Below are 55,849 nucleotides of genomic sequence, written 5' to 3'. Positions count from 1 at the left end.
GGGGAGCCTGGAAGCAGCACGGAAGTACTCCTGAGACGTGAGCCCGGTGGAGAACCCAGCTTCGCCCGCTGCTCCGCCGGCCGCCCGTCGTCCTGCTCCATCCAGCCGAGGCCACGGATCCGCCGCCCCTTGCGGCGCTGTGACGTGGTGTGGGATGCCCGCGCCTGCGGGCTGTCAGCGCCGTCCGCCGAACTCCCAGGCATGCACTTCGATCCCGGCGTACCGGTCCGGCGTCAGGACGGCGCGTGCCGTGTCCGGGTCCGGCGCCCGTACCAATGCCGCCGTGCCCAGCCAGGTCGCACCGTCGTCGGAAAGCAGCGGCCCGTAAGCGATCAGCTCGTCCTGGCCGGACGGCACCGCGAGGTCGGCGGGCTCCCCCGCACCGAGGCCGATGACCAGGTACCGGTTGCCGCCACCGTGCCCACCGGGGAAGTCCCACATGGTGCGCCCCAGCAGGTTGCGCCACCTCCGCAGCAGCACGTCACGGTAGACGCCGGCCTGGTAGTTCGGCTCGTCGAAGGCGAACGCGCGGGCAGCGGCGGGGCCCGGCAGGTCGACGATGTGCACGCTTCCCGTGGGCACCTCGTCGTCGTCGTGGGCGAAGGTCGGGCCCCTGGCGATCAGCTCCTTCGCATACTGGTCCATGTAGGACCAGTGCTCTTCCAGCAGCTGTTCACGCAGCGGAAGGGAGCCGGGCCGGTCGCGGTGGTAACAGAGGAACTCCATGACCGGAGGATCTCTGAATCCGGGCTGCGGGGTCGAGCCGGTTTTCTGCGGCGAACGCCCCGCCCGGTGGGTGGGTGCGCCGCTGTCACACGGTGCCGAGCCAGGTCAACGCCGCTACGACCAGCGCTTCCACGCCGGTGCTCAGTGTCGGCTCGACGACCGGCGCGAAGGCCGACGAGTGGTTGCTCGGCAGCTCGTCCACGCGTCCCTCGGTGAACGCCGCGATCGTCGATTCCGCCTCCAGCCCACCCCAGAACCAGAACACCGTGGGCACACCGAGCGCCTCACCGAACACACCCACGTCCTCGCTCGCGTTCACCTGCGGCATCGGCAGCAGCCGCTGGGCGCCGAAGTGCTCGGAGAACGCCGCCACCGTCGTCTTCGTGGCCTCCGGCTCACTGACGAGCGCGGGGGCGGAGGCGAACCAGGTGAAGTCCGGCGGCTTCGGCGCGCCGCTCGTCCGCGACTCCCCCGTCACGATGCGCTCCACCGCGCTGCGGACCAGGTCGCGTACGGCAGGCGTGAAAGCGCGGATGTTGACGCCCAGTTCGGCGGTTTCCGGGATGATGTTGTCCTTCGTGCCGGCCTTCAGGCGCCCCACCGTCACCACGGCCGTCTCCGCCGGCGGTACCTCGCGGGCGACGATGCCCTGGAGCCGGGTGACGACGTTGGCCGCCATGAGCACCGGATCGATGGACGCCTCCGGCCTGGATCCGTGGCCGCCCCGGCCGTGGAGGGTGATGTTCACCGAGTCGGCGGCCGCCATCACCGGCCCGTTGCCGTGACCGATGAACCCGGCGGGCAGGGGTCCGATGTGCTGGCCCAGGACGATGTCCGGCTTGGGAAAGCGTTCGAAGAGGCCGTCGTCGACCATGCCCCGGGCGCCGACCGCCAGTTCCTCGGCAGGCTGGAACACCACGAGCAGTGTGCCGCTCCACTGGTCGCGGGCATCGGCGAGGAGGGCGGCGGCGCCTGTCAGGCAGACGGCGTGCATGTCGTGACCGCAGGCGTGCATCACGGGCACGTCATGGCCGTCGCCGTCGACGGCGCGGACCGTGCTGGCGTACGGCAGTCCTGTCTTCTCCTCCACCGGCAGCGCGTCGAAGTCCGCGCGCAGCATCACCACGGGGCCGTCCCCGTTGCGCAGGACGCCGACCACTCCGGTGACGCCGACCTTCTCGACGACCTCGTCGAAGCCCCCGTCGCGCAGGCGCTGCGCCAGCAACGCGGCGGTCCGGGTCTCCTGCAGCGACAGCTCCGGGTGGCTGTGCAGGTCCCGGTAGAAGTCGGCCAGGTCCTCGCGCATGTGCTGCAGGCCCTCGGTCACCGTACTGGCCATGTCCCACTTCCTCCTCCGAGCCGGTCCGGGCACCGTACCTTCCGGCCGGACGCCCCGCACGGCGGGGCGCGGCACTGCGGAGCAACCCCCGTCTGCGGAAACGACGCAGGGCGCTCACGGCGCCGCAGCGGGGTCCCGCGCCTGCCGGGCGTACGCCAGTTCCTGGACCTCGGCGTAGGACGGGGCGGCCGGATCCGTCTGCCGCCCGTCCCGGATGCCGGTCGCCGCGCTGACGGCCGCCGCCAGTGCCCTGCGGTAGAGCAGCGAGCCGAGGCTGACCCTGCGCACGCCCAGCGAGGCCAGTTCGGCAAGCGTGGGCCCGGCCGGGGTGTACAGGATGTTCAACGGTACGACGAGCGCCGAGGCCAGCTCGGCGATCGCGGCCGGATCCGACAGCCCGGGTACGAACACCCCGTCCGCGCCGGACTGTTCGTAGAGGGCCAGGCGCGTCGCGGTCTCGTCCTCGTGGCGGGACGCCCAGTGGGTGTCGGTCCGTGCGTTGACGAAGAGCGCGGGTGCCACGTGCTTGACAGCGGCGATCTTCGCCGCGTGCAACTCCATGGGCGCGAGGGTGCCGTCGGGGCGGCCGTCCTCCAGGTTGATGCCGGCCGCACCCGCCTCGTACAGGGTCCGTGCCAGTGCGGCCACTTCCGCCACGTCGTCGCTGAACCCGCCTTCGGCATCGACGGTGAACAGGAATCGGCCCTTTCCGAGGCGACGGGCCAGGCTCATGGTCGCCTCGGCCGTCGCGGCTGCCCCGTCCGGCACACCGGCCGCGGCGGCGACACCCAGGCTCGTGGTGCCGACGGCCGCGAAGCCCCGTTCGGCCAGCGCGGCGGCGGAGGCGTAGTCCCAGGCGTTGGGCAGCAGCAGTGGCTGGGCCCGGCGGTGCAGGCGGGCGAACGGGGTGATCGGGCGCCGGAGCAGTCCGTCGGCCAGCGCGAGGGCGTGGGCTCGGCCGGGGCAGACGCGGGGCGGGGCGCCGAAGGTGAGCGGCACCGGATGCGCACGGTTGGCCGTCGCCAGGTCGAGGAGCACCACGTCACCCTCGGCGATCTCCCGGCCTGCGACCCGGGTGGCTCCGACGGCGACGCGGCGCATGCTCCGTACGGGAGGCAGGTCCCGCAGGACCCGGGACAGCGGAAGCCGGTCGTTGCCGGCCGCGGTCTCGACGAGCGCGGCCGTCGCCTCACACGCCTGGACCAGCAGACCGATGCGACTGGCTGCGGACTCCAGAGCGGCGTCGTCCGGGACAGGCACCGGTTCGGTCGTGGGCTCGGATCCGGCCGACGTGGTGCGCTCGGATCCGGCCGACGTGGTGCGCTCGGATCCGGCCGACGGCGTGCCAGGTCCGCCCTGCACGGACCCGGGCACGTGCGACGGGCAGCCAGGTCCGTCCTGGGGGGATCCGGTTCCGTCCTGTGAGGGAGTGGCCGGCCACCTCACCAGCCTCGCCACCGCCTCGTCAGCAGCCGCGTCCTCGCCGCCGAAGTAGACCCCGGCCACCGCGATCACCGCCTGCGCCACGGCTGCGGGCTGCGGCATCCCCAGCGCGACGGCGAGCGTACGCACCACCGCGACCCGGGTGTCGTCGCCGGACACCACGGCTGCCGCCTGTCGCAGCGACTCCGGAGCGAGACGGGCCAGCTCGGCCTCGACCAGTCCGCGCCGCCGCCGGTGTGGCTCTCCGTGGCTGAACCGGGCCACGGTGGCGCGCAGCCAGGCGACACTCGCCCCGGGCGGGCCGTCTGCCGCGGCCGGCCGTTCCGGGACCAGCGCCGGATCGGCGAGGGCCGACCGTACGTCCTCGAAGCGATCGAACTCGTGCGTCGTGTGCGTCATGGTTCCGACGCTAGGGCTGGGACGGTTCGGCGCAGCCCGAACCGTAGTGGCGGCATCATGGCCGCATGTCCTCCATCGCCGAGACCGCGTCCCTGCTCGCCGACCGCACCCGGGCCACCTTCTGCCAGTCCCTGCTCGACGGCCGGGCCTGGACCGCGGGCGAGCTCGCACGGAGCGCCGGGGTCAGCGCGTCCACGGCCAGCGAGCAGCTGTCCCGTCTGATCGACGGCGGTCTGCTGGCCGAGGAGCGCCAGGGCCGGCACCGCTATGTGCGGCTGGCCGGCCCGGAGGCGGCCGCCCTGATCGAGGCCGTCGCCTCGTACGCCCCCGCCACTTCCGCCCGCCCGCGGAACCTGCGCCGGTCCGGCCGGGCGGGTGCCGAGGCGCGAGCCCGGACCTGTTACGACCATCTGGCCGGTGAGCTGGGTGTCACCCTGGCCGATGCCATGATCTCCCGGCGCCTGGTCTCCGACGACGCGGGGCTGTCCGTCACCCCGGCGGGCCGGGACTGGCTGGCGGACGCCCTGGGCTACCGGCACCCCACGGGTGCGCGCCGGCCTCTGGTGCGCAGTTGCCTGGACTGGACGGAGCGCCGGTCGCATCTGGCCGGAGCGGTGGGAGCGGCCCTGTGCGCCACGTCGCTGGAGCGGCAGTGGGTGCGGCGGATCGGCTCCGGCCGGGCGGTGAAGGTGACGCCGGTGGGTGCCGAGGCGTTCCGGGAACTGCTGGGCGCGGAAGTCGGCTGAACGGCGCCGGGTGCGCCCGGCCGCGGATTACCTCCGGGGTAATCGACCCTTCCGCTCCCCCGCGGCAGGATCGGGAACAGCGACGGGGACCCCCGCCGGCAGCCCACTGACCGCAAGGAGCCCACCATGGCCGTCAAGCCCACCTCCGGCAAGCCGAGTCGGGCCCACGACGCGCGTTCCGTCGCCGAGGCCACCCGTGCCGTCGTGGACGCGTTCCTCGCGGCCCGGCTGGCCGGGGACACCGAGCGGATCGCCGCGCTTTTCGCCGACGAGGTCGACTGGCTGCTGGCGCCGAACCCTGTGGTCCCGTGGATCCGCCCGCGGTCCACGGCCGCCGAATGTGCCGCCCAGTCCGCGGAGCTGGCCGCGCACACGGTGCCGGAGGACGCCCGGGCGTCCGTCGACACGTTCCTCGTCGACGGCGCCGATGCCGTCCTGATGGGCCACCTGTCGGGAACCGTACGTGCGACGGGCAAGTCCTTCACAGGCCCGTTCGCTCTCCGCCTGACCGTCGAGGACGGCCGCGTCACCCGGCACCACCTCTACGAGAACAGCCTGTCGATCGCCGAAGCCTGCACGTCGTAGCGCGTCCCGGGCGCCGCTCCGCCCGGGAGGCGTGGCCTGCGGGATCAGCCGAGGACGGATGGGGCCGGCCGTGCGAGGTGACTCCACAAGAAGGTGTGCATGAGGGCGTTGTTGTGGGCGGACTGCTCGTTGTCGCCCGCGCCCGCGTGGCCGCCGCCGGTGTTCTCGTGGAGCAGGACCCGGTGGCCGAGTTCGCGCAGCCGCGCGGCGGCCTTGCGGGCGTGGCCGGGATGGACCCGGTCGTCACGGGTGGAGGTCGTCAGGAGCAGGGGCGGATAGGCCTGGTCCGCGGCGAGCCGGTGGTACGGGGACAGCGCACGCAGGTGCACGCGATCGGCGCGGTCGTCCGGGTCACCGTACTCGGCGATCCAGGAGGCACCGGCCAGGAGTTCGTGGAAGCGGAGCATGTCCAGCAGGGGGACCTGGGCGACGATGGCGCCGAACAGTTCCGGGTACCGGGTGACCATCGCGCCCATGAGCAGTCCGCCGTTGCTGCCGCCCGCCGCGCCCAGCATGGCCGGGGTGGTGATGCCTCGTCGGACGAGGTCGGTGGCCACGGCCGCGAAGTCCTCGAAGGCCCGTACCCGGTCCGCGCCGAGTGCCGCCCGGTGCCAGTCCGGGCCGTACTCGCCGCCGCCTCGGATGTTCGCGATCACGTAGGTGCCCCCGCGCTCCAGCCATGCCCGGCCCGTCACCGCGCCGTAGAAGGGGGTGAGCGAGACCTCGAAGCCGCCGTAGCCGTAGAGGAGTGCGGGGCCGGGGCCCGGGGAGGCGTCGTGGGGGCCGATCACGAAGTACGGCACCTTCGTGCCGTCCTGTGAGAGGGCGAAGAACTGCTCCACTCCGAGACCGGCCGCGTCGAAGCGGGCCGGGGCCTGCTTGATGATCTCCGTTTCGCCCCCGACCCGCCCGTGGTAGAGCGTGGAAGGCTGCAGGAACCCCGACACGTCGAGGAAGAACTCGTCGGAGACGTCCGGGTCCGTGTCCACGACGCTGACGGCGGACAGCGCCGGGACGTCCGCGAGTGGCTCGCGCGCCCACCCGGCGCCGGGGGTGGGGGTGAGTACCTCGATGTGGGTGCTGACGTCGTGCATCGTCTCCAGGATCAGATGGTGACGGGTCCACGCGTGCCCGGCCAGGGCGGTCCGGGCATCCGGCGTGAACAGCACCTCCGGGGTCCGGTCGCCCGCCAGGAAGGAATCGAAGCCGAAAGCCAGCATGGAGCCCGCCCGGTGTCCGAGCCAGTCGGACTTCAGGCTGACGATCAGATGCTCGCGATGGGCGTACGCGTCGGCGTCGTCCGGAACATCGATCCTGATGAGTGAGGCCTCGCGGGTGAGGAGATACAGCTCGCTGTGGTGGAAGTCCATCGACCTGACGACGAAGTCCCGCTCGAACCCGGGTGTGGAGTCGTGCCAGCCGCCGGCCGCAACGTCTCGCGCCTCACCCTCGAAGACCCGCTCGGCCTCCTCCAGGGGCGTACCGCGGCGCCATCGGCGAACCGTCCTCGGATAGCCGGAATCGGTGAGGGAGCCCGGCCCGAAGTCCGTGCCGACGAACACGGTGTCGGCATCGATCCACCCGATCCGCGTCTTCGCCTCCGCCACCTGGAACCCGTCCTCGACGAAGGTCCGGGTGCCCAGGTCGAACTCGCGGACCGCCACGGCGTCTCCGCCGTCACGCGAGAGGCTGACCAGGGCCCGGCCGCAGTCGGGGTGGCGTACCCGTGCACCGGCCCATATCCACTTCGTCTCCTCCGTATCGGCGAGCGCGTCGACGTCGAGGAGCATCTCCCACTGCGGAGCGTCCGTACGGTACTGCTCCAGCGTCGTGCGCCGCCACACGCCCCGCGCATGCCCGGCGTCACGCCAGAAGTTGTAGAGGAACTCGCCGCGGCGCGCGACGTACGGAATCCGGTCCGGAGCGTCCAGCACCTCCAGCAGGCGCTCCTTCAGCGAGGCGAAACCCGCTCCGGTCGCCAGAGCGGCGTCCGTCTCGGCGTTCCGCTCGGCCACCCACGCGAGCGCGGCCTCGCCCTCGATGTCTTCCAGCCACAGGTACGGGTCGTCATTGATCACCACCGAATTGTGCAGGCTCGCAGGGCACGGTGTGTCCGTATCCGACGCTCGCGGCCGGCGGAACCCGCTCCGCTCCCCCGCCGGCACGCCCGGATGGCGTGCCGGCGGGGCCGGGTCGGGTGTCCGGACCATGGTCCGGCGCCGCAGGCCGCGGAGCGGTGGCCGGTGCCGGGTGCGCTACCTGCGGGTCGTCTCCTTCCCTGCGCCGCCGTTGATGACGAACTGGGATCCGGGCTCGACCACCACGTCACCGTCGGCAGAACCCGTGATGGTCACATCGGTCAGCGTCGCGCTGCCGCGCGCGCCGCCGTGCGCCAGGATTCCGGACCCGTTGACGGAGTTCTCGATGCGGACGTTGCTGATCTGTGCTCCCGGCACGGAGCCGCCGCCCGACTTGAACTGGATTCCGTCATAGGTCGAGTCGTAGATGTCGGTGTCGCGGATGGTGACGCCCGGGATGTTCTGCGAGGCCGCGAACAGGGTGATGGCACCGAACTCCTGGGCCTCGCCCCAGAACGCTCCGCCCGTGCGGTGCAGCGCGTTGTTGGCGATCAGCGTCTCCCCGGAGAAGGGCAGCGGATCGTGGTCAGTTGCCAGCATGATGCCGGGGTAGTTCATCGTGTCGGAGATGATGTTGTTCTCGATCGTGTTGCCGTAACCGCCGTAGACCGCGATGCCGTTGGCCCTCCAGGGCAACTGGATCGTGTTGTTCCGGAAGTGGTTGTCGTGGCCGATGTCCACTGACGGGTCCTTCACGTACTTGCTCGACCACACGGCCAGCGAGTCGTCTCCGGTGTTCCTGAAGGATGAGTTCAACACCGTCGAATTGCGGGTGCCGTTGGCGAAGTTGATGCCGTCCGCGTAGGTGTTGCGGATCCGCATTCCGGTGAACCGGAGGTCGTCACCGGGTCCCCAGAGTTCCGGGATGTTGCTGTAGTCCCGGCCGACCCACACGCCCACGTTGGCGTGCTCCAGCCACACGTTGGTGATCTCCGTGTCCTGGCCGAAGCGTCCGTTCAGGCCCACGCCGCCCTCGGCGTTGCCGTCGCCGCCCCGGATGGTGCCGGAGCCGAAGATCGCCAGGTCCGAGATCTTGGTGTTGTCGTCGATGTCGAAGCCGAAGTTCCCTTCGTGCGGGTGGTTGATGCCGCCCGCGTCCTGAGGTGCGGTCAGGGTGTACAGCTGGGAGTGCCACATGCCGGCGCCGCGGATCGTGACGTCGCTGATGCCGACCTGGTTGTACTGCCCCCTGTTCAGTGGGTCGTCGGTCAGGATCTTCTGCTCCTGCCGCCACTGGCCCGGCGGAATCCATACGCAGCCGATGTCACCGTTCTGGTCGGCCGTCACCGCCCGCTGGATGGCGTCCGTGTCGTCGATCCCGTCGTTCGGGACGGCCCCGTAGGCGGTGATCGAGGTGCATCCGGCCGGCTGGGCGGCTGCCGGAGCCACCTGCTCCAGGTCGACGAGGTCGATGACGTAGAAGGAGGCGGAGTCGCCCGCGTCGCGCTGGAGACGGAATTTCGTTCCGGCGGGATAGGACTGGCCGAGCAGTGCGTGGGACTCGTCGAACAGTCTGCGGGCGTCCGTCTGCGGCGTGTTGGTCAGGCCCTCCGGACTGTCCGTGTCGCCGTAGAGCCAGCTGTGCTTGGAGGAGAGCGTCAGCTTCCGGGCGAAGGTGTCGTTGACGTAGAGGCTGATCGTGGCTTCCGTCCCGCCGCCGCCGGGGGCGTCGGGTATGGAGTTGCGTACCACGAGGGAGTTCGACGGCACGGTCGAGGTGACCTCGACGAACTGGCCGGTGGAGTCCAGCCGGACGGACTGCCGGCCGGAGGACTCGGTGGCGAAGTTGGTGTGCCCGAAGGTGCGTTCCCGGTCGGATGTCAGCAGCGTGCCGCGGTAGTCGCCGGCTTCCGCCTCGTACTCGGTGTACGGGACCGCGGCCCCGCGGCCGACCACGATGGCGCGCGAGAAGACGTTGTTGTTCTCGTTGGTCTCGGTGACGACACCGGTGGCGTCGGCCGTGGCGGTCAGGTTGGCGCCGCCGCTCCTCGCGGTCCAGGTCCCGCTCATGGCCACCGTGACCGTGCCTCCGGCGGGGATCGCGCCCGTGGCGCCGTTCAGGGTGGTGCTCTCCGCGAGGAGGCGGGTGACGGTTGCGGAAGTGACCCCTGTGGTACCGCGGTTGTGTACGGACACGGTGAAGCCGACCGCGGCGCCCACCGCGGGGTTCGACGGGGTGGACGTGATGCCGAGCACCTCCAGGTCGGGGCCCGGGCTCTGCCCGATCTCGAGCTTCGTGGCGGCGGTGCGGCTGTTGTTGCTGTTGTCCTGCTCGACGACCGTGTCGGTCGGGTCGACGACGGCCGAGACGCTGTAGGCGCCCATGGCCCGTCTGCCGACGTCGATCCGCACGGTGGCCGAGGCGCCGGCGGCGAGGGCGCCCACCGGGGCACTGCCGGCGGTCGCGCCCTCCAGGCTGACGTCGACGGTCGTCGCCGCGGCCGCCGCCGTACCCGTGTTGCGTACGGTGGCTTCCACCGTGACGTCGTCCTTCTCGGACGGCGTTGCGGGTGACCAGGTCAGCTCGGACACGGTCAGGTCCGGGTTGGGGGCGGCGGTTCCGACGACCTGGATCTCGGCGGCCTGGGCGCCGGGGGCACCCGAGTTGGAGAAGAACTTCAGCTGCACGTCCGCGTACCGGCCGGTGACCGGGATGGTGACCGTGTTCTCGTTCGCCGAGGGGTCGAAGACGTAGTCCGCCCGGGCTTTCAGCTGGGTGAGGCCGGTGGCGGACTGCGCGCGGCCGAGCACCTCGATGCTCTGCGTGCGTGTTGCCCAGGCCTGGTCCGGGGAGAGCTTGACGACGACGGCCTCGATGTCGGCGTCGGCGCCGAGCTTCACCGTCAGCGTGGCGGGGTGGCCGCCGGACTCCCAGTACGTGCCGGTCTTGTCGTCGTTGGCGTTCGACGCCACGTAGTTCTGGACGGACGACGACGCCTCGATCGGCTTGTTCAGCGCCAGGTTGGACCCGATGGCGGGCGACGGGCCCGGGTCGCTCCCGGTGTCCTCACCGCGGACCTCGACCTGGGAGAGCTGCGCCGCGTTCCAGCCGCTGTTGGCGGTCACCTGCACACGGATGTACCGGGCCCCCGTCGCGGCGAAACCGACGGTCACGGTGTTGCCCGCCGCCGGACCGAACTCCCGGGCGGCGGAGGCGGACAGGGTGCTGAAGGTGCTGCCGTCCGTGCTGCCCTGGATCCCGATGGTCTGGGTCCGGGCCTCCCAGGTCGCCGGAACCTTCAGCACCACCTGGTCGACGTCGAACCGGCTGCCGAGGTCGATGCGGACCCACTGCGGGAGTACGCCGGTGCTCTCCCAGTACGTCTGCTGACTGCCGTCGGCGATGTTGGAGGCCGGGTAGGCGCCGTGCGCACTGCTGGTCGTCACCTGCTTGCCGAGGGCGAGGTCGGGGACCTGTACGGCTGCCGAGGCGGCGACCGGCAGAAGCCCGACGGTCATCAGCGCGGCGGTCACCGCGCCGACGGCCAGCCGCCGTCCTAGTTGCTTCCATCTCATGCTGTCCTCTGTTCCGTGGGGCCACGGGACCGGGAGCGCGCGTGAAGGCATCGCCGGCCGTGAGACGCGCGCGGCGTCGTACGGCCGGACGAGGCCGGATTGCGGGCTGCAGGTACACCGATGGGGGGCGATCGGGGACGCCGGCAGGAGGGAAAGCAGGCCGCCCGCCGGAAACTCGCGCATATCACTTCGCTTTTTGAGCGATTCGATTCATTTTTTGCGGCGCTGCGGTGACAGGTTTCTAGCAGGTCACGCTTTTGTCAACGGTCCTCACACCGCCATCCCCCGCGCACCGCTGTTTGTGCTGCTCAGCGCCACGTACCGAATCGCGGCGGGGCAACGGCGCCCGCAACTCCCTGCGGACGAACGCCCGCCGACCGGTCTGCGCAGTTCTCCATCGTTCTGCGCAGTTCTGCGCAGTCCTGCGGGAGGTTCGATCATCGACGCTATGGCTCCGATTCCTCCCGGCACCCTCTGGTCGCCGCCGTCGATCGCCCCGATGCTGGCCGTGCCGGGTCCGCTTCCCGACCGCGACTCGGAGTGGGCGTTCGAGACGAAATGGGACGGTGTCCGCTGCGTCCTGACCACGACGGGCGACGGATCGGCGCGCCTGGCCTCGCGGGCGGGCAACGACATCACGGTGACGTATCCGGAGCTGCAGGCCCTGGGCAGAGAGCTGCGCGGGCGAGGGGTGGTCCTCGACGGTGAACTCGTGGCCCTCGACGCTTCCGGACGGTCCGACTTCGGCCTGCTCCAGAGCCGGATGGGCGTGGTCGACGCACGGCGCGCCGGGCGCCTCGCGCTGGAATGCCCCGCCCATCTGATGATCTTCGACGTCATGTACCTCGACGGCCTCGGTCTGCTGAGCGCGACGTACGGGGAGCGTCGCGAGATCCTGTCCGCCCTGGGGCTGAACGGGGCGCACTGGTCTGCGCCGCCGAACGTGCGCGGGCGCGGATCACAGGTGTGGGACGCCGTGGTCCGTGAAGGTCTGGAGGGCGTGGTCGCGAAGAGGATCTCCTCCCCGTATCTGCCCGGCACCCGATCGGCCCACTGGCGCAAGACCAAGCGGGTGGAGACCCTGGACGTGGTCATCGGCGGCTGGACCCAGCGACGGGGCGCGGCGGCCGGTGCGCCGGGAGCGGTGCTCGTCGGTGTCACCGGGCCCACCGGTCTGCGGTACGCGGGATCGGTGGGGTCGGGCATGTCCGAGCGTGAACAGAGCGAACTCACGGCGTACTTCGCGGTCATCGCACGAGCGTCGTCCCCGTTCACCGACCCTGTCGACGTGGCAGGCGCGCACTGGGTGGAGCCGCGGCTGGTCGCGGAGGTCACCGCGACGGAGTGGACCAGGGCCGGCCGGCTGCGCCATCCGGTCTGGCAACGGCTGCGACCGGATCTGACCCGCCTCGACTGACAGGGCCCGGGAGGGCGCCTTCCGACGCGGGCCGGGCAGCCCGTGCCCCGGCTGCGGCTTCTGACAGGATCGCGCCATGGCTGAACACGACGCGGAACGCGGCTACCTTCTGGACAACCGGCAGTCGGAGGCGGGCGTCCGCTTCGGGGCTCTCAGCGAGCTCTTCGATCCGGTGACGTTCCGGCACGTCGACCGGCTCGGCGTCACCACCGGCATGCGGTGCTGGGAGGTCGGCGCCGGCTCCCTCTCCGTGCCCCTGGGGCTGGCCGAGCGGGTCGGCCCGACCGGAGCGGTGGTCGCCACCGACATCGACGTCTCATGGACCGGGGGCGTCACCGGCGGCGTGGTCGAGGTGCTGCGCCATGACGTGGCGGCCGACCCGCCGCCGCCCGGCGGATTCGACCTGGTCCACGCCAGGCTGGTCCTGGTGCACGTCACCGACCGGGCCGAGGCGCTGCGCCGCATGGTCCAGGCGCTCCGGCCGGGCGGCCGGCTGCTCCTGGAGGACGCCGACCCGGGGTTGCAGCCGCTGCTCTGCCCCGACGAGTCCGGTCCGGAACAGCGGCTCGCCAACCGGCTGCGCTCCGGCTTCCGCGCGTTGATGGCGGCCCGGGGCGCGGACCTCACGTACGGGCGGACCCTGCCCAGGCTGCTGCGCGAAGCCGGTCTGGAGGACGTACAGGCCGACGCGTACTTCCCGATCACCTCGCCGGTCTGTTCCGTCCTGGAGGCCGCGACCGTGCGGCAGATCCGCGGCCTTCTGGTGTCGGAAGGGCTCGCCACCGACGACGAGATCGACCGCCACCTGGCCAACGTCGCCGGCGGCCGCCTCGACCTCGCCACCGCCCCCATGATCTCCGCGTGGGGGCGGCGCCCATGAACCCGCAGGCGTGGAAGGACGATCCGGCGGAATCGGTCAGGAATCAAGAAGCGCGCGCCGCAGAGGCGGATCTAGCATGATCGCCATGGACATCAGCATTCACACGAGCTTCCTCCCCCACGACGACCCGGACGCGTCCGTGGCCTTCTACCGCGACGTTCTCGGCTTCGAGGTCCGCAGCGACGTCGGGCAGGGCAAGATGCGCTGGATCACGGTCGGGCCCGCCGGGCAGCCCAGCACATCCATCCTGCTGGCGCCGCCGGCCGTCGACCCCGGCATCACCGAGAACGAGCGCCGCACCATCAGCGAAATGATGGCCAAGGGCACCTACGGCTGGATCCTGCTGGCCACCCCGGACCTCGACGCCGTGTTCGAGAAGGTGCAGGCGGGCGACACCGAGGTGGTCCAGGAACCGACCGAGCAGCCGTACGGCGTCCGCGACTGCGCCTTCCGCGACCCGGCAGGCAACCTGGTCCGCATCCAGGAGCTTCGCTGAACCGACGGGCAGACGGTCCCGCCCCGCCCCGTAGGGGGCAACGCCGCAGTCCAGGCACGCACGGAAGCCGACGAAACGGAGCTCGCATGTGTCTTCCCGCGTGGGGACGTGCCCGCATGGCGGCACAGCACCTGAGCGACCTCGCACGACTGCGTCGCGTACGCGACCGGATCGACCGGGAGTACGCACGGCCGCTGAACGTCGAAGCGCTCGCCCGCGGCGCCGGCATGCCTGCCGGGCATCTCAGCCACCGGTTCCGGCTGGCCTACGGCAGGTCCCCGTACGCGTATCTGATGGCGCGTCGCGTCGAGCGCGCCGCGGCCCTGTTGCTCCACGGCGATCTCGGCGTCGCCGACATCCGCCGCACGGTGGGCTGTCCGTCGCCGGATGTGTTCCGTACGCACTTCACCGAGCTGGTCGGCATGCCGCCGCACGCCTACCGCCGGCGCGCCGTCGGCGCCCTGGCAGACAGGACGCCATGGGTGCCGAAACAGGCGACGAAAGCAGCCGGGCTCGCCACCACGCGGGTTTGAGAAGGGATTCGCGGCGCATCCCGGGATGCTGCCGACTTGCCCGGAACACTGCCGGGGGTGAAAGCAAAAGGGACGACCCACCTCTTGCCACTTTCAACTTATAGCGCAGTGGGGGGCTTGCCGCAAGGCCCCGGTCCTGCCGCAGAATCACTCGTCGGCGCCCGAAGCCGGTGTCGCCGGAAGCTGCGGAAACGGGAGATTCACTCAGTGCATATGTTTGTGCCGGTTCACGGGTTGCGCCACGACGGCGACCCGGTGGTGGGAACCACCGTGCGGTTGTGGGCACCGCACGACGAGGTGCGGGAGTGCGCACCGCCCCGGTTCCCGGGCTCGACCACGGATCGGAGCTGATGGCATGAACCCTCTGACCCCCTCGACCACCAGCGCGTTCGCTCTGCCCGACCGGCTGGCTCCCAAGGCCGACCCCCGTCTGATCGCCGCCGACGAGGAGCACTTCGCGGCCATCGCCGAGTGCCTGGAACAGTCGGTCGCCGAACTCTCCGCGCGTCTCGATGCCGAGCGCAGGTCGCCCGGCGGCATGGGCCGCCAGGCGATGGACCGGGACATCGAGATCCACCGGCTGACCGCCCGGCTGCGTACGCTGCGCAGGTTCGGCCTGGATCTGTGTCTCGGGCACATGGCCGGCACGGACGACCCCGAGCCCGTGTACGTCGGGCGGCTGGGCCTCACGGACAGCTCGGGCCGCCGGCTGCTGCTCGACTGGCGCTCCCCCGCGGCCGAGCCCTTCTTCGGAGCCACCCACGCCCACCCGATGGGCCTGGCCAGCCGCCGCAGGTACCGATGGACCCGCGGCCGGGTCAGTGACTTCTGGGACGAGGTGTTCACGCCGGGCGGGGGCGCCGGGCACGCGGCGCTCGACGACCAGTCCGCCTTCATCGCCACGCTCGGCGGCAACCGGTCGGCACGGATGCGCGATGTGCTCGGCACCATCCAGGCCGACCAGGACGCCATCATCCGCGCGGGGTCCCGTGGCGCACTCGTCGTCGACGGGGGCCCCGGTACCGGAAAGACCGTCGTCGCTCTGCACCGTTCCGCGTACCTCCTCTACTCCGATCCCCGCCTCGGCCACCATCGCGGCGGTGTGCTGTTCGTCGGTCCGCACGAGCCGTATCTCGGCTACGTGGCCGATGTCCTGCCGAGCCTCGGCGAGGAGGGTGTGCAGACCTGCACCCTGCGCGACCTCGTCGCCGAGGGAGCCGCGGCAGGGGCCGAGGCCGACCCGGACGTGGCCCGGCTCAAGTCCTCCGCGGATCTGGTGAAGGCCGTCGAGGCCGCTGTCAGGTTCTACGAGGAGCCCCCCGCCAAGGGGATGACGGTCACGACCCAGTGGTCCGACATCCGGCTGAGCGCGGGCGACTGGGCGGTGGCGTTCGAAGCGGCACCCGGCATCCCGCACAACGAGGCGCGTGACCAGATCCTGGAGGAGCTGGTCACGATCCTGGTGGAGCGGGACACCGGCGACGTTCCGGAGCACCTGCTCCGCACATCCCTTATGCGGAACCGGGAGCTGCTCGCGGTATTCGACGGTGCGTGGCCGCTGGTCGAAGCGGCCGATCTCGTCGGGGACCTGTGGTCGGTACCCGCCTATCTGCGCACCTGCGCCCCCTGGCTGAGCCGCGACGACGTGTCGCGGCTCCAGCGCCCGGACGCCCATGCCTGGACGGCATCCGACCTGCCGCTCCTCGACGCCGCACGCCGGCGGCTCGGCGACCCGGAGACGTCGCTGCGCAGGCGGCGACACGCCGCGGAGGTCGCGGCCGAGCGTGAGCACATGGCTCATGTCATCGACTCCCTGCTCGAAGCCGACGCCGACGGGGAGGGCGCGGTCACGATGCTGCACGGCCAGGATCTGAAGGACACCCTCGTCGACGGATCCGCACGGCCCGGCGGTGAACCGGACCTGCTCGCCGGGCCGTTCGCGCACATCGTCGTGGACGAGGCCCAGGAACTGACCGACGCGGAATGGCAGATGCTGCTGCTCCGCTGCCCGTCCCGGAGCTTCACCATCGTCGGGGACCGCGCGCAGGCCAGGCACGGATTCCATGAGTCCTGGCAGGAACGGCTGGAACGCGTCGGGTTCGACCGGATCAGCCAGGCATCCCTGAGCATCAACTACCGGACGCCGGAAGAGGTCATGTCGGAGGCCGAGCCGGTCATCCGGGCCGCGCTCCCCGATGCCAACGTGCCGGTATCCGTCCGCAGCAGCGGCGTTCCCGTGGTCCGCGGATCCGCGGACGAGCTCGACGCGGTCCTCGACACCTGGCTCGCCGCACATGCCGAAGGGACCGCCTGCGTCATCGGCGATCCCACGTTCCGGGCGAGGCCCCGGGTCCGTTCGCTGACCCCTGGACTGTCGAAGGGCCTCGAGTTCGACCTGGTCGTCCTCATCGACCCGGAGCAGTTCGGTACGGGCATCGAAGGAGCGGTCGACCGCTATGTCGCGATGACCCGCGCGACCCAGCGGCTCGTCGTCCTCACTAGCCCGTGACCGCGTCGGCACGGCCGCCGTGGCGGCGGCCGCCATGCCGGCGGCCCACCGTCGCTGCGCACTGTCCGTCCGGTTCCCTCGGCGCCGGAGCCGGACGGACGGTGCGCGCACGCCGCTACCCGGCGTACGTCTCGAACTCGGCGATCTTCGGGGTTCCGGTGGAGCCGGTGATCTGGAAGGTGATCTTGCGCAGCGAGGTCTGCGGGACCGCAATGGCGCCCGCTCCGGTTCCGGTGGCCAGCACCGCGCCGGTGTCGCCGTTCAGCACCTTCCAGGTTCCGATGCTGCCGGCGGAACCGGAAGCCTCCCGGATGTTGACGGAGGAGACGGAGGTCGCCGTGCCCCACTTGACCGAGACCGAGCCGGTGGCCCCGGCGGGCGACCAGTACGTGCTCAGGTCACCGTCCCGCACGTTGCCGTAGCTCGTCCCGTCGGCCTTGCTGGACCCGTCGGCGCCTGCGGCGATGCTGAGGTTGGTCCCCGTCGGGTCCGGTGTCGGGTCGGTCGGGTCCGGGGTGGGGTCGGTCGGGTCGGGCGTCGGGTCGGTCGGGTCCGGGGTCGGCGTCTGCGTCGAGCAGTTGCCGTCCGACACCTTCAGCCCCTTGTTGGCGCCCGCGGTCTGGGCCACGATACCGGGCACGCAGGAAGCCGCGTCGAGGGTGTAGGCGTAGGGGATGCTGACGGTGGTGTTGGACTTCGGGTCGGGACCGGCCGGGTTGTTCTCACTGCCGGGGGCGGACCATGTCACGTTGTCGAACGTGTTCCCGCTGACCTGCCAGTATCCGGCCGCGTCGGTGTAGAAGGTGCCCAGGACGTCCTTGGAGTCCTTGAAGTAGTTGTTGTCGACCTTCGCGCGGGCCCCGGCGCGGGAGTTGATCCCGGACTCGTTCAGCTTCACGTAGTAGTTGTTGTAGATGTGGGCGATGCCGCCCCGCAGCAGGGGCGTGCGGGAGTCGAGGTTCTCGTACAGATTGTGGTGGAACGTGACGAAGCCGTTGGAGAGTTCGGTCTCGCTCGACCCGATGAGACCGCCGCGGCCGGAGTTGCGCAGGGTGCTGTAGGACAGCGTCACGTACTGCGTGTTGTCCTTCATGTCGAAGAGGCCGTCGAACCCTTCCGACTCCCCTCCCGACGCCTCAAGGCTGCTGTGGTCGACCCAGACGTTGCGGACGTCGCTCTCCATGCCGATGGCGTCACCGCCGTTGGACGTGGGCGATCCCGACTTCTTGACGTTCCGGACGGTCACGTTCTGGATGATGATGTTGCTGGACTGGCGTATGTGGATGCCCAGTTGATCGAAAACGGCCCCACTGCCGACTCCGACGATCGTGACGTTGCTGATCTGCTTGAGCTCGATCACACCGGCCGCGGTGTTGCAACTGTCGCCGGACACCTTGGTGGTGTTGGCGTGGTTGATCGTCCCCTCGACCTCGATGGTGATGGGGGTGCTGCTGCTGGCCCGGCTGCACAGGGCCTGGTGAATCGCGGTGCCCGTGGTGGCCCGGACCGTCTGTCCGCCCGCACCGCCGGTGGTCCCGCCGTTCTGCGTCGCGTAGCCGGTGGCGCCGGTGGTCGCGGCCGATGCCGACGGCATCGACACGACGACACCGGTCGCGGCGGCGAGGGTGGCCGTGGTCAGCGCCGCGTACAGGCGCAGTGCGACTCGTCTTTTCATGCTGGTATCTCCCTGTTCGTCTTCGAAGGCCGGGTGCAAAATGGCATGCCCATGTCATCTCGACAGTCCGTCCGTCGACTGCCGTTCTCACTGGACAGGCCCTGATCGGCGTGGTGGCACGTACTCTTCGTCGGTGCGATGGGGCTGGGCCGCGCTCCTGCGACCTGAAGCCGTGCGTACGTCGGCGCCGGCCGCGGGATCACCGCCGCCGCGAAGGACCGCCGCCCCCCAACCCGCACAGGACGGCTCGATGCGTCGTCACCATGGCGTGGTTCGTGACCCCATGACGTGCCGGCACCGTGAGTGCAGTCCCGTACCGGATCACTGGCGGCTCGTTCGTGAGGCCGCGGCAGTTGCCCTGCCACGACTCCACTGCCACCGGAACGGGGGCTGACTGAATGGAAAGCGCTTTCTCGTCGTGAGAATAGGACCGGCGCGCTGGGCTGGCAAGGCTCTGGACACGCTCGCCCGGTGAAGCGCTTCAACTGCTTCGTCAACTGCCCCATGTTTGCTGGATTTAGAGGAGAATGAGCGACACAGCCGGCAAGCGCCGGGGCCACCGCCGTTATCCCTCAAGCGAGAGGACCCAGGAGAGCAAGCGCGTTCTTCCGTGAGCCGCCAGGCTCTACTACTGGAGCCAAACCCGCAGTTCCTCGTGGCGCGGCGCAAGGGCTACACCCGCTTCGGGATGTCCGAAGACCATGACCGGCCGGCTCGCGTCCCAGGCGGACCATCCCGGGTCACCCGAGGAAGCGAACGCGACCCAGGCCCGGTGCATGGCGTCGGCCAGCGGCTGAGGAGCGTCCGGACCGGCGAGCGCTTCACCGTGGCGGAGGTTGTCGAAGACGAAGCCGATCTCCAGTGCGTGGCAGGCGCCCAGGTCGAGTACGGGCGAGGGCCACACGAACTCGTACAGGAAGGTCCGGGCCGGCCGCGAGTCGGCCAGCCGGTTGAGCGGTCCCCGCACCAGCAGGTCCGTGGCCATCTCACCGAGGATCACCCCGGGCTTCGCGCCCGGCCTGGACGCCTTGTACAGCCTGGCGACGCTCGCCGGGACCCGGAACTTCAGCAGGGCCAGCCGGAGCGCGAGAGCGTTGACGCGGTCCACCGTCCCGCTCGGCACGAACCACAGCCGGTACTCCTCCCGGTTGCAGCCCATCAGCAGATCGACGGTGGGCAGCGCCGGTTCGGCCGGAACCACGTCGCCGTCGACCACGAGATGGAATCCGGGACCCCCACTGATCGGATCGCCCTTGCCGACGACTTCGGTCTGTACGTCCAGCAGCCGCTCACGGTCCACCGCCGCGAACGCCTCCGCCGTGGCGGGTACCCGCAGCGCCCTCGCCATCGCACGCACGGTCTTCCCGCCCCGGCTGCGCGGCACCGTCTGCGGCGGGCCGCTCTGCAGGACGGCCCGTTGGAAGAGGCCGGCCGCGCGCGGGCTGGTCATCAGGGCGGCGATGCTGATGGCGCCGGCGGACTCGCCGCACACCGTGACGTTCTCCGGGTCCCCGCCGAAGGCCGCGATGTTCTCCTTGACCCAGCCCAGGGCCGCGATCTGGTCCAGCAGGCCCCGGTTGTCGGGGGCGTCGGGGAACACCCCGAACCCCTCCACTCCGAGCCGGTAGTTGACCGTGACCAGGACGATGCCGTCGCGTGCGAAGGCCCGGCCGTCGTACAGGGGCACGGCGCCCGAGCCGTTCCGCAGGGATCCTCCGTGGATCCACACCATCACCGGCAGCGGTCCCCCGCCGGGGTCCGGAGTCCAGACGTTGAGGTTGAGGCACTCCTCGCCCGGGATGTCCACGTCGGGAATCAACCGGTCGAGGGGCGGACGATAGGGGCGCTGCGGCGCGGTCGGCCCGTAGTCGAACGCGTCGCGCAGACCTTCCCACGGTTCGACGGGTGCGGGGGCCCGAAAGCGATGGGGCCCGAACGGGGCGGCAGCGTAGGGAATGCCGAGGAACGTGGCGATTCCGTCCCGGACGCGGCCCCGGACCCGGCCGCGGCAGGTGGTCGCGATGGCATCCATGTCGTTCCTTTCACGAGATGTGCCCGCCTCCCCCGTCGCCGGGGCGCACGGGGGGAGGCGGTTACGGGAGACCGGGCACCGCGAGCATGACGGTGCCCGGTGGGCGGCGGCGTCCCGTTACGGGGTCGTCGTCGCCGGAATGCTCAGAGCCAGGTTGTTGCGGCGGACGTCGGACCACGTGGTGGTATCGGTGCAGATCCCGCACCCGGGGCCGAAGAACTGGGCGCGGGCCGTCTCGTCACCCATGAGCTGGGCGCGGAACCAGGCGGTGGTCGGCGCGGCGAACGGACCGGGGTCGCCCACGACCGTGAAGTGGTCGGCTCCGCGCAGCTCGCCGTAGAGGGCCGGGATGTGATCGGCGGCGTCGTAGAAGGCCTTGACCAGGAAGGGGAAGACGATGCTGTCCTTCTCACCGGCCAGAAGGAGTGCCGGGACGTGCACGGCGTTGATGTTGGCGAGCGGGCCGGGCTGGATGGGCAGGATGGTGTCGATACGGGGGTCCGCGCCCACGACTATGGCGGCAGCGCCCCCTTGCGAGTGCCCCGACGCGCCGATGTGTTCCAGGTCGACGCGGTCGTGGAAGATGCTGCCCGGGTCGGCGTTCCTGTGGGTGAGCATGTCGATGCCGGCGCGCATCGAGATGCCGAGGTTGGACTGCGGAGTGTTCGCCGCGGCGACGATGAACCCCTGACCGGCCCAGTGGAGCAGCAGGTCCCGGTAGACGAGGGGGATGCCGTTCGTGCCGTTGCCCCACACGATCACGGGGTGGCGACGCTCGCTGTCCGCGATGTCACGCGGGTAGTACAGGGTGGTGATCGGTCCGACTTCCACAGCGGTGGCATAGGGCCCGGGGGCGCCGAAGTCGCTCGTGGCCGAGGCCGTGGCGGGGCCGGTGGACAGGGGGGCCGGCGCTGCGCCCGCAGCGGCCGACGCGGACAGGACGAGGGTGAGTGCGGCCAACGGGACGAGCAGTTTCCTTCTCCACGACATGGGCGTCTCCTGACGTCGGGGCGGACTGAGGGATTCTTCCGGATCACATGGGTGCTCGATGGCACGTCCTTGGGGCGAGACCGGCCTCCGTTTCTCTGTGATCGCGCCTGTCACCGGCCGGCTTCCGCGCCGGGCGGCTGTGCACGGCTTCTGCGCCGGGACGGCTGATCAGACCGGGCCCGCTTCCCCGGCGGTCTCGGGCGCCCCGGCTGTCCCGGCGGTCCCGGCGGTCAGCCGGCGCTTGAGGATCTTGCCGGTGGACGTCAGGGGCAGGCTGTCGCGGAACTCCACGCTGCGCGGGTACTTGTAGGCGGCCATGCGCTCGCGGCACCAGGCGATCAGTTCCGCCTCGCCCAGCTCCGTGCCGGGCACCGGGATGACGAACGCCTTGACGTCCTCGCCGTGCGTGGCGTGTCGTACGCCCACCACGGCCGCCATGCTCACGGCCGGATGCGTGATCAGTACCTCTTCGATCTCGCGCGGGTAGATGTTGAAACCCCCGCGGATGATCAGGTCTTTGACCCGGTCCACGATGTAGTAGTAGCCGTCCGCGTCACGCCGGGCGATGTCTCCGGTACGAAACCAGCCGTCGTCCATCACCGAGGCCGTGTCGTCGGGCCTCCGGTAGTAGCCCTTCATGATGTTGTGTCCGCGGATCGCGATCTCGCCCCTGCCGTCCGCCGGAACGTCCTGCCAGGCGTCGTCGACGAGCCTCATCTGCACGCCCCACACGGGCCGGCCGATCGACCCGGGCCTCGGCGGCTGTCCGGGCGGATTGAAGCAGGCCACGGGCGAGGTCTCCGACAGTCCGTAGCCTTCCTGCACTCCCACGCCGAAGACCTTCCCGAACTGCTGGAGCACCTCGACGGGCAGCGCGGCTCCCCCGGAGACGGCGGTGCGCAGACGCGGCGGTACCTCCGGTTCGTCCAGGGTTCCGAGCGCGCCGAGCAGGGCCCAGTACATCGTCGGAACGCCCGCGAAGAAGGTGACCCCTTCGCGGTGCATGAGCCGGAGCGCCTCTTCGGCGTCGAAGCGGGGCTGCAGAACGAGCGTGGCGCCCCTGAGCAGGCCCATGTTCATCACCGCGCTCTGGCCGAAGGCGTGGAACAGCGGGAGGGCGGCAAGCATCACCTCGTCGTCGGCCGCCGTGAACAGCCGGTCGGCGACCATGGCGTTCATCACCATGTTGCGGTGGGTGAGTTCGGCGCCCTTGGGCCGTCCCGTCGTGCCGCTGGTGTAGAGGATCACTGCGGTGTCCTCCGCCGCCGTGGCCACCACGTCGGCGGGACCGGCGTCGGTGGGCCCGGCGTCGGCGGGACCCGTGCGTTCGACCCCGTGCAGCAGCAGGAGGTGTTCGCAGTCGGGCGCCTGGTCGAATCCCGCCTTCCCCACCTCGGCCAGGGGCAGCTGGGGGGTGTCCTCGAAGCAGAGAAGGGCTTTGGCTCCGGAGTCGGTGAGGTGGTACGCGACCTCCTGCGGCCGCAGGAGCACATTGAGCGGCACCACGACCGCTCCGACGCGGAGTATGCCGAAGTAGGCGGCCGGGAAGTCCGGCACGTTCGGGCAGGACAGCGCCACCTTGTCGCCCTTGCCGATCCCCCGGCGCCGCAACGCTCCGGCGATGTCCTGGGATCGTGCCAGCAGTTCGGCGTAGGTCAGGCGGGTGTCACCGAGGACCAGCGCGATGCGGCCGGGATGCTCCCGGGCGCTGTGCTCCAGCAGGGACGACAGGTTCAGCATCAGATCTCCTCAGCGGCTCGTGAGGAAATGCTCAGGCACAACAGGCGCGGTACGCGGTGGGCGGACGACCTCGGGTACGGGTTCCGCCTTGTGCGACCGCACAATTGCGGACCGGGCGGTGAACCGTATGCTGACCGGCATGCCAGAGCAGCACGCCGATGGCGGTCTGACCGTTCCTCCGCTGTTGTCGGTATGTGCCGCGGAGCTGCTGGAGCGGGTCGACGTCCTCGCTGACGACCTGTTCCGCACGATCACCGCCGAGATCCCTCCCTACGCCCGGTTGAGCCGGGAGGTCCAGGCCGACGTACGGGACTTCAACGAGCGCAATCTGTACGAGCAGCTGACCTGCATGGCCGACCGCCGCCCGATGCGCACGGACTCCACCCGGCAGTGTGTACGGCGTCGGGCCACGCAGGGCGTTCCGGTCGAAGCGGTCCTGCATGCCTTCCGCATCGGCTTCCGCCTGTTGGCGCATTCCCTCATCGACCGCGCCAAGGAGCAGCCCGGCACGACGATGGACGACATCGCGCAGGCCTCCATGTCGATCTGGTCCCTGCTGGACGCCGCGTCGCAGACGGTCAACGACGTCTACCGCGAGACGCTGGTCGGCCTGGCGCGAGCCGATGAACTGCAGCGGCTGTTGCTGCTCGACGCGCTCCTCAACGGCAAGACCGCCGACTGGGCGATGCTCGGCGGCACCGGAGCCTCCCTGGGCCTTCCCGAACAGGGGCCGTACATCTGCGTCGTCGCCGAGCACAGCGACGTCACCGCGATGGAACAGGCTCTGCTACGGAACGGGCTGCGCTCCGCGTGGCGCCCCCGTCCCGACGGCCTGGCGGGCATCGTCGCGCTGCCGGACCCGGCGGCCGGCTCCGGTTCGTCCCGTGTGCCGGGACCGGCCCTCGTGCTGGGAGTCGTCGGCGCCGCGGTCATGGGGCGTGCGGGTCTCAGCCCTGCGTACGGAAGACTGCGCGAGAGCGCCGACGCGCTTCGGCTGGCCACGCTGGCCCAGGCGTCGCTGCCCGCCGGCACCCACCGCGCGGTCACGCTCGATCACGATCCGGCCGCCGCCCTGGTCGCGGCCGGGCACGAACTGGCGCTGCGGCTGGCGGTCGCCCTCCTCGGCCCGGTCCTGGCCGCGCCGGACCGCAAGGACCTCATGGAGACGCTCACCGCGTGGCTGGATTCCGATACCGGTTCCACCACGGAGATCGCGGAGACCCTGTACTGCCACCGCAATACCGTCCGCAACCGGCTGGACCGTGTCTCCCGCCTCACCGGCCGTTCCCTGTTCCGCCCGGCCGACGTCGCCGCGTTCTACGCCTCGGTACGGGCTCTCAAGCTCCGTACGCCCTGAGGCTCCGCCCGCCGCTGTCAGGCTCATGCCTCGTCAGCTGCCCACCGCTGTGGTCGTGAAGCGGTCGCCGCAGACGTGAAGGGCGGAGGTCCGCAGCGTCAGGGCGTCCTTGGAACCCGGCGGATAGACCCGCAGGTAGTCGGGCCGACTCCAGCAGCCCGAACCGTTGATGCCCTGGTTCAGGGTGTGCAGGGTGACCTCGGCCGTCCTGCCGGAGCCGATCACCGTCTGTCCCCGCATGGCGCCCTCCCGCTCGGCGGGCACACCGATCGCGCTGCCGTCGCGCTTGATCAGTGAGACACCCGGGAAGCCTCGCAGCGCGCATGCGGTGGTGGACTTGTTCACGAAGGTGAGCAGGTAGTGGATCTGGCCCGCGCCGGCGTCGCCACGGCCGAGGCGCATGGTGAGGCCGTCGGCCGTACAGCGCCGGGTGCCCGAGGCGGCCGTGGGCGTGCTGCCGGCGTGGTCCTGGCCGGCGGGTTCGTCGGGGGTGCCCGCATCCGCGGCAGGAGAAGTGGAGCCCCCGACGGACGGGCTTTCCGCTCCGGGGGCGGATTCAGCCGGCACGGGGGCGGCCGCTCCGGAGGGTGAGGCCGAGTCCGAGGTACCGCCACAGCCGGCTGCCGCGAGGGTGACGGAAGCGATCGCGGCCGGGACGAGAAGACGCCGGCGGAACGTACGAGTTCTCGGGGCCGCCCTCCCTCCCCGCGGCCGGTGCAGTGGCTCGGACGGTGGTGGAGTGGTGGTGCGCCAGAGTGAACTCATATCTCTCACCTGCTCGATTCCGAGCCGTTTGAACCTGCTCCGCGACGGGCCCGCACGGGAAGGGGAGCAGGGGGAACGGGCACTGGCACCGGCCGGCGGCCACAGGCCCGCTCTGCGGGAAAATCGTCCACCCGGACGGGTGACTTGGGCTGCCGCAGCCTGCCGTCCGGGCAGGGCGGCGGCTATGCCTGTTCTCCGTGATGACAAACCTGCTGCGCGCCGCCTCGGCGGTCGCGCTGACTACGCTGCCTCTCGTCCCGGCCGGCGCGGCGCACGCCGCGGAGGGCTCCTTCCGGGCGCATGCCGGTCCTTGCGCCTCCGTCTCGGCACCCCTCGGCCACCTCTGCGTCCCCGCACCCAAGCAGTGCTTCACGACGCCGTGCCCGCAGTACGACCTCGTGGCCCTCTCCCCCGAACCGTGGCCGGCCGGAGGGGCGTGACAGCACGCGGCACCTGGCCCTGTCCGCGCGCCGGCCGGCTGTCACGAGTCTTCCGGAGACTCCGTCAGTTCCTTGAGCCTCGCCAGGTCGGCGGCGACCATGTCGGCGTCGCGCCGGAGGTCGGCATCGCCCATCCCCGGCCGTCGGCGCAGGGTGAACACGACCTCGCTGCCGGTGCCGTCCGCGATGACGCGGACCGGGTTGTGGACGGTGTCCCCGGACGGCAGCGTGACGTCGTGGTCGAGTACGCCCCACTCGTTGGGGGGCGTGAAGGCGACGACGACCCGTCCCATGGGCGAGGATTCCGCGACCCATCGGCCGTCGATCCTCTCGATGGAGCCTCCCAGCCCCTGGGCCCACGCGGGGAGGTTGGCCGGGTCGGAGGCGAAGGCGTATACGGTCTCGGCCGGGCTGGCGATATGAATACTGATGTGGAGTGATTCGTTTCCGGTGCTCATCATGGCGGCGAGAATATCGGGTCGCTTCCACCATTTCTTGAAGGAAACGGACACGGCCGCCCGTGCGCAGGTCGCCGCGTGACTGCCCCCGAACCGCACCATGTGTGCGCCGCAGCTGCTTCTAGCGGCTGGACCCCTGCGCTCCCGGCTGCCCCTCCTCAACGGACGTGAGACGCGCGTATGCCACGACGTTGCCCTCGTAGCCGGCCTTCGGCGAGAAACCGCCGCCGCAGGTGATTACGCGCAGCTCCGGATCGGAGGTGTTCGCGTAGACACGGTCGGCCGGGAATCCGGCCTTGCTGACGACCTCCACGGCGTAGACGGAGAAGACCGCGGTGGTGCCGTCGGTGCGGGCGACCTCGATGCGGCGTCCTTTCTCCAGGGCGCCGAGCCCGTAGAAGACGGCAGGACCCGCCTTGTTGTCCACATGACCCACGAGCACGGAGGTGCCGGTCTCGCCGGGGGTGACGGAACCGTCGTACCAGGCCGCCAGGTTGTTGTCCGCCAGGGGCGGTGCGTCGATCCAGTCGTCCGCACCCAGACCCACCTTTCCGACGGGAGCGTCGACGTCGAGGAAGGGGATCGTGATCCGTTCGGGCAGGGATCGGGTGAGGGGCTCGGGAGGCGGCCCGTCCGGCCAGCTGCCGGCACCGGAACCGCCGGACCGGTCGCCGGCCGCCGACGCGGGCTGCGGGGGGCCGTCGTCGTCGCCGAGGCCCTGCCGGATCAGGGACAGGCCGAGCAGCAGGGCGATGACGAGGGTGCCCCAGCCCGGCGCCCTACGGCCGCTGTCCTTCTCGCCTCCACCCCGGCCGTTCCCGCCATACCGGCCTTCCACGCCCCTCCGGCGGCCGAACAGGCCCTGGCGCGCCGGTTCCGGGGGTTCGGCGGGTTCGATCCACTCGTGCCACACGGCTCTGTGCACGTCTTCTCCGCTTTTCGGTCCTGTGGTCCCCGGGCCGGGCCCTTCGGCAGGGCCCGGCCCTTCAGCGCTGTCCCGGTCAGGCGTTGCTGCCGGAACGGCGGCGCATCTTGTAGGCACCCAACCCGAGGGCGCCCGCGACGAAGGCGGCTCCCGCACCGATCTCGCCCGGGCTCATGCCGGAGAGGCTGCCACCGGCTCCGGCCCGGACACCGTTGCCCGGCATCACCGAGCCCGTGGGGTCGTCGTGGCCCGATCCCCCGCGAATCGTCAGCGGCGTGGTGCCCTTCTCCCCCTTGCAGTCGAAGGTCACCTCGTACTCGGCGCCGGGCTTGGCGTCGTCATCGACGCGCGCGGTGGCCGAGCGGCCCTCCTCAAGAGTGACGGTGTCGAACACTCCCGAGCTGACGGTCACGGACGGCACCTCGCACCCGGTCGCGTTGAGCGTCACGGTGCCGCCGGGGGCCACCGTCGACGGGGAGACGGTGAAGCCGAACGACGTGATGTTGTGGTTCCCGTCGTCGGCGAGGGCCGCCGGAGCAGCGACTCCGAGAGCGGCGGCACCGAGCAGGGCGACAGAAGCGACACGTATCACGCGCATGATGGTTCTCCGGGTTCTCGAGAAGCAGCTGTGGACCTTTTGTCCTCAATAGCGAGCAATGCCCCTCGGCCTGGGTGACGCTAAGTGCCGCCCGAACGGCTCGCCACTCGGCCTCGGCCGGGCCGGCGCCGAATGGAGCAGCACCCGCACACCCCTCACGGGACGTCAGCACACCCACACGCGCTCCCGCCTTCACCCGCGTCGCGTTCCGGCCGTATCCCCCTCCCCTGCTCCCTCCACCCCAACAAGTAGGTTAGGTTAGGCATACCTAAGTTACTTGGATCTCGTCCCCCTCCCTCAGGAGACCTTGGATGCGCCCTTTCAGCGCCCGCGTCACACAGCCGACTCCCGCCGAGCGCATGCTGTCGGTCCTCACCGGTGCCCATTCGATGACGGTGGTGAGTGACGGCCTGGAACCCGTCGAGGTCCATCGCCTCGACGGCACGGCCGCGATGGGCCATGTCCACCTCCATGAGCCGTCCGGGACCAACCCCGCACATCCGGCCGCGCCCGTCCCGGTCCGGCTGGAGTTCACGGATGTCGCGCCCACACCCGTACGCGACCGGCTGCGCGCCCGGGTCACGATGACCGGGCTGCTGGCCGCGCCGTACGACGCGGAAGCCACCAGCAGCGTCTGCATGGAGTTCGGCCAGGCGGTTATCGACGACGGCGGGAGCCGCACGTTCGTTCCGCTGTCCGCACTCCAGACCGCCACCCCCGATCCGGTCGCCCCGCACGAGGCGGACATGCTGACCCACCTGATGGACAGTCACGCAGAACTCGTACCGCTCCTGCTGCGCCTCGTGCGCCCCGTGCCGGACAAGAGCATGCTGCGCGCCCTCCCTGTGGCGCTGGACCGGTACGGCATCACCCTGCGCCTCGAGTACGCCCGCAAGCGGCGCGACGTACGGCTGCCGTTCGCGACGCCCGTGACCGAGATGAACCAGGCAGCACCGCGGATCCACGCCCTGCTGACGGCCGCCCGTCGCGCTTCCCACCCCAGTCGGCTGTTCGCCTGACGTGGCGCGGAGACCGGTTCGCGGTGTCCGCGGAAGTCCGGCGTCGGCCATGGCTCCGGCACACCGGCACCTCCGCGGCGAGAGGCCGCCCCCTCTCAGGTGTCCTGGGTCCCCCGCAGTTCCTCCACAGCCGCCCGCGCCGCCGCACCGATCACCGCGTCGGCGCGGGGCAGCTTGGTGTCGGCCCGGGCCGCCTGGGTGAACACCACCGCCGTATAGGCGCTGCCGTCCGCGAGTTCGACGACGCCCGCCTCGTGGCGCAACGCCCCGAAGGTGCCGGTCTTCCCGTACACGGTGACGTCGTCGTAGGGGAAGCCGGAGGCGAGCCGGTGCGTCCACGGCTGACTGCGCATGACCTCGCGCATGAAGGCGCAGCTGTCCTCGGAGGCGGCCCGTCCGGTCCAGATCGCGCGCAGGAGGCGTGCCATGTCCGACGCCGTGCTGGAGGCCTTGAACGCCGGGTCGTACACGCCCGCCGGCACGATGGTGTCGTTGTCGCTCACGCATGCCAGGGCGGCGTCCAGCGACCGGGCACCCGTTTCGGCGACGAGCCGGCTGAACGTGCTGACGACGCCTCCGTGGATGTGTGTGCCGGGCATGCCCAGTTCCTGGCACATGGCGTCGACCGCGTCGGCGCCGACCTCCCGGAGAACGGCGGCGGCCGCGGTGTTGTCGGAGATGCTCATCATCTGCGTCACCAGGTCGCGCAGCGACATGGTGACGGGGTCCCGAAGAAGGGAGACGCCGGTCGGTCCGGGGACGCGGTCCACCGGTTCCAGGGTCAGCCGGCGGCCGGGGTCGATCAGACCCGCGTCCGCGAGCCGGCAGAAGGCGACCATGAGGGGCACCTTGTAGACCGAGCCCATGGGCAGGGGGACGTCGGGATCGATCGTGACGCCGGCCGACGGGCGGTGCAGTTCCGCCACGTGCAGCCAGCCCCGGACTCCCGCGTCGTCGAACATGCCACGGATGGTGCGCTCCACGCCACTGCGGCGCCGCGGGCCCGTCACCGTGCCGCCTTCCGGGCCAGGGCGTCCTCGAGCAGTCGCGCCGTCGAGGCCGTCTCGGCCGCACCGGGACGCCGCGGGTTCCAGGCCACGCGCAGCCGGAGGGGCAGTGGCGGATCCGTCGCCGCCCGGCGCACGACCCCGGAGGCTGTCAGCGCGTCGTCCGCCGTGACCAGCACCGCCTGGCCCGACGCGACCAGGGCGAGGCCGGCACGCTCGTCGGCGACGGCCACGATGTCCACCCGGCGCCCGCGGCTGGCCAGCGTGTCGATGAACAGGTCGTGGGCCGCCGGTGCCTCGGCACGCGGACGCACGGCGAACGGAAGGTCCAACGGCACCGCTCCACCTGCCTGTTGGCGGCCCTCAGGGGCAAGGAACCAGGTCGGCAGCAGGATCACGCGACCGGCGGCCAGGCCGTGCAGTACCGAGGGGTGCCGGATCACCGCCAGGTCGAGGCGCCCTGCCTCGACATCACTGAGCAGCGCGGCCGTTGACGCCGTCACCATGCCGATCCTGTTCCGTTCACCGGCCCGGACGGGTGCCGATGCCACATCGGCTGCGAGGGGTGCCGGCACTTCGGGGGCCAGCCCGAGCCGCAGACGTCTGCCGTCCGCGTGCTCGCGGGCACCGGTCTCCCGCAGCTCGGCGAGGGCGGCCAGGGCCCGGCGGGCGTGTGGCAGCAGCAGCGCGCCCTCCTCGGTGAGGAACACCCCGCGCTCACGGTCGAACAGGCGGACTCCGAGCATGGCCTCCAGTCTGCGCAGGCCCTGCGACAGTGGTGGCTGCGTGATGCCCACCCGCTGAGCGGCTGTGCCGAAGTGTTCCTCCTCCGCCAGCGCGACAAAGATTTCCAGATGCCGTTCGGTCAGCACTGTCCCCCCTGGCATGCGGCGATACGGCTTGCGAATCACCCTGATGCCGAGAGCCTATTCGACATGTGTCCGGCGGCGGGTTTGACTCCCGACGGGGGTTGCCCGCGAGGGCTTCGGCAGGGCGGTGGACGGACCGCCCGCACATGCGCGCCCTCTGCCGACGCCGGGGGTGGTCTCCGGCGGGCGATCGGACGGAATCGGAACGGAGAGAGCACCTTGACGCGTGCCCGCAGCCGGAACACGTACACGGGATACGAACCGCGGCGCCGCGGACGGCGGCAGCTCGGCATCCTCGTCGCCCTTGCCCTGCTCGCCGGAGGCGGCTACGGCGCCTACAGCGTCTGGGGCGGCGACGCGGAAGAGGACGATCCGCAGGTCGCAGCCGCGCGGAAGCCCTTGGCTGCGTTCCTCGCGGCATGGGAGAGGCACGACGCGAAGGGGGCCGCGGGCCACACGGACACGCCCGACAACGCCGCGTCGCTCCTCACCTCGGTACTGACCAACCTCAAGCCCTCCCGCACCACCATCGTCAACGACAGCGGCAGCAAGGAGGGGGACGGCAAGGTCCGCTTCCCCTTCTCCGTGGCCATGGAGGTTCCTGGAGCGGGAAAGGTCACCTGGCGCTCCCGGGCCCAGGTGAACCGGATCTCCGGAACATGGAAGGTCGAATTCACCTCGCCGATGATCCACCCGGAGCTGAAGGCGGGGCAGACACTCGCCCTCAAGGCGGACGACACCCGGGCGAAGGTGCTCGACAGCGGGGGCCGGCCGCTGCGGGCCGCGTCGCTGGTGGGCACCGTCGACCCGGTCAGCGGGAAGGGCGCCTCGGGTCTTGAGGCCCGGTACGACAAGGTGCTTTCCGGAGGCAGGAAGGCAGGCAAGTCGCTCGTGGTGGCCGACCGGCAGAGCGGACTCGCTCTCAAGAACCTCGGCGCAGCCGGGTCCGCCGAGGGCCGACCGGTACGGACCACCATCGACTCCCGCATCCAGACGGCGGCAGCCGACGCCGTGGCCGGGACGGAGCACAACGCGGCCATCGTCGCCATCGATCCGCGCAACGGCCATATTCTCGCCGCGGTCAACCGGCCCGGCGGCCTCAACCGTGCCCTCGAAGGGCGCTACCCACCCGGCTCCACGTTCAAGGTGGTCACCACGGCGGCTCTGCTGAAGGGCGGCACCCGGCCCGGGGACGGCGCGGCCTGCCCGAAGTTCGCTCACGTCAACGGCCAGCGCTTCGAGAACCAGGGACAGTTCTCGCTCCCGGCCGGCTCGACCTTCACCGATGTCTTCGCCCAGTCCTGCAACACCTACTTCGTCAACGCCCGCAGCCGGCTTGCCGACACCGACCTGCGGGATGCCGCTCAGGCGTTCGGGATCGGGGGCAGCTGGGACGTGGGAACGACCACGTACGACGGCAGCGTGCCGGTCACCACGAGCGACAACGACAAGGCAGCGGCCACCATCGGTCAAGCACGGGTCCAGACATCGCCGCTGGTCATGGCCTCCATCGCGGCCACCGTCAAGAACGGCGCGTTCCGCCAGCCGATTCTGGTGCCGGACGCGGTGAAGAAGAGGTTCACCGCTCCGGCGGCGCTCGATGCCGAGGTCACCGGTCAGCTCCGCGAGCTGATGCGTGCCACCGTGACCTCGGGGTCCGCCCGCGCGTTGCGGGAGCTGCCCGGGCACCCGCACGCGAAGACCGGCACGGCCGAGTTCGGAACCGGGAAGCCGCCCCGCACCCACGCCTGGATGATCGGCTATCAGGGCGACTCCGACCTCGCGTGGGCGGTCCTCCTGGAGGACGGGGGGTCCGGCGGCGCCGACGCGGGCCCGGTCGCCGCACGGTTCCTGCGCAACCTGACCCGCTGAGCGGACAACGATGCCCGCCGGAAGGGCTCCCACCCCGCGCCCGCGATCAAGGACGTTGCGGGACCGCGGGCCCTCGGCGAAAATGCGGGTATGACGGGTGAACTGCGGTCGGCCGACGACTCCTCAGGACGTGACGAACGGCCCGGGCTTCGGGCATCCGACCGCGAGCGGGACCAGGTGGTGGAGATTCTCCAGGTCGCCGCGGGCGACGGCCGGCTCACCGCGGCCGAGCTGGATGAGCGCCTGGACGCCGCGCTCTCCGCCCGCACCCAGGACGAGCTGGCCCGGCTGACCGCCGATCTGCCCTCGGAGGGAATGCCGCCGCAGGCCAAGGACCTCGTCAGGATCGACCAGCGGTTCGGCGATGTCAGCCGTACCGGCCGCTGGCTCGTACCGCGCCGGATGGAGATCCGGCTGATGTTCTGCGAGGCGAAGCTCGACTTCACGGACGCGGTGATCACCCACCACACCCTGCACATCGATGTCGACCTGCGGATCGGCGGAAACCTGATCCTCGTGACCAGGCCGGGCGTCGCCGTCGACACGGACGGACTGGTGCGCAGCAGCGGAGAGATCAAGATCGGTCCGCAGTCCGGTCCGGCCGCTCACCCCGTCCTCCAGGTGCGGCTGACGGGGCAGTCCCGCGGCGGCGACATCACCGCCCGGCCCCCTCGGCGGAAGCTCTCGGAGCTGATGCGCCGCCGCCCACCGGGGAACAGCGGAAGCTGACACACACCGTGCCCCGACGGGAAGGGTACGGGCCGGCCTGCTCCCGGCCCGTACCCTTCAGAGCCGCGCGAGCACGGGATAGTCGTTGTACCCCTCCTCCCCGTGGACGTGCATCAGGAACTCGGGGCGGATCTCGTTGAGCGGCGCGCCCGTGCGCAGTCGCTCGACGAAGTCGGGGTTGGCGAGGAACCCGCGGCCCAGGGCGATCAGTTCGGCGCCCTCGGCCAGGAGCCGCTCCCCTCGCTCCATGCCGCCGTCAGCCGCTGCCTCCTCCCGCGACAGCACCGGATTGGCGATCAGCGTGCCGGGCCAGGCCTTGCGGAGCCGGGTGAAGAGGGGCTGGTCCGGGTCGGCGTGGACCACGTGCAGATAGACGGGAGCGATGCGAGCGAGTGCGGGCAGGAGGGCCGCGTAGAGGTCTTCGGTGTCGCCCTCTTCGACGCTGTTGACGTCCGCTCCGGGCGAGATGCGTACGCCGACCCGCTCCGGACCGATGGCCTCCGCCACGGCCCGCGTCACTTCGACCGTGAAGCGGACGCGGTTGGCTGCCGGGCCGCCCCACGCGTCGGTGCGGCGGTTGGTGTTCCCGGCCAGGAACTGGTGCAGCAGATGGCCGTTGGCCGAGTGCACCTCCACGCCGGCGAAGCCTGCTTCCACGGCGTTGCGGGCCGCCGTGGCGAAGTCGGCGATGGTGGACCTGATGTCCCGCGCCGACATCTCGCGGGGCGCGACCCCGTTCCGGAGCCCGCCCGGTGTCTGCAGCGTCTCCGGGAAGCGCACGACGGACGGTGCGAGCGGGAGGTGACCGCTGGTGTCGGGGTGACCGACCCTGCCGCCGTGCTGCAACTGGAGGAACATCGGGCTCCGGCCGGAAGCCGCACGCACCGCGTCGGTGACCCGACGCCATCCGGCGATCTGAGCGGGGCTGTGAATCCCCGGGATATGCGGATAGGTCTGCCCGACGGCGTTCGGGGTCGTGCCTTCGGCGATGATCAGGCCGGCCGAGGCACGTTGTGCGTAGTGGGTGGCCATCAGCTCGCCCGGGACGCCGTCGGCCCCGGCGCGATTTCGCGTCAGCGGAGCCATGACCAGCCGGTTCGCCAGTCCGATGCCACCGAGCTGGGCAGGTTCGAAGAGTCGGGATACGGAGGTTTCCTGCTGTGTGTGCGTCATGCCGGTAACGTAGAACCTGACATTGATGTGAGATTCAACTCCTGGGGTGCGTATGCGGATCGGGGAACTGGCGGCTCGTACCGGTGTCGGGGAGCGTTCCCTGCGCTACTACGAGGAGCAAGGGCTGCTGGCAGCCGACCGGACGCCGGGCGGTCACCGCGACTACCCCGAGAGGGCCGTCGACCGGGTCATCCGCATTCAGGAGCTCTACGCGGCCGGTCTGCACAGTTCGAAGATCGCGCGGATCCTGCCCTGCATGCGCGACGAGGACGGCGGTCCCTCCCTGCGGGCCACCCCCGCCCTGGTCGAAGAGCTCACCACCGAGCGGAACCGGATCGACCGCATGATCGACGACCTCCTCCGCTCCCGCGAGGTCCTGGACGACGTCATCCACACGGCGGCAGGCGGTACCCCCGCGAAGCCGGACAGGAATCGCTACGAACCAGAAGGAGTTCCCCGTGCCTCTGACCCGTGAAGAACGCGAACAGTTCCTGGCCGAGCCGCATGTGGCGGCACTGGCCGTGACCTCGGCCAAGGAGGGCCGGGCTCCTCTCGTCGTGCCGATCTGGTACATGTACGAACCAGGTGGCGACCTGTGGATCATGACGGGCCGCGACTCCCTGAAGGGAATCTCGATCGCCGCGGCCGGCCGGTTCTCCATGATGGTCGAACGGGTCACGCCGACCGTTCGTTACGTCTCCGTCGAGGGCGGCGTCATCATGACCCGCGACGCCACCCGCGAGCAGCTGGTGGAGATCTCGTCGCGCTATCTCCCACCGGAGAAGGTCGACGGCTACGTCGACTTCGCGTGGCGGGAGCACGGTGAGCAGGTGGTCATCCACATGCGGCCCGAGCACTGGCTGAGCGCCGATCTGGGCGGAGCCTGAGACCTCAACCCTCATGGCACTTCCCCGCGCACGGGCGTGGGGGCTCAGCTGCCCAGGAGAGGGAACAGCCGGGTGATCGCGGCGACGGGCACCGTACCGGCGGGCCGAGCCGCTGGATCCTCGTCCCGGTCGCGGTAGCCGGCCACCAGGTGGCGGATCGAGGCGGCGAGTTCGGCCGTCTCCGCCGGGGTGAGGTGGACCACGGCGCTGAAGGACGCGTCGTGCCGCCACTCGCCCGGCGCCTCGTCCCGGTGCGCCAGCCAGTGCTGGTAGCTCTCGTCCTCCAGTCCGCGTGCCGTCACGGCGAACTCCTCGGGCCCCTCCTCGGCGGGCGCCCAGCGAAGCCGCCACGGCCGCACGCGACCGCCGCTGTGCGGCGCCTCCTCGATGAGGCCGTGCCGGGCCAGCTGCCGCAGATGGAAGGAGCACAGTCCGGAGCTGTGGCCGAGCCGGGCGGCCGCCTGGGTGGACGTGACCGTGCCGACCTCGGCGAGCAGGTCCAGGAGTGCCACGCGCACCGGGTGGTCGGGCAGGCGCGGGCGGGCGCGGTGCAGCAGGGGGTCCACGCAGGGGACTTGGCGGTTCTCGTCGCTCATTTTGCAAAGGGTGCTACTTTGCAAAGCATTCGGTCAAGTGGCGCCACAGGCCGGCCGGGTCCCGATGCCCCGGCCGGCCGCGGCATACACGGAAGGCGTTGATGCTCCATGGCGGTTCGGTTCGACCACACTGCGCAGGACCGCCGGGTGCGTCTGCTGGGAGAGCCGGTGGATACGTACCCGCGGGTCGCTCCGGAGGCCGCACGGGGTTCGGTACGCCGCATCACCGTCGTCGGCGAGGAGATCCTGGGGCGCCGCTGCCAGGAGGTCACCCGGTTCGGCACGCCGGAGCTGTCGCGCCTGATCGACGACATGTTCGCCACGAATCAGGTGGCGGAAGGCGCGGGGCTCGCTGCCAACCAGGTAGACGTGGACCTGCAGTTGTTCGTGTGGGACATCACGGACGAGTGGGGGGTGCGGCATGTCGGGCACATCGCCAACCCGGTCCTGGTGGAGGTTCCGGCCGTGCAGCGCCGTCTGATCGAGGAGTCCGAAGGATGCCTGTCCGTTCCGGGGCCCTACCGGATGGTGCCCCGCCTCGACCGCGCCGTCGTACGCGGCCGGGACAGGAACGGCGAGCCCCTGGTCATCGAGGGCCGGGGATACTTCGCGCGGTGCCTTCAGCACGAGACCGATCACCTTCGTGGCCGGCTGTATCTGGACCGGCTCGCCCAGCGGGACCGGAAGACGGCCCTCCGTGAGATGGCGGCGTCCAAGGACGAGCTGTTCGCCCGACGGGCGGCCCTGGCCGAGAAGCTCGGCAAGTAGCGCGGAGCCGGCCCGTACCCTGCTGCGCGGAAGGCCTGCCGTCAGGCAGCACCGGGGGCCTCCGTCGTCCCGGTGTCCAGGGGACGCAGGAACCGGCGCTCGTACCGCCGGATGCATCCGGTGCGGCGCGCCAGCTCGAACGCGGCCTGGCATTCGGGATCGGTGGCGCTGTCCGTGCGGTAACGCTCGTACGCGGCGAATCCGGGGAACGAGAAGAGCGCGTAGGCGATGTCGCTGTCACCCTCGCTGGGCAGGAAGTAGCCGTGGTGGGTGCCGCCGAACCGGTTCACGAGGGCGACCCATCTCCGGCCGTACTCCTCGAAGTCCTCGATGCGGTCGGGGTCGATCTCGTACTTCAGATGAATTGTGATCACTGACCCCATGATGCCTCAGCGACCGGCGGGCTCCGTCGGTGCCGGGATCACCGGTGCCGGCTACCCGAACTGGCCCGGCTGGTAGTCGCCCGCGGGCTGCTGGACGATGACGTTCACCCGGTTGTAGGCGTTGATGAGGGCGATGAGCATCGCCAGGGCGGCGAGCTGGTCCTCGTCGTAGTGCTCGGCGGCGTTCGCCCAGGCCTCGTCCGTGACGCCTCCGGCCGCGTCGGCGATGCGGGTGCCCTGCTCCGCCAGCTCCAGCGCGGCGCGCTCGGCTTCGGTGAACACCGTCGCCTCCCGCCAGGCGGCGACCAGGTGGAGACGGATCTCGGTCTCCCCGGCGTGCGCGGCGTCCTTGGTGTGCATGTCGGTACAGAAGCCACAGCCGTTGATCTGACTCGCGCGGAGCTTCACCAGTTCCTGCGTGGCGGCCGGAAGGGTCGAGCCCACGATCACCTTGTCCGCCGAGTTGATGTACTTGAAGAACTTGGCCCCGGCCGCGTTGGCGAACAGGTTCAAGCGAGCATTCATGGTGCGCTCCCGTGCCGTCGTCGATGGGATACCACTGTCCGACAGCGCAGGTCGCACCGCATTCCGTGGCGGCGCGTGACCGTTCGAGATGCAGGTGTGGGAACGCGCTGATTCGCTGGTGGGGTCGGCTCTCCCCCGAGACCCAGGAGTGATCATGAGTGTTGCGGATGAAACCGGCGGCCGCGCGGAGCGCATTCGCGCGAAGGCGCAGGAGATGAAGGAGGCGGCCGAGCGCGTCTCCGATCCGCAGGAGCGCCGGCGTCTGGAGGACAAGGCGCGCCGGCTCCAGGAGCGGAGCGATCAGGTGTCCACCAAGGGCGAGGGCGGCACCAACCCGCTCTGACCGGACGACGGCCGCTCGTGGGCGGCAGCGGCCGGCCCGGGCCCTGGGACCCGGGCTCTTCACCGTGCCGGGAGAGGCGAGCCGTCTCCCGGCACGACGTGCCTACTGCGTGAAACGGGGCAGCCACTTCACCTGGTAACCGGGGTGCCCGGCGTGTTCCGCGGCCATCTGCCGGACCACGAACCCCAGGCCGAAGGCCCGGCCCGAGGCGAAGTCCCGCTGCGGACGGTCGACGTCCAGGGCGGCGACCTCCGCGTACTCGTCCAGGAGCACTCGGTTGGTCTCGATGCGCTGGAGGGTGCGCGCGGGGTCCTGCAGAGCGATGTGGCGGTCGTAGCCGTGCGTCCTCAGGGTGAACGCGATGGCACCGGTCCGGTCGTGGATCTCACCGGGCACCTCGGCCGGGCACCGCCAGCCCTGGCCGCCGGCCGCACGTGCGGCCTCTTCTTCCTCGTCGAGACGCGCCCGGACGAACGCGACCAGCTCGGAGTTGTCTGTCATCTGGTGGTGCATCCTTCCGCTCGGCCCCACGCCTCAGGAGCCGTGCTGGAGCGTATCCCGTCGCCCTGTCCGCGCTCGTGCCCGTGGTGTTCAGTGGCCGGCGTCCACCGGTTCCAGTACGAGGACGGGGATCTGCCGGTCGGTCTTCTCCTGGTAGTCGGCGTAGTCGGGGTACGCCTCGACGGCGCGCTCCCACCAGAGCGCCTTCTCCTCGCCGGTCACCTCACGGGCGGTCATGTCCCGGCGCACCGGGCCGTCCTGCAGTTCGGCACGCGGGTCGGCGGTGAGGTTGTGGTACCAGACCGGGTGGCGCGGAGCCCCGCCCAACGAGGCGACCACGGCGTACGAGCCGTCGTGCTCGACCCGCATCAGGGGCGTCTTGCGGATCTTCCCGCTCCTGGCGCCGAGCGTCGTCAGGACGATGACCGGCATCCCCCGCATGGTCGTCCCCTTCGTCCCGCCCGAGCTCTCGTACTGCTCGACCTGGTCACGGACGTGAGGGGTGGGGCTCGGTTCGTACTCGCCCTGAAGCGGCATGGCAGTTGTCCCGTCGTCGACATCCGTTCGCGGCGCCCGTCGGCCGCGTCCTGCTCATCATGGCTTCAACACCACCGGCGGCCGGAAAACCCCGCTCCCCCGACGTGTCGGTCCGCGGGAACCGTCCGGCCCGGCTCATTCGGTGTCGGTGTAGCCCATGGCGCGGTTCATTCCGATGGCGCTGTCGTTCGCCGGATGATGGAAGGTACGGATCCTGCGCACCCCGCACAGCGTGGCGAACCGCATCCCGAACGTCTTCATGGCGACGGAGACGCCCCGGCCCCGGTAGGAGGCCCTCACCCCGGTCATCTCGTTGAAGAGGAAACCCTCGTGGCGGGAGGTGGCCGCCAGGCCGATCCAGTCGTCGCCGTCCAGTGCGAGCACGACGCCGCGCGGATCGTACGAAGGCGCGTCGAACCGGCGGGTGCAGAACTCCTCGTACGAGAAGAACTCGCCCCGTTCCGGGATGTCGGCCGAACACTCCTTGTTGAGCTCGTACAGCGCGCGCCGGTGCTCCGGGGTGTCGCCCAGTTCGGCGAGTGTCGTCAGACGGACGCCCTCGTCCCGGCAACGGGTGACGTACGCCTCGAACCGGTCCGCGTCGAATGTGTTCAGGTCCAGCTCCAGCCTCACCCACCGGTCGGCCATGGTGTCGTCCTCCGTCCCGTCCGCGCCCCGCCTCAGGCTCCGGTCACTCCGTCCAGGCGCTCGCGCACCAGATCGGCGTGGCCGATGTGGCGTGCGTACTCGCCGATCATGTGAACGTGTACCAGGCGCAGCGAGAAAACCTCTCCGTTGTGGACGAACGTGTCGTCGAACGACGCGCCGGCGATGATCTCGTCCGCCAGGCGGCACTCCTCGACCAGCCGGGCGTAGTCCTCGGCGGCCCGGGCCGGATCGAGGTCCTCGAAGTCCGCGTCCTTGCCCTTCTCCGGGTCGTACATGGGGGCGAGGTCCTCGCCGGCGAACCGCTGCCTGAACCATGTGCGTTCGACCTTGGCCATGTGGCGCAGGAGTCCGAGCAGGGAGAGGTTCGACGGCGGGGTGGTCCGCTCTGCGAGCTGCTCGCCGGTCAGGCCGGCGCACTTCTGGAGAAGGGTGGCGCGGAACCATCCGAGGTATCCGGTGAGCATCTCCCGCTCAGCGGCGACGAGCGAACCGTCGGTACGGGTGGCTTCAGGTGCTGTCCATGTCATCCGACGATCATGCCGGTCGACGCACGGTTCGCACGAGTGTTTTACGCGTGCATCCCGTAATCCGTGTCGTCGGACGACGAGCCGGTCACGGAGGTCGTGATGCTGCCGATGAGCCCGAGGACCAGGAAGAGGACCAGCAGCGCCTTGCCCGCGGTGCTCATGACCAGGGGCCTGGTCGCGGAACGCCCCTGCTGTTCCGGTACGGAGAGCGCGTCCTCGCCGAAGAAGCCCTTGGGGTAGGCGGGGCTGAGCATCGTCACGTAGGCCGACACACGCATCTCGTAGCGGAGGGTAGCCGCCGTGGCTTCGAAGAGCGGGCGGGGCATGCGTCCGAGGACCAGGGTGATGATCCACCACACGATCGCCAGAGCCCACCACCCGTACGTGGCGAGGCTCTGCACGATGGCGGCGGGGATCACCAGGATCAGCCGGAAGAAGACGGCCAGCCGGTTGAGCCGGCTCGGGCGGACGTCGATCCGGACCGGGTACGCCGACGGCTGGGTCAGCGTGAACGGCGGGTAGCTGTCGACGAGGAGCATGCTGCTCGCGGCGACCCTGGTGCGGTAGGCGAGGGTCGCCGCGAGGAAGCGGAAGACGGGTTCGGGCAGCCGTCCCAGTACGAGGGCGGCGAACCAGCCGAACACCACGGTGAAGAACGCCGCGATCTCCAGGAAGAACAGCACGATGAAGTGCGGGATCAGCAGGAGGAGACGGAACAGCGCGGTGAGACGGCGCTGCCGGGCCGGTTCGATGATGTCCAGCACCGGCAGGAACTCATCGGCGTCTGCGGCCCTGCGCCCCGGACTCCACTGCGCGTCGGCCATGTCGCTCCCCTTCGGCGGGTGATCCGTACGCCTGCGGGACAACGCGGCGTGATCTCACGCTGGGACCACCCGGGGCGGCCTGCAATCGGCGACGGGCCGATCGAGTGCCCGCCGGCCTCCCGCTGCTGTCGGGTCAGCTCTTGCGGCCGCGCCCGCGGGTGACGCTCGCGCGCACTCCCTGGCGCACCCTCGTCCACGACGTGGCCGCCCGTCCGGTTCGCTTGCCGGTCGGCTTCGGCTTCCCGGTCGTCTTCGCTGCCGGCTTCGCTGCCGTCTTCCCGGTCGTCTTCCCCGCCGACTTCCCTCCCGGCTTCCCGGTCGTCTTCGCTGCCGTCTTCCGCGCGGGCTTCGCTGCCGACCCCGGGCGGGCGGGCTTCCGCCGCCGAGCCGGGGCCGGGACGGTCTCGCGCCACGGTTCGGCCGCCAGCACGTGATAGCGGTGGCTCAGACGCCGCCCCAGCACCAGATAGCCGAGCAGCGCACCCGCCGTGTTGAGAATGACGTCGTCGACGTCGAAGGCCCGCCCCGCGACCAGCGCTCCCTGCACCAGTTCGACGACGATGATGACCAGAACGGTCAGCAGGACCATGCGGACCATGCGCAGCCGCCGCGGCACGAGCACGGGCAGCAGCACGCCGAACGGCATGCCCAGCACGAGGTTTCCGCCGGCCTGCTTGCACGCGGCGAGGAAGGTGTAGTCCTCGGCGTACTGCCGCAGCGAACGCCCCGGGCGGAGGTTCGACGTGACGAGATCCTCCGAGGCGGGCGACGGCGTGAGTGTCACCTTCGCCAGCACGACGGAGAACCCGACCATGGCCAGGAGGGCCGCCACCAGAATGGCGACCTGGAGCAGCACATGACTCCATGCCCTGTGCCGTGTCCCGTTGCGCGTGTCTCTTCCCGCCTCTGCGTCCATGGGCGACAGATGCCCCCGACCGGCCGCACCACACCTGACGTCTCCGGCCGCTCGGACCGGCGTGGTGCGACGCGGGCGGGTACGGGCCAGACTGGCCGGACGTGCGGGTACGCGAACGGCCCGGCGAACACGGCGGGACGAAACCGATCCGGAGATCTCATGACGAGCGACCACGGGAATCAGCCTCTGCACTGTCTGGTCACCGGCGCCACCGGCTACATCGGTGGGCGCCTGGTCCCGGAACTGCTCGCGGCGGGGTACCGGGTGCGCTGCCTGGCGCGCAGCCCGGAGAAACTGCGGGACTACCCGTGGGCGGGTGACGTGGAGATCGTCCGCGGCGACGTCACCGACGCACGGTCGCTCGCCCCCGCGATGCGGGACATCGACGTGGCCTACTACCTGGTGCACGCCTTGGCGTCAGGCGGTGGTTTCGAGGAGACGGACCGCGTGGCGGCCACGGTCTTCGGCGAGCAGGCGCGGGACGCGGGGGTCGGCCGCATCGTCTACCTCGGCGGGCTCATTCCGTCCGGCGTACCGGAACAGGAGCTGTCGCCCCATCTGCGGTCGCGGGCAGAGGTCGGCAGGATCCTGCTGGCGTCCGGCGTCCCGACCACCGCGCTGCGGGCGGCCGTCATCATCGGATCCGGCTCGGCCTCCTTCGAAATGCTGCGCTATCTGACGGAGCGGCTGCCCGTCATGGTGACGCCGAGCTGGGTGTCCACACGGATCCAGCCGGTCGCGGTCCGGGACGTACTGCGCTTTCTGGTGGGCAGTGCCCGGATGCCGCGTGAGGTGAACCGCACCTTCGACATCGGCGGGCCCGACATCGTCACGTACCGCGAGATGATGCAGCGTTACGCGGAGGTCGCGGACCTTCCGCACCGGCTGATCCTGCCCGTCCCGATGCTGACACCCCGGTTGTCCAGCCACTGGATCGGGCTGGTCACACCCGTGCCGCGGTCGATCGCCCGCCCGCTCGCCGAGTCGCTGCGGTACGAGGTCGTGTGCCGGGAGCACGACATCGCCGCGTACGTTCCCGACGGGCCCGGGCAGCCGTTCGACCTCGACAAGGCGCTGCGGCTGGCTCTGCAGCGGGTCCGGGAGGCCCGGGTCACCACCAGGTGGTCGTCCGCGTCGGTTCCCGGGGTCCCGAGCGACCCACTGCCCACCGACCCCGACTGGGCCGGCGGCAGCCTGTACACGGACGCCCGACGGTGCGATGTCGCCGCGTCCCCGCAGGCGCTGTGGCGAGTCGTCGAGGGCATCGGCGGCGAGCACGGCTGGTATTCGTTCCCGCTCGCCTGGGCGGTGCGCGGGTGGCTCGACCGGCTGGTGGGAGGGGTGGGCCTGCGACGCGGACGGCGGGACACCGACCGGCTGCGGGTGGGCGATTCACTGGACTTCTGGCGCGTCGAGGAGATCGAGCCGGGCCGCCTGCTGAGGCTGCGGGCTGAGATGCGACTGCCGGGTCTGGCCTGGCTGGAGATGTCGGTGGAGCCCGACGGCGCGAACGGGGCGCGTTACCGTCAGCGCGCCCTGTTCCATCCGCGCGGGCTGCTCGGTCACGCGTACTGGTGGAGTGTGTGGCCCTTCCACTCCCTCGTCTTCGGCGGGATGGCCCGCAACATCGCCCGTACGGCAGCGGGCAGCGCGTCACCCGAACCGGCGAGTGCCGCGGTGTCGCCCTGACCGTGGCCCCGCGGACGGTGCCGGGCACGGCAGCATGGCAGGTCCCCGGCCTCCCCAGGAGTTGCGCCATGACCGTTGCGGTCGTCCTGTTCACTGCCGACCTCCGGCTGCACGACCACCCGCCCCTGCGGGCGGCCCTGGCTGCCTCGGACGAGATCGTGCCGCTGTTCGTCCGCGACAGCGGGATCGAGGAGTCCGGGTTCGCCGCCCCGAACCGCCTGGCCTTCCTCTCCGACTGTCTCCGGGATCTGGACGCCGGGCTGCGTGAGCGGGGCGGCCGGCTGGTGATCCGCTCGGGCGACGTCGTCGCGGAGGTGGGCCGGATCGTCTCGGAGACCGGTGCGGCGGACGTCCATCTCGCGGCCGGCGTCAGTGCCTACGCACGACGGCGTGAGGAGCGGCTGCGCGAGGCCCTGGAGTCCGGCGGCGCGCGGCTGCACGTCCACGACGGCGTGGTCACCGCCGTCGCGCCCGGCGCCGTGACGCCTGCGGCATCCGACCACTTCGCCGTGTTCACGCCGTACTTCAGGCGTTGGTCGGCCCAGCGGGTACGGGATGCCTTCGCCGCGCCCCGCACCGTCCGGGTCCCGGACGGCCCGGGGTCCGAGAAGGTGCCGGCCCGCGGCGCGGTGTCCGGGGTGTCGGAGGGCCTGGCGGAGGGCGGTGAGCGGCAGGCCCGCAAGCAGCTGACCGCATGGCGGCGCGACGGGCTCGCCGGGTACGAGGAAGGTCACGACGACCTGTCCGGCGACACCACGTCCCGGCTGTCGCCGCATCTGCACTTCGGCACCCTGTCCCCCGTCGAACTGATCCATCGGGCCCGCTCCGCCGGCGGTGCGGGGGCCGAGGCCTTCGTCCGGCAGCTGTGCTGGCGCGAGTTCCATCATCAGGTCCTCGCGGCCCGGCCCGCCGCGTCCCGCCAGGACTACCGCACCCGGCACGACCGCTGGCGCTCCGGGGCGGAAGCGAGCAAGGACGTCGAGGCCTGGCGGCAGGGCCGCACCGGCTACCCGGTGGTCGACGCGGCGATGCGCCAGCTGCGCCACGAGGGATGGATGCACAACCGCGGGAGGCTCCTGACCGCGGGCTTCCTCACCAAGACGCTGTACGTGGACTGGCGCATCGGCGCACAGCACTTCCTGGACCTGCTGGTCGACGGCGATGTCGCCAACAACCAGCTGAACTGGCAGTGGATGGCCGGGACCGGTACGGACAGCCGGCCCAACCGGGTACTCAACCCCGTGGTCCAGGGCAAACGGTACGACCCGGACGGCAGCTACGTCCGCCGCTGGGTACCGGAGCTGGCCGCGGTGTCCGGGGCCGCCGTGCACGAGCCGTGGAAACTGCGGGGGCCGTCGCACGACCGGCCGGACTATCCACAGCCGGTGGTGGAGCTGGCGGACGGGCTGGCCCGCTTCAGGAAGGCGCGCGGCCTCGACTGAGGGCCTTGCGGGCGTGCGGCCCCGGTGCCCGCATCCGCCGCGCCGCGCCGGGCGCAACACGGTGCGGCCGGACGGACGGCGGCGAGGATGCTGTCGTGCCGACTTCCCCCGCATCCACCGAACCGGCCGCCCGCGACACCGCGGACGGTCCCCGCGCCCACGCGGCGCTGCTGCTGCTTTCGGCGGCCTCCGGGGCGGCGGACGCCTTCGTCTTCATCTGTGTCGGCCAGGTCTTCGCCGGTGTGATGACGGGCAACCTGGTGCTGCTGGGCGCCGCGGCCGCGGGGGCCGGTGAGGAGGGAGTCGCGCTGCGCGTGGTCACCGCGCTGGTCTCGTACGGGTGCGGGGTGGCCTGCGGCGCGGTGGCGGGTGAGCGGACGTGGTGGCGGCTGCCCGTCATGCTGTCGGCCGAGGTGGTGCTGCTCACGGCCGGCGCTGTGCTGTGGGCGTGCGGCCTGATCACGTCGGACGCGGACCGGCTGGGCCTCCTGGTCGTCATGGGGCTCGCGATGGGCATCCAGGGCCGTGTCCGGGCGACGCCCACGAACTACTTCACCGGAACGCTGACGTCCCTCGTCGGACGGCTGGCCCTCGGGTCGTGGCGTCCGGGTGACGGCTGGGTGGCCGGCCGGCTGCTCGCCGTCGTGGCGGGCGCGGCACTGGCGGCGCTGATGGTGCGCCTGTGGTCTGCGTCCGGTGCCGTGGCCGCGGCGGGACTGGCGGCCGTGGCGCTCCTCGTCGAAGCTACCGGGCGGCGGGCCGTCCGGGCGTAGGGCGGCATACGCCCGGACAGGGGGAAGCCCCGGCCGGATCGGGGGATTCCAGCCGGGGCGGTTCTGGTGTGGGCGCTCAGCGCGTCGGCCACGTATAGGTGAACGATAAATCATCTTGCCGTGTTCCCGGGAATCCGCACCCCGGACTGTGATCCAGGGCACGGACCCCCGGCCGCGAGGGCACGGCTTCGCAACCGGCCACGAGGACCGCGGCATCACTCACCGGCGGCGGGCACTCCGTTGCCGTAACGGCGGTTGAACTGCTCGATCCGGCCGGCCGTGTCCAGCACCTGACGGGTTCCCGTGTAGAACGGGTGACTCGCCGACGAGGTCTCCACGTCGATGACGGGGTAGCTCCGGCCGTCCTGCCACGTCACCCGCTGGTCGGAGTCCGCGGTGGAACGGGTGAGGAAGGCCGCTCCGGCGGCGCGGTCACGGAAGACCACCGGACGGGAGACGGGGTGGATTCGGGACTTCATGGGCATTCCTTCCCTGGTGCGAGAACGGACGGACGGCGGGGGCCGTCCGGCAGGGGTCGGGCGGCGGTCAGCGTTCCTCGCGGAACAGCACGTGCAGGCCTGCGGCGGCGTCGTACTTGCGCAGCACCAGACGGTCGGGGTTGTTACGGCGGTTCTTGCGCGTCACATAGCTCCGACCGGTTCCGGCGGTCGAGCGGAGCGTGACGACAGGACGGGTCTCACTGCGGGCCATGGGCACCTCCGGGCTCCTGTACCGATCCCGACCCTTGTTGGTAACGGGATTCGTTTTCGTTCTGCTCGTGCAACGCGGGCGCACCCCGGCGCATTCCCGGACCGCCCGCCACCTCCCACCGGGCACCCGAGCACCCTTCGGCGGCCGTCACGCGGGACCGCCGCGCTCGTTGATCGCTGTGCCCGGCACTTCAGCCGACCCCCTAGGAACGTGAGCCATGCGCCTGAAGAACACCCTGACGACTCTCGCGGCCACCGCGATGATCACGGCCTCCTGCATGACCGCGGCAGGCCCGGCGGCCGCCGCCGGCGACACCGCGCCCGCCTGCGTGGCGCGCGACGTCATCAAGCAGAACAAGACGGCCTGGACGACCAACAACTGCGGCCGGAACATGCACATCCAGCTGGTGATCAACAACGGCCCCGACAGGAGTTGCTGGACCACCTCGCCCGGCGAGACCCTCGAGTGGAAGTGGAAGATGGGCTCGTACGGCCGCATCGCCCTCTGCTGACACCACGGAGACGGTCATCACCCCCGGAGCCCCCGCCCAGGCGGGGGCTCCGGCCCGCATATGCCCCTGCGCGGCCCGCGCGCACCGCGCGAGCACGGCGCACACGGGCGCACATCAGCCATCGGGCGCTGGGGTGACTTGCATCAACGCCCGCAGACAGCAAGGGTGTTCGACGGAATCGGGTTCCGATCAGCCGCTGACATATGCCGGATGCAAGAACGCGTCGAGTGTTGCCAAACTACTTACGGGCTCGTGTCGGCTGTGCCACAGTCGTATCCGGTCCACCCTCAGACCTGGTTGTACCGCGCCTGTATCGGAGTACGACATGCCGCCCCACCCGCCTGCGGACCGCCCCGCCCCCCAGCCGTCCGAACGTGATGCCGTCGACGCGTTGATCAACCGGACGCACCGGCTGCGCGGAGACGTGGACGCGGTGCGGCGTGACACCGTCCTCATCGACGAGGACGACCCGCAACTGCGCTGGCAGCGCGCACTGTGCGATCTGGCGGTCCATCAGCTCGATGATCTCGGCGCACACCTGGGACAGCTCAGGCAGGGACTGCCGTCCGGGGCCGCGGAACAGTTCGCGGCCGGGGCGGCGCAGCCCGCCGTCCAGGCCCCGCCCGCCGGCGAGCAGCCGGGTTCGCTGATCGGCCGGGTGGGCAGCGCCGAATGGAATCTGCTGACCGACGAGGTGAGCTGGTCGGACGAACTGCTCCAGATCTTCGGCCGCACACCCGAGGCGGGACCGCTGTCACTGGACGACCTGCCCTCCGTACTCCTGCCCGAGGACCAGCCCCTGCTCACGGCCCTGGTGACCGACTGCCTGGTCGACGGCAAGCCGATAGACGGCGAGTTCCGCATCCTGCGCACGGACGGGCAGCTGCGGACCCTGCACATGATGGGCGAACCCGTCCTGGACGCGGACGGCTGCACGGCCTCCATGTGGGCGGTCCTGCGCGATGTCAGCGCGCTGCGCCGCAGCCAGCAGGTGGTGCACCGCACCCAGGACTCGCTCCAGCGAGAGCAGCACATCGCGAGGACCGAGCGCCGGATGGCCGTGGAACTGCGGGAGGCCGTGCTTCCCCCGTGGCGGGGGTCGCTGACCCTCCCGGGCCGGGGGCCCGGTTCGCTGGACATCGCGGCCCACTACCTGCCGTCGGATTCCAGCGCCCTGATCGGCGGCGGCTGGTACGACGCGATGCAGCTGCCGGACGGCCGTACGCTGCTCACGGTCGGCGATCTGACCGGTCACGGTATCCAGGCGACCTCCACCATGGCGATGATCCTGGGTGCGCTGCGCGGCATGGCGGTGGCCGGGATCGAGCCCGGAGCCCTGATGGGGCACCTCAACCAGTTACTGGAGACATCGATCCAGCCCGCACTGGGCAGCGCGGTGTGCTGCCGGTTCGACCCGGCCACCCGCAGGCTGGACTGGGCGCAGGCCGGACACCCGGCGCCCCTGCTCTTCCGCAACGGCGTCGGGCGCCCGGTCCCCCCGCCGGACGGAGTGCTCCTCGGGGCTGCGTCCGGGGTCGCGTACGAGCAGGACGAAGTACACCTGCTGCCCGGTGATGTGCTGGTACTCCACACCGACGGGCTGGCCCGGGGCACCGGGAGCACGCACAACGGTCTCCGCCCGAGCACGGAAACGCTGCTCGGACTCGCACCGCGCTTCGCCGAGGCCCGTACGGCGCAGGAATGCGTACGCACCGTCGCCGAGGAGTTCGGCGGCGCCGAGCGACTGGACGACGCGTGCGTGCTGATCGCCCGCATCGGCGCGTAACCGCATCGATGGGGAAGAACGGGCGCTGAAGGGGACGGTGGTATTCCCACGGGGCGCCTCTTCCTGACAGCGCCTCGTCCTCGTGTCACCAGGATCAGATCTCCGAACGCCTGGGCCTCTTGATGATGGAGCTCTGGGGCAGCGAGAGCTGGATCTCCTCACGCAGGTCCTCGATCTTCGCGTAGCCCGCGAACTGACCCGTCAGCCGGTACATTTCGCGCAGCCGGTCCCAGGTGCGGTGCGAGGAGGTCTCCCCCATCGTCACCAGGGCCAGTCGTGCGTAGCGGTCGGCCTGCTCGGGGTCGTCGGCGATGAAGCAGGCCGAGGCGAGCGAGATGTAGTCGAAGATCTTCGACCGCTGGCGTCCGTTGACCCGCAGTTCCAGCGCCTGCTTCGCGTGGCGCTGAGCGGTGACGGCTGCCGAGGGGTCGTGCTCGGCCAGCGTGCGGAACGCCAGGGCCTGCATGCCGTGCAGATCGGCCTCGTCGAACATCTGCATCCAACTGGGCGGCGGTACATCTCCCTTGTCGGAGATGAAGAGCTCTTCCGCCCGGCCCAGGGTGCGCCGCATGGCCTGCCCCCGGCCCATGGACGCCTGCGCCCAGGCCTCGATGGTGTGCAGCATCGCCTGGGTTCGCGGCAGGACCATGTCGCCCGAGCCGGACTTGGCGAGTTTCATGAGGTCGAGTGCGTCGTCGGGACGGCCCAGGTGGACCATCTGGCGGGCTGCCCGGGAGAGCGCCTCGCCGGCCCGCGGACGGTCACCGCCCTCACGCGCGGCGTGCGCGGCGATGACGAAGTACTTCTGGGCGGTGGGTTCGAGGCCGATGTCGTGGGACATCCAGCCCGCGAGCACGGCGAGGTTGGCGGCGACGCCCCAGAGGCGGCGCTGCAGGTGGTCGGGGTGGCGGTAGGCGAGCATGCCGCCCACCTCGTTCAGCTGGCCCACCACTGCCTTGCGCTGGAGGCCTCCGCCGCGGGAGGCGTCCCAGGCGCGGAACACCTCCACGGAGCGTTCCAGCGCCTCGATCTCCTCCGAGCCGATGGGCGCGGCCTCGTACCGGTCGTAGCCGGCCGGGTCCGCGTGCACGGAGTCGTCGATACGTGGGGCGTCGGCCGCCAGTACGGGGTCGGTGTGCAGCCAGTCGTGCATGGGGCCGGCGATCGTGGAGCCGGCGGCGAGCGCGGCGCCCGCGCTCACCAAGCCGCGTCGGTTGAGCATGAGGTCCATTCCCGTGAATTCGGTGAGGACCGCTGCCGTCCGCTCGGGCGCCCACGGGAGTTGGTCGGGATTGTTGTCCGTCCCGGCCTCTCGCCGTTTCCCCACACGCCCGCGTCGGCCGAACCCGAGGTCCTCGATGGTCACGACACGACCGAGCCGCTCGGTGAACAGGGCTGCCAGCACTTCGGGCACCGGATCGCGCGGGGACTCCCCCATGTCGATCCATCGCCTCACGCGCGAGGTGTCGGTGGCCAGTTGGGGGTGGCCCATGGCCGCCGCCTGCCTGTTCACCATTCTCGCGAGTTCGCCCTTGGACCAGCCGGCAAGGCCGAACAGGTCGGAAAGGCGGGTGTTGGGTTCTCCGGTCACGTCAAGCCCCCAGGTTCTCGGCTGTGTTGACAGTAACCCCCTGTCAGATGCCCTGCGACTATTCGCCAGCCTTCGCCAGGGGTCGCCACGTTCTCTGCCATGGGCACTCCGGTGTCAGGTAGGAGTGCGCCACCCCGCCCGGCAGCCCTAGGTACTCCCCAGGGTGCCGAACGGCCGCCGGCCGGGGCGGCGCACGCAACTTGTCGGCGCACGAAGGGATCTGTCTCGCCCATGTACACAGCATCGTCCTCCGTGTCCGCCCCGCCCCGGCCGCTGCGTCCCCTGGGAGCGGGTGGCGGACCGTATCTCGACCCCCGCGCCGCCGTCCCCGCGCCCGGCATCGGGCGGACCCGGCGCGTGCCAGGGCCGGGCGCCCCGTCGCTCAGCGGAAGACTGGACCTGTCCGGTCCGCAGGGCGCTCAGCTGAGGATGGCGATCGCCTCGGTGCACCGGATCTGCCCGGAGTTCAACCCCGTGCAGGTACTGCGGCGCAGCGGCCGTTCGGTTCTCCTCGTCGGTTCCACCGGCCGCGCGACCGCGGTCGCCAAGTGTTTACTGGACCACTCCCCCGCGTGGTCGGAGCGGTTCCGCCACGAAATAGCGGCATACCGGGCGTTCGTCCGGCACCGCCCGCCGGTCCGGGTGCCCCGGCTCATCGCAGCGGATCCGGAGAACTGCACCCTGGTCATCGAGCGGATGCCCGGACGGGTGGCGGCGCTGACCAGGCACCCGTCCGAGGCCCCGCCGCGGGCGGATCTGCGTGCGGTGCTCGGCGCGGTCAGCCGGGTCAACGCCTGGCGTCCACCGGCCGGTCTTTTCGACGCCCCGCTGGACTACGCGGCACGGATCGCGCGCTATCACGAGCTCGGTCTGTTCACCGACCGCGATCTGGGGGACCTGCAGAAGCTGCTGCACGGCCTCGCTCACGCCGGGGGCCGCCAGGGCATGGGGCAGTTCTGCCACGGTGACGCGCTGCTCTCCAACATCCTGCTGTCGCCCACCGGTCCGGTACTCGTGGACTGGGAGCACGCCGGCTGGTATCTGCCGGGCTACGACCTGGCGACGCTCTGGGCGGTTCTCGGTGACGCGCCGGTGGCGCGGCGTCAGATCAGCCAGCTGGCCCAGGTCGCGGGTCCTGCGGCGCGGGACGCGTTCCTGGTCAATCTGATGCTCGTGCTGACACGGGAGATCCGTACGTACGAGACGGCCCTGCAGCGGGCCATGCGGGACACCAGCGCACCGGCCCGGACCGGGCAGGAGCGCCCGGGTGCGCTCTCCTCGGGTGAGGAGCAGCGGCTGCTGCTGCGCCGCCTGCACGATGACTGCGCCATGGCGCGGAGCGCGGTTCGAGCCGCAGTCGGCACTCGCTGACCTGTCCGACGGGGGATGCGCGCTGCGGGTCCGGTGCCGACACACCTGGCCCGCAGCGCGCTGTTGTGCTGTCCTGCCCGCTCGGGACGGCGAAGGCGAATGCGCTCAGTGGGCGCGGACGATGTCCACGTCGGAGGCCTTCACGAAGGCGATGCGGTGGCCGATCTGGACCGTCACGTACTTCTCCTTGCCACGGAAGTAGGCGTGGTCCAGGGGGTAGGAGGAGTCGATCGTCGGTGCGTAGAAGAAGCCGTTGGGGGCCTCTCCGCCGCCGGGATAGGACTGGCCGGCCTTGATGGTGTACTGCAGGGCCGTGCCCACCCGCTGGTCCGCGAAGTCGGCGGGGTACTCGGACTTCTCCGGGTACGCGACGCCGTACACCGGCACCTCCGCCTTGCCGGCCTTCGGCCTGACCACGTAGCCGGACGTGGGGGTGGTGGTGCGGGTACGGGCCGGGGTGCTGAACCAGGCCTTCTTGCCGTACCACCAGATCGCCGTCCAGCCGGGTGCGTGGTCGGCGACGACCGCCTGCTGGGTGGCGCTGATCTTGCTGCCCCAGTCGGCGGCGCAGTTGGTGCCGGGAGAGCCGTCCGTGTGCAGGCCCGGGTCGGAGAAGAGCGGCGCGTCCTCGGAGGGTTCCGTGTGCAGCGGCACGGCGCTGGAGCCCTGTACGGGGAGGTCGATGCCCTTCTCGCAGTCGCGGAACGCCTGCTGGTTGTCCTTGAACCGGGGGCTGACGGTGACCAGTTCGCTGCTCTTGCGGGCGGTCGGCACGGTGGGCTTGCCGAGGAGCGCCATGAAGCGGTTCCAGTCCCAGTAGGTGCCCGGGTCCCAGTGCATGCCCTTGGTGCCGGCGGCACTGGTGGGCGGCACCCCGTCGTGGCCGATGATGTGCTGGCGGTCGAGGGGGATGTCGTACTTGGCGGCGAGGTAGCGCACCAGCGCCGCTGTCGAGCGGTACATCTCGGGGGTGTACCACTTCGCGCCCTCGGTGGCGACGCCCTCCTGCTCGATGCCGATCGAATGGCTGTTGACGTACCAGTTGCCGGCCTGCCAGGCGACGTCCTTGTTCTTCACCATCTGCGTGACATGCCCGTCGCCGGATCGCACGACATAGTGCGCCGAGGTCTGCTTCAGCGGGTTCTGGAAGATCTTCAGGGTGGTGTCGAAGTCCTCCTCCGTGTCGTGGAGGACAATGAACTTGATCTTGTTGCTGTGCGGCCGGTCCGCGGTGTCGTAGTTGCCGTACGTCTCCTTGTCGGCCGGATCGCCCGTCTGCTGGTAGGCGGCCGGGACCCAGTCGCAGTCCAGACCGCGCGGGCACTCCGGCCGCACCCCGTCCGCGCCCGCGTGTGCCGCGGGACTGAGCAGCGCGAGACTCAGTGCGCCGACGGTGGTCAGCGCGAGTGCGCGTCCGGTCCTCTGCTTGGACGTCATGACAACCCTTCTTGGAGCTGGGCGTTTCCCGAGCCGTGCGTGTCGAGAGGTGTTCGTGTTCCGATCTCGCGTTCCGCTGTGCGCGCACACTCTCTGACCTGAGGTGATGGCACGTCAAGGGTGTGGTGGGGGCCGCGGGTCGAGCCAGTGGACCAGACCACTGGCAGGTGCTCTGACCTGCGAAGGGAAAGCGGCGACGGGACAGTGGCGGTGCCGTGTTACCTGAGTTTTACGCAGGGGCGGTCCGGCCGGCGCGACCCTGCCCCGTCCCTCGAACGAGCGCACTTCTTGTGTGACTAATGGCGGCTGTGCGTGCCTCGAACGGCCGAAGGGTAGTGCTGGCGCGGACACGAACGATCCGCGTGACGCTCACGCGGAGGCTCACCGAAAGGCCTGACGCACATGGCACAGCCCTTCACCCTGCCGGACTTCTACGTTCCGTATCCGGCGCGCCTCAACCCGCACGTCGAGGAGGCACGGCAGCACACGAAGACGTGGGCACGGGCCATAGGGATGCTGGAGGGGTCCGGCATCTGGGAGGAGAAGGACCTCGACTCCCACGACTACGCGCTGCTGTGCGCCTACACCCACCCCGACTGCTCGGCCGAGGCGCTGTCCCTGGTCACCGACTGGTACGTGTGGGTCTTCTTCTTCGACGACCATTTCCTGGAGCTGTTCAAGCGCACCCCGGACCGTGAGGGGGGCAAGCGCTACCTGGACCGGCTGCCCGCGTTCATGCCGATGGAGCGCGGTGCACCGACGCCCGAACCGGAGAACCCGGTCGAGGCGGGGCTGGCCGATCTGTGGGCCCGGACGGTGCCGGGGATGTCGGACGCATGGCGGGTGCGGTTCGCGGAGGCTACGAAGAATCTGCTGAACGAGTCGTTGTGGGAACTCGCCAACATCAACGAGGGCCGCATCGCGAACCCCGTCGAGTACATCGAGATGCGGCGAAAGGTGGGCGGCGCCCCCTGGTCGGCGGGGCTGGTGGAGTACGCGGCCGCTGCGGAGGTACCCGAGGCGGTCGCCGGTGAACGGGCCCTGCGTGTCCTGCGCGACGCGTTCTCCGACGGCGTCCATCTGCGCAACGACCTGTTCTCGTACCAGCGGGAGGTCGAGGACGAGGGCGAGAACAGCAACGGGGTTCTGGTCCTTGAGCGCTTCCTCGGCTGCTCGACGCAGGAGGCCGCCGAGGCGGTCAACGATCTGCTGACGTCCCGGCTGCAGCAGTTCGAGAACACGGCTCTGACCGAACTGGGCCCGCTCTGCGCGGAGAAGGGCCTCGACGCGACACAGACGGCGGCGGTGCTGGCGTACGTCAAGGGGTTGCAGGACTGGCAGTCCGGCGGCCATGAGTGGCACATGCGCTCCAGCCGCTACATGAACGACGGCGGGGCCGGACAGGCCGCGCCAAGCTTCGGGATGGCCGCCGCGTCGATCCGGCTCACTCCCCGCTCGGAGTCCGCCAGGGCGCGCAGCCACACCCATCTGCCCTATCAGCACGTCGGGCCGTCGCTGCTGCCCGACTTCGATCTGCCGTTCGGTACGACACTCAGTCCGCATCTGGACGGGGCCCGGGAGCGCATGGTCGACTGGGCGAACCGGGTGGGCATCCTGGAGGCGCAGCCGGGGGTCCCCGGCTCGCACATCTGGGACGAGGAGCGGCTGCGGGCGATCGACCTGCCCCTGTGCGCGGCGGGGCTGCATCCGGACGCCACCCCCGACGAGCTCGACCTGTCCTCGCAGTGGCTGGCGTGGGGTACCTACGGCGACGACTGGTTCCCCGTGGTGCACGGCCGGACCCGCGATCTGGCGGGGGCCCGGCTGGCCAACGAGCGGCTTTCGCTCTTCATGCCGCTGGACGGGGCCGCGCCGCCCGAGCCCGTCAACGCGCTGGAACGCGGACTGGGCGACCTCTGGAAGCGCACCAGCGCACCGATGGACGACAGTGGCAGGCGCGCGTTCCGCACGTCCATCGAGGACATGACCGCCAGCTGGCTGTGGGAGCTGGCGAACCAGGCACAGAACCGCATTCCCGACCCGGTGGACTACGTCGAGATGCGGCGCATGACGTTCGGTTCGGATCTGACGATGAGTCTGTGCCGGCTGGGGCACGGCAGGAAGGTACCGCCGGAGATCTACGAGAGCGGCCCGCTGCGCTCCCTGGAGAACGCGGCGGCCGACTACGCCGCGTTGCTCAACGACCTGTTCTCGTACCAGAAGGAGATCGAGTACGAGGGTGAGGTGCACAACGGTGTGCTGGTCGTGCAGAACTTCTTCGCGGTGGACTATCCGACCGCGGTGAGGATCGTGCATGACCTGATGAACTCGCGACTGCGCCAGTTCCAACATGTCGCCGAGCAGGAACTCCCGGTGCTGTTCGACGACTTCGGCCTGGACGCGGAGGCGAGGGAGATCCTGGCCGGTTACGTGCTGGAGCTGAAGCACTGGATCGCGGGCATCCTGATCTGGCACCGGGACTGCAGGCGCTACCGCGAGGAGGATCTGCGCCGGGGCACCGCGGCCCCGTGGCACCTGAGCGGTCCCACGGGGCTCGGCACCTCGGCGGCGCAGGTGACCTCGTTGTTCGCTCAGCTCTCGGGGGTCAGCGTGTAGCGGCGTCCCGCCCGGGCCCTGATGACCGTCTCGCCGCTCGTGAACAGCGTGCTGTGTACGGTCACTTCAC

General features: G+C 70.8%; 53 protein-coding genes and 1 pseudogene (2 of these 54 only partly in view). 23 read left to right on the top strand and 31 right to left on the bottom strand.

The window, feature by feature from the left end; translation table 11 throughout:
* The 4 genes from OG959_RS38025 to OG959_RS38010 all read right to left on the bottom strand — a co-directional run.
* Positions 1-20, bottom strand: the beginning of a protein-coding gene (locus tag OG959_RS38025; RefSeq protein WP_442805715.1) for a serine hydrolase domain-containing protein. The gene continues 1,153 nt to the left of window position 1, outside the view; the window shows 20 of its 1,173 coding nt (coding positions 1-20); the start codon lies at positions 18-20; its stop codon lies off the left edge, out of view.
* A 154-nt stretch (positions 21-174) separates the two neighbouring features.
* Positions 175-726, bottom strand: coding sequence for a YciI family protein (locus OG959_RS38020; RefSeq protein ID WP_326665957.1), 552 nt, complete (start codon positions 724-726; stop codon positions 175-177).
* 85 nt (positions 727-811) lie between these two features.
* Entirely contained in the window at positions 812-2,065 is a 1,254-nt protein-coding gene (locus OG959_RS38015; protein ID WP_326665956.1) for an amidohydrolase, read from the bottom strand.
* Between the two features lie 114 nt (positions 2,066-2,179).
* Positions 2,180-3,907, bottom strand: coding sequence for an isocitrate lyase/PEP mutase family protein (locus OG959_RS38010; protein WP_326665955.1), 1,728 nt, complete (start codon positions 3,905-3,907; stop codon positions 2,180-2,182).
* Between the two features lie 65 nt (positions 3,908-3,972).
* Here OG959_RS38010 and OG959_RS38005 point away from each other — a divergent pair, with 65 nt between their 5' ends.
* Positions 3,973-4,653, top strand: coding sequence for an ArsR/SmtB family transcription factor (locus OG959_RS38005; RefSeq protein WP_326665953.1), 681 nt, complete (start codon positions 3,973-3,975; stop codon positions 4,651-4,653).
* 126 nt (positions 4,654-4,779) lie between these two features.
* Positions 4,780-5,238 carry a nuclear transport factor 2 family protein gene (locus OG959_RS38000; protein ID WP_326665952.1) on the top strand — a complete coding sequence of 153 codons (459 nt, stop codon included), beginning with the start codon at positions 4,780-4,782 and terminating at the stop codon, positions 5,236-5,238.
* 44 nt (positions 5,239-5,282) lie between these two features.
* Here the strand turns inward: OG959_RS38000 and OG959_RS37995 are convergent, their stop codons facing one another.
* Entirely contained in the window at positions 5,283-7,316 is a 2,034-nt protein-coding gene (locus OG959_RS37995; protein WP_326665951.1) for a prolyl oligopeptidase family serine peptidase, read from the bottom strand.
* A 177-nt stretch (positions 7,317-7,493) separates the two neighbouring features.
* Positions 7,494-10,892, bottom strand: a complete 3,399-nt coding sequence (locus OG959_RS37990) for a CARDB domain-containing protein (protein ID WP_326665949.1) — start codon at positions 10,890-10,892, stop codon at positions 7,494-7,496.
* Between the two features lie 448 nt (positions 10,893-11,340).
* Between OG959_RS37990 and ligD the strand changes: the two genes are divergently transcribed.
* The 5 genes from ligD to helR all read left to right on the top strand — a co-directional run bounded on the left by ligD (position 11,341) and on the right by helR (position 16,727).
* Positions 11,341-12,309, top strand: a complete 969-nt coding sequence (ligD, locus tag OG959_RS37985) for a non-homologous end-joining DNA ligase (protein ID WP_326665947.1) — start codon at positions 11,341-11,343, stop codon at positions 12,307-12,309.
* Positions 12,310-12,385: 76 nt separating this feature from the next.
* A complete protein-coding gene (locus tag OG959_RS37980) occupies positions 12,386-13,189 on the top strand; it encodes a methyltransferase domain-containing protein (RefSeq protein ID WP_326665945.1) in 804 nt (267 codons plus the stop codon).
* 85 nt (positions 13,190-13,274) lie between these two features.
* Positions 13,275-13,685, top strand: coding sequence for a VOC family protein (locus tag OG959_RS37975; protein ID WP_326665944.1), 411 nt, complete (start codon positions 13,275-13,277; stop codon positions 13,683-13,685).
* A gap of 86 nt (positions 13,686-13,771) precedes the next feature.
* Positions 13,772-14,218, top strand: a complete 447-nt coding sequence (locus OG959_RS37970; RefSeq protein WP_326665942.1) for a helix-turn-helix transcriptional regulator — start codon at positions 13,772-13,774, stop codon at positions 14,216-14,218.
* A gap of 364 nt (positions 14,219-14,582) precedes the next feature.
* Positions 14,583-16,727 carry an RNA polymerase recycling motor ATPase HelR gene (gene helR, locus OG959_RS37965; RefSeq protein WP_442805770.1) on the top strand — a complete coding sequence of 715 codons (2,145 nt, stop codon included), beginning with the start codon at positions 14,583-14,585 and terminating at the stop codon, positions 16,725-16,727.
* 115 nt (positions 16,728-16,842) lie between these two features.
* Here helR and OG959_RS37960 read toward each other — a convergent pair whose 3' ends face one another.
* The 4 genes from OG959_RS37960 to OG959_RS37945 form a co-directional block, all read right to left on the bottom strand.
* Positions 16,843-18,402: a pectate lyase family protein gene (locus OG959_RS37960; RefSeq protein WP_326665938.1), complete on the bottom strand. Its 1,560-nt coding sequence runs from the start codon at positions 18,400-18,402 to the stop codon at positions 16,843-16,845.
* A gap of 628 nt (positions 18,403-19,030) precedes the next feature.
* Positions 19,031-20,434 (bottom strand): carboxylesterase/lipase family protein, encoded by a 1,404-nt coding sequence (locus tag OG959_RS37955; protein ID WP_326665936.1) that lies wholly within the window; start codon positions 20,432-20,434, stop codon positions 19,031-19,033.
* Between the two features lie 117 nt (positions 20,435-20,551).
* Positions 20,552-21,424: an alpha/beta hydrolase family protein gene (locus tag OG959_RS37950; protein WP_326665934.1), complete on the bottom strand. Its 873-nt coding sequence runs from the start codon at positions 21,422-21,424 to the stop codon at positions 20,552-20,554.
* A gap of 168 nt (positions 21,425-21,592) precedes the next feature.
* The gene (locus OG959_RS37945) at positions 21,593-23,164 is read right to left on the bottom strand and encodes a long-chain-fatty-acid--CoA ligase (protein ID WP_326665933.1); all 1,572 of its coding nucleotides are present in this window, start codon (positions 23,162-23,164) and stop codon (positions 21,593-21,595) included.
* A 139-nt stretch (positions 23,165-23,303) separates the two neighbouring features.
* Here OG959_RS37945 and OG959_RS37940 point away from each other — a divergent pair, with 139 nt between their 5' ends.
* The gene (locus OG959_RS37940; RefSeq protein WP_326665932.1) at positions 23,304-24,521 is read left to right on the top strand and encodes a PucR family transcriptional regulator; all 1,218 of its coding nucleotides are present in this window, start codon (positions 23,304-23,306) and stop codon (positions 24,519-24,521) included.
* Positions 24,522-24,554: 33 nt separating this feature from the next.
* On the opposite strand, the gene OG959_RS37935 is transcribed toward OG959_RS37940, so the two are convergent.
* On the bottom strand, positions 24,555-25,088 hold the full coding sequence (locus OG959_RS37935; RefSeq protein ID WP_326665931.1) for a DUF4232 domain-containing protein: 534 nt from the start codon (positions 25,086-25,088) through the stop codon (positions 24,555-24,557).
* Between the two features lie 395 nt (positions 25,089-25,483).
* Here OG959_RS37935 and OG959_RS37930 point away from each other — a divergent pair, with 395 nt between their 5' ends.
* Positions 25,484-25,726 (top strand): hypothetical protein, encoded by a 243-nt coding sequence (locus OG959_RS37930; RefSeq protein ID WP_326665930.1) that lies wholly within the window; start codon positions 25,484-25,486, stop codon positions 25,724-25,726.
* A gap of 41 nt (positions 25,727-25,767) precedes the next feature.
* On the opposite strand, the gene OG959_RS37925 is transcribed toward OG959_RS37930, so the two are convergent.
* The 3 genes from OG959_RS37925 to OG959_RS37915 all read right to left on the bottom strand — a co-directional run bounded on the left by OG959_RS37925 (position 25,768) and on the right by OG959_RS37915 (position 27,707).
* A complete protein-coding gene (locus tag OG959_RS37925) occupies positions 25,768-26,187 on the bottom strand; it encodes an SRPBCC family protein (RefSeq protein WP_326665929.1) in 420 nt (139 codons plus the stop codon).
* A 118-nt stretch (positions 26,188-26,305) separates the two neighbouring features.
* Entirely contained in the window at positions 26,306-27,022 is a 717-nt protein-coding gene (locus OG959_RS37920) for a class F sortase (protein ID WP_326666838.1), read from the bottom strand.
* Positions 27,023-27,185: 163 nt separating this feature from the next.
* Positions 27,186-27,707, bottom strand: coding sequence for a hypothetical protein (locus OG959_RS37915; protein WP_326665927.1), 522 nt, complete (start codon positions 27,705-27,707; stop codon positions 27,186-27,188).
* A 311-nt stretch (positions 27,708-28,018) separates the two neighbouring features.
* Between OG959_RS37915 and OG959_RS37910 the strand changes: the two genes are divergently transcribed.
* Complete coding sequence (locus OG959_RS37910; protein ID WP_326665925.1) at positions 28,019-28,726, top strand: DUF2470 domain-containing protein; 708 nt, start codon at positions 28,019-28,021, stop codon at positions 28,724-28,726.
* Positions 28,727-28,821: 95 nt separating this feature from the next.
* On the opposite strand, the gene OG959_RS37905 is transcribed toward OG959_RS37910, so the two are convergent.
* On the bottom strand, positions 28,822-29,688 hold the full coding sequence (locus OG959_RS37905; protein ID WP_326665923.1) for a serine hydrolase: 867 nt from the start codon (positions 29,686-29,688) through the stop codon (positions 28,822-28,824).
* A 44-nt stretch (positions 29,689-29,732) separates the two neighbouring features.
* Complete coding sequence (locus OG959_RS37900) at positions 29,733-30,605, bottom strand: LysR family transcriptional regulator (RefSeq protein WP_442805769.1); 873 nt, start codon at positions 30,603-30,605, stop codon at positions 29,733-29,735.
* Between the two features lie 216 nt (positions 30,606-30,821).
* Between OG959_RS37900 and OG959_RS37895 the strand changes: the two genes are divergently transcribed.
* Entirely contained in the window at positions 30,822-32,474 is a 1,653-nt protein-coding gene (locus OG959_RS37895; RefSeq protein ID WP_326665919.1) for a penicillin-binding transpeptidase domain-containing protein, read from the top strand.
* Between the two features lie 90 nt (positions 32,475-32,564).
* Entirely contained in the window at positions 32,565-33,203 is a 639-nt protein-coding gene (locus OG959_RS37890) for a DUF1707 SHOCT-like domain-containing protein (RefSeq protein ID WP_326665916.1), read from the top strand.
* A gap of 57 nt (positions 33,204-33,260) precedes the next feature.
* Here OG959_RS37890 and OG959_RS37885 read toward each other — a convergent pair whose 3' ends face one another.
* Positions 33,261-34,376: an alkene reductase gene (locus OG959_RS37885; RefSeq protein ID WP_326665914.1), complete on the bottom strand. Its 1,116-nt coding sequence runs from the start codon at positions 34,374-34,376 to the stop codon at positions 33,261-33,263.
* A gap of 52 nt (positions 34,377-34,428) precedes the next feature.
* Here OG959_RS37885 and OG959_RS37880 point away from each other — a divergent pair, with 52 nt between their 5' ends.
* On the top strand, positions 34,429-34,851 hold the full coding sequence (locus OG959_RS37880; protein WP_326666837.1) for a MerR family transcriptional regulator: 423 nt from the start codon (positions 34,429-34,431) through the stop codon (positions 34,849-34,851).
* Positions 34,835-35,263: a pyridoxamine 5'-phosphate oxidase family protein gene (locus OG959_RS37875; RefSeq protein ID WP_326665912.1), complete on the top strand. Its 429-nt coding sequence runs from the start codon at positions 34,835-34,837 to the stop codon at positions 35,261-35,263. The genes OG959_RS37880 and OG959_RS37875 overlap by 17 nt, the downstream gene beginning before the upstream one ends.
* A gap of 44 nt (positions 35,264-35,307) precedes the next feature.
* Here the strand turns inward: OG959_RS37875 and OG959_RS37870 are convergent, their stop codons facing one another.
* Entirely contained in the window at positions 35,308-35,859 is a 552-nt protein-coding gene (locus tag OG959_RS37870; protein ID WP_326665910.1) for a helix-turn-helix domain-containing protein, read from the bottom strand.
* Between the two features lie 108 nt (positions 35,860-35,967).
* Between OG959_RS37870 and def the strand changes: the two genes are divergently transcribed.
* A complete protein-coding gene (gene def, locus OG959_RS37865; RefSeq protein WP_326665908.1) occupies positions 35,968-36,627 on the top strand; it encodes a peptide deformylase in 660 nt (219 codons plus the stop codon).
* A gap of 41 nt (positions 36,628-36,668) precedes the next feature.
* Here the strand turns inward: def and OG959_RS37860 are convergent, their stop codons facing one another.
* A complete protein-coding gene (locus OG959_RS37860) occupies positions 36,669-37,001 on the bottom strand; it encodes an NIPSNAP family protein (RefSeq protein WP_326665906.1) in 333 nt (110 codons plus the stop codon).
* Positions 37,002-37,061: 60 nt separating this feature from the next.
* A complete protein-coding gene (locus tag OG959_RS37855) occupies positions 37,062-37,535 on the bottom strand; it encodes a carboxymuconolactone decarboxylase family protein (RefSeq protein ID WP_326665904.1) in 474 nt (157 codons plus the stop codon).
* Positions 37,536-37,689: 154 nt separating this feature from the next.
* Here OG959_RS37855 and OG959_RS37850 point away from each other — a divergent pair, with 154 nt between their 5' ends.
* Positions 37,690-37,878 (top strand): DUF6381 family protein, encoded by a 189-nt coding sequence (locus OG959_RS37850; protein ID WP_219566791.1) that lies wholly within the window; start codon positions 37,690-37,692, stop codon positions 37,876-37,878.
* Between the two features lie 102 nt (positions 37,879-37,980).
* Here the strand turns inward: OG959_RS37850 and OG959_RS37845 are convergent, their stop codons facing one another.
* The 6 genes from OG959_RS37845 to OG959_RS37820 all read right to left on the bottom strand — a co-directional run bounded on the left by OG959_RS37845 (position 37,981) and on the right by OG959_RS37820 (position 41,852).
* Entirely contained in the window at positions 37,981-38,379 is a 399-nt protein-coding gene (locus tag OG959_RS37845; RefSeq protein WP_326665901.1) for a DUF6221 family protein, read from the bottom strand.
* A 90-nt stretch (positions 38,380-38,469) separates the two neighbouring features.
* Positions 38,470-38,916: a nitroreductase family deazaflavin-dependent oxidoreductase gene (locus OG959_RS37840; protein WP_326665900.1), complete on the bottom strand. Its 447-nt coding sequence runs from the start codon at positions 38,914-38,916 to the stop codon at positions 38,470-38,472.
* 135 nt (positions 38,917-39,051) lie between these two features.
* Positions 39,052-39,564 carry a GNAT family N-acetyltransferase gene (locus OG959_RS37835; protein ID WP_326665899.1) on the bottom strand — a complete coding sequence of 171 codons (513 nt, stop codon included), beginning with the start codon at positions 39,562-39,564 and terminating at the stop codon, positions 39,052-39,054.
* A gap of 32 nt (positions 39,565-39,596) precedes the next feature.
* Entirely contained in the window at positions 39,597-40,112 is a 516-nt protein-coding gene (locus OG959_RS37830; RefSeq protein ID WP_326665897.1) for a DinB family protein, read from the bottom strand.
* A gap of 41 nt (positions 40,113-40,153) precedes the next feature.
* Entirely contained in the window at positions 40,154-40,936 is a 783-nt protein-coding gene (locus OG959_RS37825) for a DUF4389 domain-containing protein (RefSeq protein WP_326665895.1), read from the bottom strand.
* 133 nt (positions 40,937-41,069) lie between these two features.
* A complete protein-coding gene (locus tag OG959_RS37820; protein WP_442805711.1) occupies positions 41,070-41,852 on the bottom strand; it encodes a VanZ family protein in 783 nt (260 codons plus the stop codon).
* Positions 41,853-42,011: 159 nt separating this feature from the next.
* Between OG959_RS37820 and OG959_RS37815 the strand changes: the two genes are divergently transcribed.
* From OG959_RS37815 to OG959_RS37805, 3 genes and pseudogenes are all read left to right on the top strand, one after another.
* Positions 42,012-43,541 (top strand): SDR family oxidoreductase, encoded by a 1,530-nt coding sequence (locus tag OG959_RS37815; protein ID WP_326665891.1) that lies wholly within the window; start codon positions 42,012-42,014, stop codon positions 43,539-43,541.
* A 68-nt stretch (positions 43,542-43,609) separates the two neighbouring features.
* On the top strand, positions 43,610-44,983 hold the full coding sequence (locus OG959_RS37810; RefSeq protein ID WP_326665889.1) for a cryptochrome/photolyase family protein: 1,374 nt from the start codon (positions 43,610-43,612) through the stop codon (positions 44,981-44,983).
* 170 nt (positions 44,984-45,153) lie between these two features.
* Positions 45,154-45,858: pseudogene (locus OG959_RS37805) on the top strand (YoaK family protein).
* A 113-nt stretch (positions 45,859-45,971) separates the two neighbouring features.
* Here OG959_RS37805 and OG959_RS37800 read toward each other — a convergent pair.
* Positions 45,972-46,235 (bottom strand): type B 50S ribosomal protein L31, encoded by a 264-nt coding sequence (locus tag OG959_RS37800; protein ID WP_326665887.1) that lies wholly within the window; start codon positions 46,233-46,235, stop codon positions 45,972-45,974.
* 67 nt (positions 46,236-46,302) lie between these two features.
* Complete coding sequence (rpmG, locus tag OG959_RS37795; protein WP_326665885.1) at positions 46,303-46,467, bottom strand: 50S ribosomal protein L33; 165 nt, start codon at positions 46,465-46,467, stop codon at positions 46,303-46,305.
* A gap of 217 nt (positions 46,468-46,684) precedes the next feature.
* Here rpmG and OG959_RS37790 point away from each other — a divergent pair, with 217 nt between their 5' ends.
* Positions 46,685-46,978: a hypothetical protein gene (locus tag OG959_RS37790; protein WP_148018266.1), complete on the top strand. Its 294-nt coding sequence runs from the start codon at positions 46,685-46,687 to the stop codon at positions 46,976-46,978.
* Between the two features lie 325 nt (positions 46,979-47,303).
* Positions 47,304-48,764, top strand: a complete 1,461-nt coding sequence (locus OG959_RS37785; RefSeq protein WP_326665882.1) for a PP2C family protein-serine/threonine phosphatase — start codon at positions 47,304-47,306, stop codon at positions 48,762-48,764.
* 94 nt (positions 48,765-48,858) lie between these two features.
* Here the strand turns inward: OG959_RS37785 and OG959_RS37780 are convergent, their stop codons facing one another.
* Positions 48,859-50,355: a DNA-binding protein NsdB gene (locus OG959_RS37780; RefSeq protein WP_326665881.1), complete on the bottom strand. Its 1,497-nt coding sequence runs from the start codon at positions 50,353-50,355 to the stop codon at positions 48,859-48,861.
* A 231-nt stretch (positions 50,356-50,586) separates the two neighbouring features.
* On the opposite strand from OG959_RS37780, the gene OG959_RS37775 reads away from it, so the two are divergent.
* The gene (locus tag OG959_RS37775) at positions 50,587-51,726 is read left to right on the top strand and encodes an aminoglycoside phosphotransferase family protein (RefSeq protein ID WP_326665880.1); all 1,140 of its coding nucleotides are present in this window, start codon (positions 50,587-50,589) and stop codon (positions 51,724-51,726) included.
* A 105-nt stretch (positions 51,727-51,831) separates the two neighbouring features.
* Here the strand turns inward: OG959_RS37775 and OG959_RS37770 are convergent, their stop codons facing one another.
* Positions 51,832-53,163, bottom strand: a complete 1,332-nt coding sequence (locus OG959_RS37770; RefSeq protein WP_326665878.1) for an N-acetylmuramoyl-L-alanine amidase — start codon at positions 53,161-53,163, stop codon at positions 51,832-51,834.
* A 402-nt stretch (positions 53,164-53,565) separates the two neighbouring features.
* Here OG959_RS37770 and OG959_RS37765 point away from each other — a divergent pair, with 402 nt between their 5' ends.
* The gene (locus tag OG959_RS37765) at positions 53,566-55,779 is read left to right on the top strand and encodes a terpene synthase family protein (protein ID WP_326665875.1); all 2,214 of its coding nucleotides are present in this window, start codon (positions 53,566-53,568) and stop codon (positions 55,777-55,779) included.
* Here OG959_RS37765 and OG959_RS37760 read toward each other — a convergent pair.
* A protein-coding gene (locus OG959_RS37760) for a glycoside hydrolase family 95 protein (protein ID WP_326665873.1) crosses the window boundary here: on the bottom strand, positions 55,755-55,849 show its 3' portion. Its footprint extends 2,299 nt past the window's final position; the window shows 95 of its 2,394 coding nt (coding positions 2,300-2,394); its start codon lies beyond the right edge, outside the window — the gene reads right to left on this strand; it ends in the stop codon at positions 55,755-55,757. The two genes, OG959_RS37765 and OG959_RS37760, sit on opposite strands and share 25 nt — an antisense overlap.

The sequence above is a fragment of the Streptomyces sp. NBC_00385 genome (assembly GCF_035917155.1).
GTDB lineage: Bacteria > Actinomycetota > Actinomycetes > Streptomycetales > Streptomycetaceae > Streptomyces > Streptomyces poriferorum.
The sequence above is the reverse complement of the archived record's forward strand: the minus strand, read 5'-3'. Positions and strand labels throughout refer to the sequence as shown.

Excerpts from the sequence above, each read along its gene's own strand:
- OG959_RS38020 (WP_326665957.1), bottom strand. The coding sequence starts at position 726 with ATGGAGTTCCTCTGTTACCACCGCGACCGGCCCGGCTCCCTTCCGCTG.
- OG959_RS38015 (WP_326665956.1), bottom strand. The coding sequence starts at position 2,065 with ATGGCCAGTACGGTGACCGAGGGCCTGCAGCACATGCGCGAGGACCTG.
- OG959_RS38010 (WP_326665955.1), bottom strand. The coding sequence starts at position 3,907 with ATGACGCACACGACGCACGAGTTCGATCGCTTCGAGGACGTACGGTCG.
- OG959_RS38005 (WP_326665953.1), top strand. The coding sequence starts at position 3,973 with ATGTCCTCCATCGCCGAGACCGCGTCCCTGCTCGCCGACCGCACCCGG.
- OG959_RS38000 (WP_326665952.1), top strand. The coding sequence starts at position 4,780 with ATGGCCGTCAAGCCCACCTCCGGCAAGCCGAGTCGGGCCCACGACGCG.
- OG959_RS37990 (WP_326665949.1), bottom strand. The coding sequence starts at position 10,892 with ATGAGATGGAAGCAACTAGGACGGCGGCTGGCCGTCGGCGCGGTGACC.
- ligD (WP_326665947.1), top strand. The coding sequence starts at position 11,341 with ATGGCTCCGATTCCTCCCGGCACCCTCTGGTCGCCGCCGTCGATCGCC.
- OG959_RS37980 (WP_326665945.1), top strand. The coding sequence starts at position 12,386 with ATGGCTGAACACGACGCGGAACGCGGCTACCTTCTGGACAACCGGCAG.
- OG959_RS37975 (WP_326665944.1), top strand. The coding sequence starts at position 13,275 with ATGGACATCAGCATTCACACGAGCTTCCTCCCCCACGACGACCCGGAC.
- OG959_RS37970 (WP_326665942.1), top strand. The coding sequence starts at position 13,772 with ATGTGTCTTCCCGCGTGGGGACGTGCCCGCATGGCGGCACAGCACCTG.
- OG959_RS37960 (WP_326665938.1), bottom strand. The coding sequence starts at position 18,402 with ATGAAAAGACGAGTCGCACTGCGCCTGTACGCGGCGCTGACCACGGCC.
- OG959_RS37955 (WP_326665936.1), bottom strand. The coding sequence starts at position 20,434 with ATGGATGCCATCGCGACCACCTGCCGCGGCCGGGTCCGGGGCCGCGTC.
- OG959_RS37950 (WP_326665934.1), bottom strand. The coding sequence starts at position 21,424 with ATGTCGTGGAGAAGGAAACTGCTCGTCCCGTTGGCCGCACTCACCCTC.
- OG959_RS37945 (WP_326665933.1), bottom strand. The coding sequence starts at position 23,164 with ATGCTGAACCTGTCGTCCCTGCTGGAGCACAGCGCCCGGGAGCATCCC.
- OG959_RS37940 (WP_326665932.1), top strand. The coding sequence starts at position 23,304 with ATGCCAGAGCAGCACGCCGATGGCGGTCTGACCGTTCCTCCGCTGTTG.
- OG959_RS37925 (WP_326665929.1), bottom strand. The coding sequence starts at position 26,187 with ATGATGAGCACCGGAAACGAATCACTCCACATCAGTATTCATATCGCC.
- OG959_RS37915 (WP_326665927.1), bottom strand. The coding sequence starts at position 27,707 with ATGCGCGTGATACGTGTCGCTTCTGTCGCCCTGCTCGGTGCCGCCGCT.
- OG959_RS37910 (WP_326665925.1), top strand. The coding sequence starts at position 28,019 with ATGCGCCCTTTCAGCGCCCGCGTCACACAGCCGACTCCCGCCGAGCGC.
- OG959_RS37905 (WP_326665923.1), bottom strand. The coding sequence starts at position 29,688 with ATGTTCGACGACGCGGGAGTCCGGGGCTGGCTGCACGTGGCGGAACTG.
- OG959_RS37890 (WP_326665916.1), top strand. The coding sequence starts at position 32,565 with ATGACGGGTGAACTGCGGTCGGCCGACGACTCCTCAGGACGTGACGAA.
- OG959_RS37885 (WP_326665914.1), bottom strand. The coding sequence starts at position 34,376 with ATGACGCACACACAGCAGGAAACCTCCGTATCCCGACTCTTCGAACCT.
- OG959_RS37880 (WP_326666837.1), top strand. The coding sequence starts at position 34,429 with ATGCGGATCGGGGAACTGGCGGCTCGTACCGGTGTCGGGGAGCGTTCC.
- OG959_RS37870 (WP_326665910.1), bottom strand. The coding sequence starts at position 35,859 with ATGAGCGACGAGAACCGCCAAGTCCCCTGCGTGGACCCCCTGCTGCAC.
- def (WP_326665908.1), top strand. The coding sequence starts at position 35,968 with ATGGCGGTTCGGTTCGACCACACTGCGCAGGACCGCCGGGTGCGTCTG.
- OG959_RS37855 (WP_326665904.1), bottom strand. The coding sequence starts at position 37,535 with ATGAATGCTCGCTTGAACCTGTTCGCCAACGCGGCCGGGGCCAAGTTC.
- OG959_RS37850 (WP_219566791.1), top strand. The coding sequence starts at position 37,690 with ATGAGTGTTGCGGATGAAACCGGCGGCCGCGCGGAGCGCATTCGCGCG.
- OG959_RS37845 (WP_326665901.1), bottom strand. The coding sequence starts at position 38,379 with ATGACAGACAACTCCGAGCTGGTCGCGTTCGTCCGGGCGCGTCTCGAC.
- OG959_RS37840 (WP_326665900.1), bottom strand. The coding sequence starts at position 38,916 with ATGCCGCTTCAGGGCGAGTACGAACCGAGCCCCACCCCTCACGTCCGT.
- OG959_RS37835 (WP_326665899.1), bottom strand. The coding sequence starts at position 39,564 with ATGGCCGACCGGTGGGTGAGGCTGGAGCTGGACCTGAACACATTCGAC.
- OG959_RS37830 (WP_326665897.1), bottom strand. The coding sequence starts at position 40,112 with ATGACATGGACAGCACCTGAAGCCACCCGTACCGACGGTTCGCTCGTC.
- OG959_RS37825 (WP_326665895.1), bottom strand. The coding sequence starts at position 40,936 with ATGGCCGACGCGCAGTGGAGTCCGGGGCGCAGGGCCGCAGACGCCGAT.
- OG959_RS37820 (WP_442805711.1), bottom strand. The coding sequence starts at position 41,852 with ATGGACGCAGAGGCGGGAAGAGACACGCGCAACGGGACACGGCACAGG.
- OG959_RS37815 (WP_326665891.1), top strand. The coding sequence starts at position 42,012 with ATGACGAGCGACCACGGGAATCAGCCTCTGCACTGTCTGGTCACCGGC.
- OG959_RS37810 (WP_326665889.1), top strand. The coding sequence starts at position 43,610 with ATGACCGTTGCGGTCGTCCTGTTCACTGCCGACCTCCGGCTGCACGAC.
- OG959_RS37800 (WP_326665887.1), bottom strand. The coding sequence starts at position 46,235 with ATGAAGTCCCGAATCCACCCCGTCTCCCGTCCGGTGGTCTTCCGTGAC.
- rpmG (WP_326665885.1), bottom strand. The coding sequence starts at position 46,467 with ATGGCCCGCAGTGAGACCCGTCCTGTCGTCACGCTCCGCTCGACCGCC.
- OG959_RS37790 (WP_148018266.1), top strand. The coding sequence starts at position 46,685 with ATGCGCCTGAAGAACACCCTGACGACTCTCGCGGCCACCGCGATGATC.
- OG959_RS37785 (WP_326665882.1), top strand. The coding sequence starts at position 47,304 with ATGCCGCCCCACCCGCCTGCGGACCGCCCCGCCCCCCAGCCGTCCGAA.
- OG959_RS37775 (WP_326665880.1), top strand. The coding sequence starts at position 50,587 with ATGTACACAGCATCGTCCTCCGTGTCCGCCCCGCCCCGGCCGCTGCGT.
- OG959_RS37770 (WP_326665878.1), bottom strand. The coding sequence starts at position 53,163 with ATGACGTCCAAGCAGAGGACCGGACGCGCACTCGCGCTGACCACCGTC.
- OG959_RS37765 (WP_326665875.1), top strand. The coding sequence starts at position 53,566 with ATGGCACAGCCCTTCACCCTGCCGGACTTCTACGTTCCGTATCCGGCG.